Below are 57,671 nucleotides of genomic sequence, written 5' to 3' on the forward strand. Positions count from 1 at the left end.
TAAATGGTGCTTTTCTTCTCATTCCATTTCTCCCCTTTATAAAACTTAAAATTCAGATAAATCGGTGCATTTTTGTCCAAATCTCTGTTTACTACCCTCCCTATATAAAAAGACATAATTCTATAAACATTAAGCTTTTTGTTATAGAATCATGCCCTCCAGTTTTCTGGTCAGACCCTCTATCTTTTTATCCCTTGGTTCAATTAATAATCAGTGGGGGGATGAACAAAGCCCCCACTGATTAAAGTTTCACTTTATGTCGAAATATTAAAAATAAAGAGTTATGTGATATATATTAAATATCTTATATAACAAATTTAAAAGACAATATGCAAAATTGCATGAAAATTCTTTTAAATAAAAAAGAATCCTAGTCAATTAAACTAGGATTCTTGCTTTTCTATTATTTCTCTTGTGTTTTTTCCCAATCAGCTAAGAATTTCTCAATTCCTTGATCTGTTAATGGGTGCTTCACTAATGAAGCAATTACGTTTGCTGGGATTGTTGCAATATGTGCACCGTTTAATGCTGCGTCAGTTACGTGAACGCTGTGACGTACAGATGCTGCGATGATTTCTGTTTCGATACCATGAATTGCAAAGATTTCTGCGATTTGACGAATTAAATCCATACCGTTATGACCGATATCATCTAAACGACCTAAGAATGGTGAAACGTACGTTGCACCAGCACGAGCAGCAAGTAATGCTTGAACTGCTGAGAATACTAATGTAACGTTTGTACGAATTCCTAAATCAGAGAACGCTTTTACTGCTTTTAAACCTTCTGTTGTCATTGGAACTTTTACAACAACGTTTGGAGCAATCTTCGCTAATTCTTTTCCTTCTTCAATCATTTTATCAGCTTCTAAGCTAATTACTTCTGCACTTACAGGTCCTTCTACAACGTTGCAAATTTCACGAATGCGCTCGTGGAAATCTACGCCTTCTTTTGCTACAAGTGATGGATTTGTCGTTACTCCAGCTAATACGCCTAATTCATTTGCCTCTTTAATTTCGTTAATGTTTGCTGTATCAATAAAGAATTTCATTTGTTGTTCTTCCTTCCTAATTTTCATTTTATATTTATTTATTTTTCTTAATAAGCTCTAATTCAATCGGAATAGATTTGTCCACTTTTTTACCTTGTGTTATCTCTTTTGCTGTTTGCATCGCCTTCTCTCCGATTAATTCTGGTTTTTGAGCGACTGTTGCAGCCATACGCCCATCGTTAACCGCTTTCACAGCATCTTCTGTTGCATCAAATCCAACAACTACTACATCTGTTTTTCCAGCAGACTTCAATGCTTCAAGTGCACCTAATGCCATCTCGTCGTTATGAGCAAACACGGCTTTAATATCGCTATTTGCTTGCAAAATGTTTTCCATAACAGATAATCCTTTCGCTCTATCAAAATCAGCCGCTTGTTTGGCAACTACTTTTAAAGACTTATCGGCTACGTTATGGAATCCTTTCCCACGTTCACGAGCAGCAGACGATCCAGGGATTCCTTCTAACTCAGCAACGTTTGCTCCTTCGCCGACTAATTCACGAATGTAATCACTAGCCATTTGACCACCTTCGATATTATTAGATGCAATGTGAGAAACAACCTTACCTGAATTCGCAACGCGGTCTACTGTAATAACAGGAACATTTGCTGCGTTTGCTGCACTTACTGCTGAAGCAACAGCATCTGAATCGGTCGGATTAATAACAACTACATCGACACCCTTTTGAATTAAATCTTCAACATCGTTCGTTTGCTTTGCTGCATCATTTTGCGCATCAACAGCAATCAATTCGATGCCACTATCTTTCGCTTTCTTTTCTGCCCCCTTTTTCAAAGTTACAAAGAAGGGATTATTTAAAGTTGAAACAGAGAATCCAACTTTAATAGTTTTATTTCGACCTTTATCGCTAGAATCCTTTGCCCATTCTGGCGGTTCCATTGAACAACCAGCAGTAATGACCATAATACATGCAACGAGTATAAGTAACCATTTCTTCATGAACTGTCCCTCCATTACGCTTCTTTTCTACGATCAATTAATACAGCTAATAAGATTACAAGTCCTTTTACAACTTGTTGGAAGAAAGAAGATACACCTAATAAATTTAAACCGTTATTTAGTACACCGATAATAAGTACACCGATGAATGTACCAACAATCCATCCTCTTCCCCCAGAAAGACTTGTTCCACCTAATACAACTGCTGCAATTGCATCTAATTCATAAGAAGTACCTGCAGTCGGCTGTGCAGAATCTAATCGTGATGTTAAGACAATACCTGCAAGCGCTGCCAAAATTCCGGAAAGACCGTAAATCATTACTTTAATTCTCGTAACATTAATACCTGATAGTGCTGCTGCTTCTTCATTTCCACCAATTGCAAATGTACGGCGACCAAATGTCGTTTTCTTCAAAATGAAGTACAGTACTGCGAAAGCGATCATCATTGTAACAGCGGGTACCGGAATACCAAGAAAATAACCGCGGCCAAACATTTGGAACATTAAATGATCACCAAGACCAGTGATCGGACGTCCGTCCATATAAACAAGCGTCAACCCACGAAAAATAGTCATTGTTGCTAAAGTTGCAATAAATGGAGCTACTTTTCCTTTCGCAATGATGATACCGTTTACAATTCCCATTACAAGACCTGCTAATAGTCCAACTGCCATTGCAAGGAACGGATCCATGCCACTTGCCATCATTCCAGCAACAAGTGCACTTGATAATGCTAAAATAGAACCTACCGATAAGTCAATACCCCCTGTTAAAATTACGAAGGTCATTCCAAATGCAATAAGCGCATTAATCGATACTTGACGCAGTATATTAAATAAATTTGGAATTTCAATGAACGCTGGATTTAAAGCTGTAATTACGACGATAATTAATACTAAACCGATTAAAGAACCGAGTTGTTGTAATACATTTCCCTTCTTAGCCATCCTTACTCTCCCCCTGTAGCTAGTGCCATAATAGACTCTTGTGATGCCTCATCTTTCCCTAAAATTCCGCCGACTTTTCCTTCATGAATAACAAGAACTCGATCACTCATCCCTAAAACTTCCGGAAGCTCAGATGATACCATAATAACGGCATCGCCTTGCTCTGTAAGCTTATTCATAATAGAGTAAATTTCTTTTTTCGCTCCAACATCAACACCTCTTGTTGGCTCATCTAAAATGAGTAATTGCGGATGAATGCCTAGCCATTTTGCGATTACAATCTTTTGCTGATTTCCACCAGAAAGAGATTTCACTGCCTGCTCCCCGCTAGATGCTTTCACATTAAGAAGCTTCATCATATCCTCTGTAAACTGTTGTTCTAGCTCATTGCTTAGAACACTTCCCTTTGAAAGATTTTCTAAATTCGGTAAAGCTAAATTTTCTCGAATTGAAAAATCTAACACTAATCCTTCAGACTTTCTATCTTCTGTAATGAAAGCAATTCTTTGTCTAATTGCATCTATTGGACTATCAATCTTTACTTCTTGTCCATTTATAAAAATTTGTCCAGAGTCTAAAGGTTCATAACCAAATATCGCTTTCATAATATCAGTGCGACCAGCCCCCATCAAACCAGCTACACCAAGGATTTCACCTTTCCTCACTTGAAACGAAACATTTTCAAATTTCCCTTTCTTCGTTCCATTACGCATTTCAAAAATGACATCACCAATTTGACTATTTCGCTCTGGGTAACGTTCACCAATGCTGCGCCCCACCATCATACTCACTACTTCATCAAATGATGTTTCTGGAATTAATCTCTTTCCCACGTATTCTCCATCACGCAAAATCGTAATAGCATCACATATTGAGAAAATCTCTTCCATACGATGCGAAATGTACACGAATGAAACACCTTCTTTACGTAACTTATTGATTACTGTAAAGAGCGTTTCGATTTCACGATCCGTCAGTGCCGCAGTAGGTTCATCCATAATAATAACGCTCGCGTTTGTCATTAATGCTTTCGCAATTTCGATAATTTGCTGTTGTCCAACCGATAATTCCTCTGCTAACATAGCGCCTCTTACATGCAGCCCTAGCTCTGCTAGTTGCTGCTGCGCAATCGCGTTCATTTGTCGAGTGCGTAAAATACCTGTTTTCCCATACATTAACTCTTTACCGAGAAACATATTTTCAGCTACTGTTAAATTCGGCAATATGTTTAGTTCTTGATGTATAAATGCGATGCCGTACTCTTCAGCTTCTTTCGCATTTTTAAAGGTGCGCTCTTGCCCATCAATCTTGATTGTCCCACCATCTTTTTTGTATACACCTGTTAAAATCTTCATGAGCGTTGATTTACCCGCTCCATTTTCCCCCATCAATGCATGGACTTCTCCTGTTTCAATCATAAACTGTGCATTCTTCAAAACAGGATTGCCATTGAACGCCTTTGAAATGTTTTTCATTTCAATATGCATTCCCATCACTTCCCTTTATTAAAAAATCACGCCTGCATGTAAAATTACATTTGCATAAGGCGTAGCCTCGCCTGTACGAATAATTGCCTTCGCTTTCTTTGTATGCTCTTTAAATTGTTCATGAGATACATACTCAAATGCTGGCTCTATTAATTTCTGTTCGATCTCTTTATTTACTTCCGCATTATTTATAATGACTTCTTCTGCTAACGTCACTTTTTCGATTGCCATATCATCAGCTACAACTTGTAACACCTCTAAAAAACTCGGTTTTCCAATCTCAACAGCTAAATCAATTCGTTTTACTCCGTCAGGAATTGGTAAACCACAATCAGCAATTACAACCGTATCTGTATGCCCAAGTGAAGCAAGGACTGCCGCAATTTCACTGTTTAATACACCATGCTTTTTCATCCAACAATCACCTGCACTTCACGTACTCGATCTCTCGTTGGCATACCGCCCTGTGCCCCAAGTTTCGTTACAGAAAGACCACCGGCAATATTCGCGAAACGAATTGCTTTTTGAAGTGTCTCTCCTTCAGAAAGTGCAACTGCTAACGCACCATTAAATGTATCACCAGCTCCAGTTGTATCCACTACATCAACAGCAATGCTAGGAACATGTACAATCTCTGTTCCATTATGGAAACGAACACCGTTAGAACCTTCTGTCATCAATAATTTATTTGGATACTTCGCCAATAAATCTTCAATTGGTGATGTAAAATCATCTAATACGATGCGGCACTCATGTTCATTTGGCGTAATATAAGTTGCTTTTTCTAAAATTTCTTCTGATAAAACTTGTGCTGGCGCTGGATTCAACATAACAGGAATATTATGTTCCTCACAAATAGCCAATACATATTTTACTGTTTCAAGTGGAATTTCTAGTTGAAGAACAACCATATCCGCTTTTACAAGAAGGTCTTTGGAGCGATCTACAACTGACTTATTTACAAGAGCATTTGCCCCTTGTACGACAACAATACTGTTATCTTCTTCTGCTAAAACGATATGAGCAATTCCTGTCGTTCTATCTGTAACCGGTACCACATAATCGATAAAAATGCGTTCGTTCTCTAAATTTTTTCTAACTACTGTTCCATAATCATCATTTCCTACCGCTCCAACCATTGCTACATTTGCTCCTAACCTAGCTGCAGCAACTGCTTGGTTTGCCCCTTTCCCTCCTGGGATTGTATGAAACGCTTCACCAATTACTGTTTCTCCTGCTTTCGGCCGTTTTTTTGAAACAGCCACTAAGTCCATTGAAATGCTTCCTACTACTGCAATATTTGGCATCTGTTTCATCTCCTTACTTCGTTGTATTTCGTTCTATAATTTCAATTGGCAAACGATAGTGTTTCTCTTCTAATGTATTTCCTTCCATTTGCTCTAACAACAACTCTGTTGCAATTTTCCCCATTTCATATATCGGTTGTGCAACTGTTGTAATAGATGGATACATCATTTCCGTTAAAGAAATGCCATCAAATCCGATAATTTGTAAATCATCTGGAATGGCAATCCCCTTTTGAAGTGCAGCCTTTACAATACCAATCGCAATTAAATCATTCCCAGCAACAATACCATCAATATGCGGGTATTCTTCTAATAATTCCATCGCTACACGCTCACTATTTGCTGGCTCAAACGTACTCTCCGCAATCATATACGAAAGATTATTTTGCGTAATAACGTCTACAAAACCTTCAAAACGTTCATTTGCAGTACTCACATCACGTGGTCCGCGAATATGTGCAATATGTTTACATCCTTTATCTAGTAACAACTTTGTCGCAGCCTGACTTCCTGCATAGTTATCTGCATATACAGTAGGAATACGCTCATTAAACATACGGTCAATCGCAACAACCGGAACAGATAAATTCATGTAATTAACACTATTTTGTGGATTCGTTGCTACAATAAATCCATCTACATTATTTTGTCTAAGTACATCAATGTATTGTTTCTCTTTTTCTAAACTTTCATCAGAGTTACAAAGAACAACTGTGTAACCTTGTTTATGTGCTACATCTTCTACGGCACGTGCAACTTCTGGAAAGAACGGATTCACGATATTCGGAACAACTAAGCCAATTAAACGAGACTTTTTATTATACAGTGAACGCGCTACTGTACTAGGCTTATAATCTAACATCTCTATTGCACGCTCTACCTTTTTTAATGTATCTTCATGAACATATCCATTTTTATTTAGAACTCTGGAAACGGTCGCAACAGATACTCCCGCTAATTTCGCAACGTCTTTAATCGTACTCATTCTCTTTTCTCCTCATTTCATGTAACCGTTTACAGAAAATAATATAACGTATTTCTAAAAATACGTCAATCATTTCTCACTAAAAAGCTTTTAAGGTTATACTCAAAAAAGCACCGCCATAAGGCGATGCTTCTTCATTACGAGTATGATACAGTTTTTTCTTTTTCTTCAACAGCAGGCTCTTCAGCATCTTTTTTACGATCTGATAGTTTAATTTTTTGTAAGAAAATCGTAAAGATGGCACCTACTACGATAAATACTAATCCTGTTAAGAATACAGTATGAAGCGAGTCTACTAAAGAGTTTTTCAAAATAGGTACAATGCTGTTAGCAAACGCTTCTGGCATTTGTTTTAATGCCTCTGGGCTAAATAGCATCGAATATAAACCTTGTGGATCTGTGTGAATCATATCTTTAAATTTCGTTACCATTTGTCCCGCTTCTTTCGGGAATGTATCTAATACAGGTACTAATTTATTTGTTAACGTTGTACCTGAAGTGTTATTCATAATTGATCCTAAAATTGTAATACCAAATGTTCCACCAATTTGACGGAAGAACTGACTTGATGACGTTACGACACCAAGGTCTTTTTTCGGGAAGCTTTCTTGTAACGCTAATGTTAATGTCGGCATTACAAGACCCATTCCTAAACCGATAACCATCATATAAGAAGTAGCTGTAAGCTTCGTTGTGTGCATATCCATCGTTGTTAATAACCAAAAACCACCGGCCATAATAAGCATACCTGCGATAATTTGTGGTTTTACACCAACTTTTAATACAAGTTGCCCACCGATAATACTCATTACAATCATTGTAATCATCATTGGAGTCATAATTGTTCCTGATTCAGCAGCACTTACTCCTACAATACCTTGCATGAAGAATGGTACGAACATAATCGCGCCGAACATTCCAATACTCATAAAGAATCCAATCGCATTCAGTATTGTAAATGTGCGATTTTTAAAGAAATGCATTGGTAAAATCGGCTCTTCAGCTTTCGTTTCAACAATAACAAAGCTAACGATACCAATTACAGCTAGTGCGAATAAACCGATAATTTGCCAAGAATCCCATGCATAATCTTTTCCGCCAAACGTTAGCGCAAGTAATAAACTTACAACACCTAGAATCATCGTAAAGATTCCAGCGATATCAATTTTAATTGGTCCTGTTTGTTTATGTGATTTTAATCCCATTGCAATAAAGATTGTTGCTAAAATACCAACCGGTAAGTTAATGTAGAATACCCATCTCCAGTTCACTGCATCTACAATCCAACCACCAACTTGCGGTCCAATTACAGAAGCAAGACCGTATAACGCACCAAAAATACCTTGCCATTTCGCACGTTCTTTTCCCGTGAACATATCTCCAATAATAATCATAGCCATTGGCATCATAATACCGCCACCAAGACCTTGAATACCACGGAAAATAATTAATTCTGTCATACCATTCGCCATACCACATAACGCCGAACCAATCATGAAAATAACTAGCCCTGTTATATATACGTTACGACGACCAAGTAAATCCGCTAATTTACCTGCAATTGGTACAACTGTCGTTGATGTTAACATATAAGCTGTCGTTAACCATGTCATTAAACTTAATCCGCCTAGGTCACCGACGATACGTGGCATTGCTGTACCAACAATTGTTCCATCTAATGCAGCAAATAGCATCGCGATTACTAAACCGATTAACAACAACTTTCTATTTTGATTTTCTTGTTGCTCCATGTAATCTCCTCAATTCCTCTTAGTTATTCTCTTTTTTCTCTTGTGTCCCGCAAATAATGGTTTCTAACTTCTCAAAGAGACGTAATAAATCTTCTCTTTCTTGCAACTCTAAATGTGAAAAGTATTTTGCAATATGCTCGTTGCGAGCTGTCATTGCCTCTTCTACTCTAGCTTTCCCCTTTTTCGTTAACTCGATGATGACAACACGACGGTCATCTTTGTCGTGATAGCGTTCTACAAGTTCTTGATCGATTAGACGATCAATCATCACTGTAATCGCGCTAGGCTTCACATACATCTTTTTTGCTAATGTTGTCGCTCTTGAAGCCCCATAATGATCTAAAATCTTTAAAATATAAAACTGCGGTGGTGTAAGTCCTGTTGCTTGCATTTGTTCTAATAACTCCGTCTGCATTTTCTTTCCAATCGAAAAGGCAAGAGCTTGAATTTTATCGATATGCGTCATATCATTTGGCATGTTATCCACCTCTTATTTAAACAATAAAATATTTAACGTATTTAAATATTAATCCCGCGAACAAAATCCGTCAATACTTTTATTCATAAAAACGTTTACATTTTTGTCACAAAGTTGTATAATTTTCGACGAAGTTAATATTGACAGTCACGGAGAAACGGAGTACACGGCTATGAATCATAAAAAAGAAAACTTTTTTATATTTCATGGCCTTTTTATATTCTCTGTCTTAAAACGCTTCGAATTAATTAGGGGAGGATTTTCATTTTATGTTTTTCACACAATTATTTAAACCTGCGCCCCACGCGGAACGCTTACCAGCTGATCGCGTTGATAGCGAATACCGTAAATTACGTTTACAAGTATTCTTAGGTATCTTCATCGGTTATGCAGGCTACTACTTTGTTCGAAAAAACTTTTCACTAGCAATGCCATACTTAATCGAGCAAGGCTTTAGTAAAGGGGAACTTGGGGTTATCCTTTCAGCAGTTTCTATTGCTTACGGATTAAGTAAATTTCTTATGGGTATCGTATCCGATCGTTGTAATCCTCGCTACTTTTTAGCAGCTGGGCTATTTTTATCAGGTATCATTAATATTATTTTCGGCTCATTTTCTTTCATTACAACGAGCATTATACTTATGTTTGTACTTCAGTTTTTAAATGGATGGGTACAAGGTATGGGATGGCCTCCTTGTGGTCGTACGATGGTGCACTGGTTCTCTATTAGCGAACGTGGTACAAAAATGTCTATTTGGAACGTCGCTCATAATGTTGGCGGAGCGCTTATGCCTTCCCTTGTAACATTAGGCTTATACTTCTTCGCAGATGACTGGAAAAGTATTTTTTACTTCCCAGGTATTCTTTCAATTTTAGTTGGTATTTATGTATTAATTACGATGAAAGATACACCTCAATCTTGTGGACTACCTTCTATTGAAGAACATACTGGGGAATATCCACCAGATGAAAAAGTAAAAGATCGCGAACGCGAACTTTCAGTAAAGGAAATTTTATTTAAATACGTATTAAACAATAAGTTTTTATGGTACATCGCTATTGCGAACGTTTTCGTATATTTCGTACGTTACGGCGTTGTAGACTGGGCTCCTACTTATTTAGTAGAAGAAAAAAGCTTTACTCATAGTAGCTCACGTACTGCTTACGCTCTATATGAATGGGCTGGTATTCCAGGTACACTTCTTTGCGGATGGATGAGTGATAAACTATTTAAAGGACGTCGTGCACCTGCTGGTATTCTATTTATGGTTGGTGTATTTATCGCAGTTCTTGTTTACTGGTTAAACCCTCCTGGTAATCCAATGGTTGATAGTATCGCACTTGTCGCAATTGGATTTTTAATTTACGGACCGGTTATGTTAATTGGTCTACACGCTCTAGATTTAGCACCAAAGAAAGCTGCTGGAACTGCAGCAGGCTTAACTGGATTCTTCGGTTACTTAGGCGGAGCAGCTTTCGCTAGTGCAGCTATGGGCTTTATCGTAGATGCATTCGGATGGGATGGCGGATTCATCTTATTACTTGCATCTTGCGTACTTGCAATGTTCTTCCTTGCTCTTACTTTAAATACAGGGTCAGTAAAATCAAAACAAGCTTAAATAATATATAACAAGCATAAAAATAGCTCTTAGCATTTACATACATGCTAAGAGCTATTTTTTATTTTCATTGCTGTTCCTACTAATGATAACAACCCATTCCTTCCCTACTATAAGATTAAAAGATTTGATGAAACACCTTTATTAAAACGGCTAACGTAACAGATGCAGCAAATCCCCCTAAACAAATAAGACTGACACCTTGGCTATATGACAAATTTTGAAATGATTTCATTACTTCCATCCTCCCTATCTCCCCTTTGATACTTTTATTTTACCAATGGGAAAAATTTCATAACATCGATTTCTCTAACAACTAACTTACAAATTTGTAAGTTAACATCTTTTCAACTTATATATCTAGTATTTCCACAAATAAGAGTCATTTATACATAAAAAAAGACCTCAGTTATACTAAGGTCTTCGTTACATTCTATTTCATTTTACAATCATCACTGGACATTTCACACGCTTTGCTATTTTATGACTTACACTTCCCAGCACCATTTCTTGCAGTGTATTGAGCCCTCTACTTCCAGCAATGACAAGATCTATATCTCCTGTATTCACATATTGAACAATTGTATCTCCAGGATCACCATGTAATATCGTAATTGTATAAGAAATGTTCTCTTTCTTTAATAAACCTTCAATCTCTTTTAATTTATCTTTTCGACTAGCTGATATTGTTTCTAAATCTGTTTGACCTTGTATAATATCTGATTTTGCCGTTCTATTATCTACTACGTACACAACTTCAACATTTGTTTCTTCGCTACATTTTGCAATATATGTTACATGTTCCGCTGCTCGAAGTGCATGTTCAGAACCGTCACATGCTAATATAATTTGTTTGTACATATGCTGAATCCCCTTTTCGTTATCCTACTCGTATTATATAATAAAGCCCCCTAAAAAGGAGGCTTTTAACTAGCAATTCTTTTATTATAAGTAGCTAAATTTGCAACAAGTTTTGAGCTACGTTCATTTAATCCTGTTATACTTACTTTCACGCCACTTTGTTCATATTTCATAATAACTTTATCAATTGATGCCACTGCCGAATCATCCCATACGTGCGCATGAGTAAAGTTCATTTCGATTTCTTTTACATCTTCATTAAATGAAAAATTAGTTATGAAATCGGCTGTAGATGCAAAGAAAAGTTGACCGTGAATTTCGTATATTTTCTTATTTTCAATATATAAATGTTTCACGTGAATCTTTGCCATATTGAATGCAAATAACACCGCACTAATTACTGTTCCGATAATTACACCTAATGCTAAATTATGTGTAATTAGGACAATCACAACTGTTACGATCATAACAAATGAGTTTCCTTTTGGTACTTTATGAATTGTTGTTACAGAGTTCCAATCAAACGTTCCGATTGAAACCATAATCATAACTGCAACTAAAGCTGCCATCGGAATATGAACGACATAATCTCCTAAAACGAATAGTAATACGATTAAAAATCCGCCCGCTACAAATGTTGATAGGCGACCTCGTCCACCTGATTTAATATTAATAACAGATTGACCGATCATTGCACAACCTGCCATTCCTCCGAAGAAACCAGCAACAATGTTTGCGATCCCTTGTCCGCGTGCCTCTTTATGCTTATTACTTTCCGTATGCGTCATATCATCTAAAACTGAAGCTGTTAATAATGATTCTAGTAAACCGATAATTGCAAGCATAACTGCATAAGGTAAAATAATCCCTAATGTCTCAAGTGTAAAAGGCACGTCAGGAATACTAAAGAACGGTAATTCTTTCGGCAGGCTTCCCATATCTCCTACTGTTTTCAACTGTAATCCGCTCATAAGTGCAATACTCGTCACAATAATAATTGAAATAAGCGTAGAAGGTACAGCCGTTGTAATACGTGGAAATAAATATATAATTGCAAGTCCCAATACAACGAGTGCATACATTTGCCAAGTTGCATTTTTAAAATGTGGCAATTGCGCTGTAAAAACTAAAATTCCAAGTGAATTTAAAAAACCACTCATAACAGATTTCGGAACAAACTTCATAAATGAGCTCAGTTTGAACACGCCAAAAATAATCTGGACAATACCTGTTAATATTGTTGTAGCAAATAAATATTGCAAACCATGATCTTTAACAAGCGTTACCATTAATAATGCCATTGCACCTGTTGCAGCTGAAATCATTCCAGTTCTTCCGCCAACAAATGAAATGGTAACTGCAATACAAAAGGCTGCGTATAGTCCAACTGTCGGATCCACGCCTGCAATAACAGAGAAGGCTATCGCTTCAGGGATTAACGCTAAAGCAACGACAATTCCTGATAACACGTCCCCTTTCACATTAGAAAACCAGTCATTTTTTATCGTTTGAAACAAAATACCACTCCTCTACTCCTTTATAATTTGATTTTCTCCATAAGAAAATCTAGCCGACTGCACGAAAGCTATTATATAACGAGTAGAAGATTTGTTGCTATGTAAAAGTTTCCTAAAGAAAAAGACACTACCTTAGTAGCATCTTTTCTCATTTCATTAATGTCCACCGTGTCCTTGACCACTTTCCTGAACAATTTCTAACCTCTCATCTAGTATTCCTTGTGTTTCAAATGAAATATCACTCGTACTTCCTAATAAGAAACCGTGATTATATGGTCCAAGTGTTGGATCATCTTTAAACTTCGGCTGAATGCTCGCAAGGAAGTCATACACTGGTTGTGAAGCTTTACCTTCTTCTAATAATACAACAGGTGCGTGTTTACCCATATGTGAAAAAGGTGCCCCAGCAACTGCTAAATCTGGTGTTTTGCTTGAAACAAATGATAAACCGTGACCAGGTTTTGTGAATCCCCAGCCAAATTTTGTTTTTTCATCTTTAAACTTAGCGAACGCAATCGAGTTTTCTGTAGGGGTCTCTCCACTAATACGCGTTACTTTCCCGTATTTGCTTAGCTCTTTTTCTACTTCTTTTGAAACAATTTTTTCTGGCCCTAATACATATATATTTGCTTTATCTTTTCTCATTTTTAATGCCTCTATTGTCGCTTCTGGCACCTTATCTTTTTCTGTATATAAAAGCGGTTCTGGCATATGAGAAATCCAGTTTACAGCTGGTGTTGTATATAAACGTCCTTCTTCTTCAGACGAACCGATAATAACACTATTTGGGTAGCTTCCTGTTATATCGGCATACTCCTTATCAACATCCTTCGCAAATATAGCTGGATCTGTTTCTTTTATTTGTTTTACTTTATAACCTTTTAATTGCTCAAGCGCGCTAGTACCTACATCCCCCATCACCATAATTTGTGTTCCATCTTTCGTTCCGATTGGATTTAATCGTTTTATTTCTTTTAACGTCATTTCCGGTATCTTTTCTTTTTCTATAAATAAAATCGGCCCGTTATTCGGATGATGAATAAGGTCTGCACTCGCAATACCTAATTGCCACTCGCTTGCTGGTACTAAAATAACAGCACCTGGCTGGTTCTCCTTATGAGTTGCTGGCCATATCGTTTGTGAAGTTAATACTGCCATTTGCAAAGGGTCGTTTGTGTTTAATCTCGTTACATTTTTTAAACTTGTCGTTAATAAATCATTAGATGCACCTTGGTTCATTTCTTTTGGCGCCGTTACCTCCTGATTCATTTTCATTTCCTTTTGCTCTGTTTTCTTCTCTTTTGTAGATTCATGGTTTTTATGGTCTGTATTCGTTTGTCCGCATGCAGCAAGACCAACTGCTGTAATTATTGTTATCCCAAAAATTCGGGTCATTTTTTTCACTATACCGCCTCCGTATTAATCATTTTTGAGCCAATATGATTACCTAAAATGTAATTTCAACTCCACAATAACAAGCAATTCTGAAGAAATTATGCAGACACATCATAATCTGCACCATTTCTTCATGATTTTGCATTACACTTTAAGTAACGATTATAAATATGGAGGGCTCTCTATGATTGATATACTGCTCGTAGACGATGAACCGAGAATGCTTGAATTATTAACGCTTTATCTTACACCAATTGGATATAACTGCGTATGTGCGACTTCAGGAGAAGAAGCTATTTTACATATAGAAAATCGAAACTTTAAATTTGTTTTACTCGATATTATGATGCCAAAGATGGACGGATGGGAAACGTGCAAAAAAATCCGATCTTTTAGTAACATTCCTATTATTATGGTTACAGCTCGTGATCAAACAGTAGATGTCGTTCAAGGATTAAAAATTGGAGCCGATGATTACGTAACGAAACCTTTCCATGAAGAAGAACTTTTCGCAAGAATTGAAGCCGTTTTAAGACGTACAAATGAACATAAACAAATCCAATATCACGGTATTGTATGGGATGAAACAAAACACTTCGTTTCTGTCCATAATGAAGAACTCCTTCTCACACCAATTGAATTTTCTTTACTCGGATTATTTTTACGCCATGTAAACTACGTATTAAACCGTGATCAGCTCATCGAACGAATTTGGGGGTTAAACACAAATACAGAAGATCGCACAGTCGATTCACATATTCGTAATTTACGTGATAAATTGCGAAAAGCAAATTTCCCTATTGATCATCATTTAAAAACCGTGTATGGAGTAGGTTATCGATGGATTGATACTGAACAGTAAGGGGCAAAACGATGAAACGAATTTCAATTCAATTCGGATTTTATTTTTTAATTGTTACACTTTTAATTGAAAGTGTTCTCTTTATTTTGCTCTATTATAGTCTTGTAAACACTAGAGTAAATGAAGAAATGACAGCTTTATTAAAGCGAGGAAATAGTCATCGAGATGTACTTGAAAAATATTACGATGAGCAAACCATCTCTCACGTAGCATTAATGGAATCTGAAGCTGAAACAACTGTCGTTATTACAAATGCAAATAAAGAAATACTAGCTAAATCTAACGAAATAAACACGACTATAAACGATCATATTAGTAAAATGCAAACTCGAACAGACCATAATGGAGCGATTATAGAAAATCATTGGAAAACATCTAATTATATATGTACAGTTAGCCCCATTGTAGTAGATGGAAAACATGAAGGCTATGTGTACATGTTTCTTGGAACAGAATCAATTGAAAAGTTAGTTAATGGATTAACGAAACAATTCATTATTGCTGGTGCCATCACGTTTCTACTCACAGTCATCACAATTTTCCTATTATCTCGATTATTAACAAAACCATTGTTACACATGAAACATGCCACTGAAAAAATGAGTAAAGGTGATTTATCTGTTTCATTAACAACTACTCGAAATGATGAAATTGGTGAACTAGCATCATCTATTCAGACGCTCGCAAATGATCTACATTATATGAAAACAGAGCGAAGTGAATTTCTAGCAAGTGTCGCTCACGAATTACGAACACCGTTAACATACGTAAGAGGTTACGCTGACATTGCTTTAAAAGAAAGCACCCCTTCTGAACAACGTTTGCGATATTTATCAATTATAAAAGATGAGTCTGATTACATTACAAACTTAGTTCAAGATTTATTTTCACTTGCACAAATGGAACAACATAACTTTTCTATTCAAGTAAAGGAAGTGCATTTACACACCTTCCTTACGCGTATATGTGAAAAAGTAAACGCCATGTATAAAGAAAGGTACATTAAAGTTTTTTTCTCTTGTCCTCCTACACTGCTAGTAAACTTAGATGAACAACGATTCGAACAAGTTGTTGTGAATATTTTAAATAACGCTTATAGACATTCAAAAGAGCATTCTCATATAAACATTTCTGTTACAGAAGAACATAAACATATTTCCATTGCAATTGAAGATGAAGGCGAAGGTATTCCGCTTGAAGACCTCCCTCACATTTTCGAACGCTTTTATCGAGTTGATAAAGCAAGATCACGAGCTACAGGTGGAACTGGTTTAGGACTATCTATCGTGAAAGAAATTGTAGAGCTACACGGCGGGACGATTACTGTCACGAGTGAAGTTGATCATGGATCTTGTTTTATCATTTCATTACCATCTGTAAAGAAACACGACTACCATCAGTAGTCGTGTTTCTTTATCCCGCATTAACGGGCAGTAAGACCCCTACATCAAAATTCAGCGGAAGCAAAGAAGTTAGGTGGGGGATCAACTGCCCGTAAAAGCCCGATTGGTTCAACTAATAATCAGTGGGAGATGAACAAAACCCCCACTGATTAAAGTTTCACTTTATCATTTTACTTTATAATATAAATTTACAAATTGCCCAAAACGTTTCGTATCCGTTAAAGTTAAATTAATTTCTGGATTCTTTTCTTTAAATAATGGGACACCTGAGCCTAATATATGCGGTGTAATCGTAACAATATATTCATCAATTAGATTATTTTTAAAGAATTCTCTCAGTAGCTCTCCTCCACCAACCATCCATATTTTAGACCCTTCTTGTGCTTTTAACCTTTTTGTAAACTCCACTACATCTTCATTTACAAATTCCACGTTTCCGTCTGAACCTTTTTCTGAACGAGAAAAAACATAACATGCTTTATCTAAGTACGGGAATGTTTCCGTATGCTCTACTACATAATCGTACGTTTTCTTTCCCATAATTATTGTATCAATCGTTTCGTACATTTCTGTATAACCATTATCTCCCTCTCCTTCCGTTTCCATTAACCACTCTAAATCATCATTTTCTTTCGCAATATATCCATCTAAACTCGCCGCTATAAATAAAACTATTTCACGTGACATATCTTTTCCTCCTTGTATCTCATCTTGATAACATATGATGTAAACAATATACTAACAATAAAACATGACAATTTATGTCACGTTAAAAAGAAAAGGTGATACATTTGTCAAAAGCTAAACGCTTATTAGATATTCTTATATTTGCTTCTGCGAAAAAAACATTTACAGCTCAAGAAATAGCTGATGAATTTAATATTTCCGTTCGTACGGTTCATAGATACATTTTAGATTTAAGTGATATGGGGTTGCCCATTTACGCAGAACAAGGTCGTAACGGCGGCTATAAAGTATTAACGAATAGAGTAATTCCGCCTATTTTATTTACGGAAGAAGAAGCAGTCTCTATCTTTTTTGCTTTTCAATCTTTAAGTTACTATCGCGACTTACCTTTTAACACAGAAATCAATTCCGTTACACATAAACTGTATAGCTCCCTACAACATGATGCAAAAACGAAAGTTGATAAAATACGTTCTTACATCGCTTTTTGGAATCCGAAGCGCACAATTGATACACCTCTTTTAAACGAAGTGTTAACAGCGGCTATTGAAAATAAAAATTTACACTTTCAATACGAATCTAAAACCGGGATAAAAACAAAACATGTTCATCCTATCGGTGTATATGCTCATGACGGGCTATGGTACTTACCGTCCTATGACTATGGCAGGAAAAAAGTATTACTGTATCGCATCGATCGTATTCTTTCCATATTATCAACGGAAGAAAATGAGGATACATTCATGAATTTAGAAGAGTGGTTTGCCTCTAACTCTAACGTAGTACACATCCCTACTCAGTTACATGTTTTACTGACAACAGAAGGCGTACGCCAATGTAAAAGCGTTCCTTATCTTGAGGAATTCGTTATAGTAAACGAGGATGGGACAGGATATATAAATTCAACAATTGATAAAGGTGAAATTAATTTTATTACGCCTTTATTTTATAGACTCGGAAAAGATGCAAAAGTTTTAGAACCGAAAGAATTGATAGATGGTTTACGTATGCGTGCGAAAGAAGTTTTAAGTATGTATGAAGACTAAAAAGGCGTAAGAGAAATTCTCTTACGCCTTTTTAGTGTGCAGTATTTTCTCTATCTCTTCTTTTAACAACGTCTTTATTTCTTCCAAATTATGATTCTTCTTTTCTCCCGATTGTACCGTATAAAACTCGGCAAATGAACGCTCTTTATATCTCGGTACAACATGCATATGATAGTGCGTAAGTTCATTAAAGATTCCACCATTTTGACAAATCGTAATTCCGTCAGGTTTATATAATGCCTTAATCGCTTTTGCAATCAGCTTAGAAGCATCCATAATGGATTTTGCTACAACATCATCTAATTCGTCTACTTCTACAACATGTTGCTTTGGCACAATTAAAGTATGTCCTGGGTAGAAAGGCGCATGATCTAAAAAGCAAGTTACATAATCATCTTCATATACTTTATATATTTTTTTCTCTTCGTTTGCTAATTTACAACCTAAACAGCCCACTACACTTTCCCCTCTTTCTAAAAACATAAAAACGTGAGAATACGGCTCTCACGTTTTTATGTTTCATTTTATTAGTTCAATTGTTTCCGTAACCTTTATACTATCTTTTACAGATTGAACAATCGTACAATTTTTCACTACAAGTTGCAGCGCCTTGTCCAGCTGCTCTTCTGTAATGTTTTCTGCTTTAATTTTATAGTGCAAATGAACACTTTCAACTGGCTTCGATAAAGCTTCACTTCTACCAATTTCAGTTTCGATTGTAAACGTATCATATGTAATACGTTTCTTTTCTAAAATTGTTCGAAAGACAATTGCACTACATCCTGCGATAGAAGAAATGAGTAATTGTAACGGTGAATACCCGTTTTCTTTTCCAATCACTAATTGACCATACGATAAATCTGCTTCTATATCATCGTGTTTGATTGTTAGTTTCATTTGTTTTTTCCATCTCCACTTTCATCGGTTTCTGCCGTTTCTTACTAATATAATAATATATATAGCAGAAAATGATAAATGGAATACCACAGTATAACGCCATTCTTTGTTCAGGAATAAACGCTAAACTAATAACAACGATGCTATTTGTAATTAAGGCTAAAATTGGGACAATTGGGTATAGTGGTGTTCTATACTTTAAGTCCTCTAACTTTCCTCCGCCTTTTATATACTGACTTCTAAAGCGAAGTTGCGATAGAGCAATAATGATCCAACTTGAAACAGCCGATAAACCAGCTATCGATAATAAATACATGTATACTGTATCTTCTGCAAGGAAACTTGTGAATAGAGATAATCCAGCTACCGCAATCGTTACGACTAGCGCTGTAATTGGAATACCACGCTTATTTACTTTCTGGAAGGAAGTTGGTGCCATTCCCTCATTTGCAAGTGACCATAGTATACGCGTCGCTGCATATAATCCAGAGTTCGCTACAGATAATAACGCAGTAATAATAACGAAGTTCATAATATCAGCTGCGTATGGAATACCAATTTTATCAAATACGACTACGAATGGACTTTCAATTACGCCTGCTTCTTTCCAAGAAATTAATCCTACTAAAATCGTCATTGTTAAAATGAAGAATAACATAATGCGCCATACTGTATTACGGATTGCACGTGGAATTGTTTTTTCTGGATTTTCACTTTCTCCCGCTGCAATTCCGATTAACTCTGTTCCTTGGAACGAGAAGTTAACTGTAATCATTGTAAGTAATACGGCAGCTAGTCCATTTGGGAAAAGTCCACCATCGCTTACAAAGTTAGAGAAAAGAGGTGCTGCTTCTTTTCCGTCATATGATATAAATCCTAATAATGCACTACCACCAAGCACAACAAATGCAAGAATTGTAATTACTTTAATACTAGAGAACCAAAATTCTAATTCGGCATAACTTTTCGCCGAAATTGCGTTTGAAGCATATAAAATAACACCGAATACAAGGCACCATACCCAAACATCAACATTTGGAAACCATCTTTTCATCATTAAACCGATTGACGTTAATTCTAGACCCACTGTTACTGCCCAGCCGAGCCAGTATAACCAGCCAATCATAAAGCCCGTTCCTGGTCCAATAAACTTCGTCGCATACTTTTGGAAAGATCCTGAAACCGGCATCGCTACTGTTAACTCTCCAAGACAAAGCATTGTTAAATACATAATAAATCCGCCTACTAAATATGAAAGGATGGCTCCCCCTGGTCCAGCCTGATTAATGGTGTAACCTGAACCTAAGAAGAAACCAGTTCCGATTACACCACCAAGTGCGATCATAAATAAATGTCTACTCTTCATCGTACGATGTAATTTCTCATTCGTTGGTTGCTGCATCTAAATCCTCCCCCTACCATACCCCTATGTCTTGTTAAAATTTTCTGATAATAAAAATATACACGAAAGCGATTACATTTTCTATATAAAATTAAAACTTTTCTGATAAAACAATATAAAAATCGAATTATTGCAAGATTTAGATTCTATTTAGAGGAAAATAAGGAGAAACAAGGAAAAAACCCTTACATATATTGTAAGAGTCAACGGAGTTCTAATCTTCTCGATAAAATTGATAAACTATAATTTACGATAAAGTACATACAAGCTACTACTATAAACGTCGGAATCATGTAATTCACATTTTGCCCGCTAATAATTTGAGCATTATGCATAAGCTCAGGGAGTGATATAACAACCGCTAGCGACGTATCCTTCAGCAATGAAATAAATTGACTGACAAGCGGCGGAACCATTCTCCTTAATGCTTGTGGCAAAATAATATGCCAAAGCGCTTGAACATACGTTAATCCCGAAGATCTTGCGGCTTCAACCTGCCCTTTTTCAATAGACAATAGACCACTTCTAACAATTTCAGATATCATTGCTGCCTCAAATATTGTTAAAGCAACAATTGCAGCTGTTATAATTTCTAATTTCAAGCCTGCTTCTGGAAGTGCAAAATACGTGAAAAATATAATTAACAGTAGTGGTAAGTTTCGAATCACTTCAACTATAACTCCTAATACTTGTGAGACGACAGGTATTTTCGTGTAGCGCAATATACCGATTACACTTCCAATAATAAAACTAAGTACAATTGCTATGAGCGCTACCTCTAATGTTATAAGTAATCCTTTTAATAAAAATAGAATATGATCTCCTGTAATTGCTCCCTTGAAATCCATTTACACCGCCTCCTTTGCCAAGCGTTTTTCTAAATAACGCACTAGCATACTGAGCGGAATTGTTAATATTAAATAAAACATCCCGACAAATATATAAACATCAAACGTAACAAACGTCTTCGTTGAAATTAAATCTCCTTGATACATTAAATCAGCACCAGCAATAATTCCAAGTATTGAGGAGTTTTTAACTAAATTGAGAAACTGGTTTCCTAAAGGGGGAACTACAATTTTCACTGCTTGGGGTAAGACAACATAATACATCGCCTGCACATACGTTAGCCCTGAAGAGCGAGCAGCTTCCATCTGCCCTTTCGCAACTGATAAAATACCAGCGCGAATTACTTCTGCAATAAAAGCTGCCGTATATACCGTAAGCGTAACTGTTCCTGCTACAAAACCATTTAAAGTAATTCCTATTACAGGTAAAGCAAAATAGAATATAAATGCAATTAATACAAGTGGAATATTTCTTACAAACTCCACAAAAGCTGATCCTATCCAATTTAAAATGCGAATAGGTGCAATACGCATTACTGCCAAAATTACTCCTAAAATAAAACTACCTATCAATGCAATTACACTAGACATAACTGTATATTTAAACCCTTCTAAATACATATCAATGTTATTCGTTAATATAGAAAAATCAGGCACATATTCTCCCCTCTTTCTTTACAAGAAGAGGATGAGTACTCTCATCCTCTCACTTTTACTATCTACTTTTCTGGTTTTTGTCCAATCCACTTCTCATATAATTTGTCATACTCCCCGCTTGCTTTCATGTCTTTAATTAAAGTATTAATCTCTTTCGTTAAATCATCTGCCCCTTTTTGCACTGCAATTCCATACGGTTCATCTGTGAAAATTTTTCCTACTACTTCATAATTAGAATCTTGTTTTGCCATTCCGTAAAGGATCGCATTATCTGTCGTTAACACATCACCTTTACCTGCCTTTAACGCTGTAAATGCCTCACTATAATTTTCAAACTCTAATACAGTCGCTTCTGGTGACTTTTGACGAATGTTATTTGTAGATGTTGATCCTTTTACAGCTAATACTTTAACGCCTTGTTTTATATCATCGACACTCTTAATATTGCTTCCTTTTTTCACAAGTAACGATTGTCCTGCTTTAAAATATACATCTGAAAAATCCACTTCTTTTTTGCGTTCTTCCGTAATTGTCATTGTTGCAATAATTGCATCAATATCACCATTTTTCAGCATTGGAATACGTGTTTTAGACGTTACTTCTTTCAGCTCTAGCTTCTTTTCATCTCCAAGAATCTTTTTCGCCAGTGCCTTCGCGACATCAACATCGAAACCCTCTACCTGCCCTGTTGAAGGATTTTTTAATCCAAATAAATTCGTATCATTCTTCACCCCAACTACTAATTTCCCTCGTTTCTTAATTTGCTCAACAGCCCCGCCTTGCTTCGTATTTGTTTCCTTTGCCTCATCTTTCTTACTTCCGCATCCAGCAACAACAAGCACGAATAAACATGAAAATACGATTAAAGTAAATAACTTTTTCATTTTAAGCATGAAATTCCTCCTCTAATGATTTAGCACCCGACTTAAAAATAAACGGGCTCTTTCTTGTTCAGGGTTTGCAAAAAAGTTCGCCGGTGTTGTATCTTCAATAATTTGGCCATCATCCATAAATAAGATCCTATCTGCTACCTCTCTAGCAAATCCCATTTCATGCGTGACAACGACCATTGTCATCCCTTCTTTAGCCAGTGCTTTCATAACATCAAGTACCTCTCCAATCATCTCTGGATCAAGAGCAGACGTAGGCTCATCGAATAGCATAATTTCCGGCTGCATTGCAAGTCCTCTAGCAATTGCCACCCGTTGCTGTTGTCCTCCGGATAATTGATGTGGATATACGTTAGCCTTCTCCGGGATTCCTACTTTCTCTAAATAAAACATTGCTGTTTTCTCTGCTTCTTCTTTGGAAACTTTATTTACTTTAATCGGTGCTAATGTAATATTTTGAAGAACCGTTTTATGTGGATATAAATAAAAATGTTGAAAGACCATCCCAATATTTCGCCGCAATTCATTCATGTCCGTTTTTTTATTGTGTACCTCTGTATTTTGTACAATTAATTCTCCATCTGTAATTGCCTCTAATTGATTTATACATCGAAGCAATGTACTTTTTCCTGATCCTGAAGGCCCGACAACTACCACCACTTCGCCTTTTTTCACTTGCATATTAATATTTTTCAAAACTTGAAAGCTACCATAATATTTATTTACATTACGAAATTCTATCAACATACTCCCCCTTCCCCTAACAATGCATGTACATTCTTTTTATATTCAAAAATAGGCAAAAAAATAACTTCCAGCCTCATTTTGTCCATAAAAAAAGCAAAGGCATTTTCCCTTTGCTTTTTCATTTCTATTCTATTAAGTTAAGATACTTCTTCTTTCTTATCTTTCCCGTATTCATGCTCCCAAAAATCAGCATTTTTAATTCCTAATGGCCCTGGATCGAATACTGGATCTTTTCCTTCTTTTTTCTGTTTTTCATAATCCTTTAATGCGACTAATGCAGGTTTTTGTAACAATAAAATCGCAATGATATTTACCCATGCCATAATTCCTACCCCAATGTCGCCTAAAGCCCAAGCCGTTGCTGCTGTTTTTATACAGCCGTAGAATACAGCTCCTAAAAATACAAACTTTAGTACCATGGACATCCAAGGGCGATCTTTATCACGATTTAAGTACGCGATATTCGTTTCTGCAATGTAATAATACGCCATAATTGTTGTAAACGCGAAGAATAATAACGAGATTGCAACGAAACCATTTCCAAATCCAGGGAAAACAGACTCTACCGCCGCCTGTGTATATCCTGGTCCTGGCTGAGCGCCGTTTAGTTTATTAACGATAAAGTTTTTTCCGCTTGCATCAAATACGTTATACATGCCTGTAATAATCATCATAAATGCTGTTGCTGAACAAACAAATAATGTATCAATGTAAACGGAAAATGCTTGTACTAAACCTTGCTTAGCTGGATGTGATACTTCGGCTGCAGCTGCTGCGTGTGGTCCAGTCCCTTGTCCTGCTTCATTGGAATAAATACCACGTTTTACCCCCCAAGAGATTGCTAAACCGATAATACCACCGAAAGCAGCTTCTAATGCAAATGCACTTCTTATAATTAACATAAATGCTTCTGGCAATTTTTCAATATTCATAGCAACAATGACGCAAGCTACTAAAATATAGCCTATTGCCATAAACGGTACGACAACTTGCGCTACGTTAACAATTCGCTTTACTCCACCGAAAATGATAAGAGCTAATACGACAACTAATATAGCCCCTGATACGGTAGTATTAATACCAAAAGCAGTTTCTAAACTTACAGCAATACTATTTGCTTGTACACCTGGTAGTAAAAGCCCCGTTGCAAGAATTGTCGCTGCAACGAATACTAAAGCATACCATTTCACACCTAAACCTTTTTCAATGTAATAAGCAGGTCCACCACGAAACTGCCCTTGATGTTTCGTCTTATATATTTGCGCGAGTGTTGATTCTACATAAGCTGATCCTGCTCCTAAAAAGGCTACTGCCCACATCCAAAATACAGCTCCTGGTCCACCGAATGCAACCGCTGTTGCTACCCCAGCGATATTCCCTGTTCCAACACGTCCTGATAACGAAAGTGCTAACGCTTGGAATGAAGAAACACCAGCTTCTGATTTTTCCCCTTGAAATGTCAGCTTCACCATTTCTCCTACATGTCTTACTTGTAAAAACTTCGTTCGAATAGAAAAATATAAACCTACTCCTAAACATAAATAAACAAGTGCTGGACTCCAAACAATATTATTTAACCAATTTACGAAAGCTTCCAACATTCCCCCTCCTTTTTATAAAGAATATTCAGAATATATATAAAATTATAAGTGTATACCGAATCTAGGACAATATTATTTTAATAAAGTAAACATATTTTTGTATAAAAAAACAAAGTATATATTTGTTTTATATACTTTGTTTTGAACTAAATGTATTATATATTCACAATTGCTTCTCTTTTAATAATTCTTTCGTATAGCTCTTCTGATAATTTCAAGAAGTTATCAGGCATATCTTTCCCTTTAAACTTCTTTTGAAGCGTTCCATATAAACCTATATCACGTAAACGTAAAAATAGTGGTAACGATTCATACCAACTATCCGCCAGCCTGTGCTCATACTCATATCCTTTTCGTAACACTTGTAACTGTTTACGAGCAAAATCTGTCTTCTCTTCTGCTGTCCACGGTGTAAATAGAACAGAGTAGTATAAAACCATCGCTAAATCATGTATAAAGTAATTATAAGCAGCATCATCAAAATCAAAGATTGTTAGCTCTTTACCATCATAATGAAAATTGCCTTGATGAATATCACCGTGCATAAGACCGAACGTTTCTCTTTCAACTGGAAGAGCCTTAATTTCATCCATTAATACCGCTGCAATCTCTTTCACTTGACCATCTTCTAATTCATTAACAATTCCACTTTCGTCTTCTTCCCACGTATCACGGTAGTCTGTTTTAGGATAATCCATTGTAAGGCGATGCAGTTGCCCAATCGCTTTTCCCCACGCTTCAAAATAAGCATCTCCCCAATAAGGCGATTCTGCTCCTTTTACTTGCTCACCTTTTGCATATATAAATAAAGAAGCGAAAAAGAAAGTCCCATCCTCTGCTACGATTTCTTCTACGAGATTTCGAGACGTTGAATAAAGAGGTCCTGCTACCTTTGCCCCATTCTCCGCAACATATCGTAAAAAATCTAGTTCAGCCTCTACCTCTTGTTTAGAACGATGAGAAGAATGTGTTAAACGTAATACATAATCTTCATCATTATCACCCTTCGCCTTAAAAATATAATTCTCAAAATCTCCAAGTGGCTTTTCTTCTACTGTTACATGAAACAAACCCGCTGCTCTTTTTAAAATCTCTTTCGTAAAAACACGTTCTACAGCTATTTCCATATATATCCCTCCTATATATCTTCTTAATTCGACACAAATGTTAGAAGTACTGCTATGAATAATCTAAAAACAAAAAAGGTTGATTCACTAAATCAACCTTTACATTATTAAAAGTTTTATTTATCAATTCTTCATCAATTGATTCTCGTATATAACATTTATTTTTATTTCTCTTCACCTTTTGTCTGCATTGAATTGAAAGTCCAATTTAATTTTAATGAATCTCCTTGAAATACATTTTGCTCTGCATTATTATCTACAAATGTGAACATTACATAGAAAGTATCATCATCACCAGGAGCAAGTCCATTTCCTTCTCGGTCTACAACACCTTTTTGTACAAGATCAGGAATACTTCCATTTTGCGTAGATACCTTTAATTCAGATAATGTAGTAGACCAAATTGGAACCTCATTTTTATCCAAATTCCACAAGAAATCAACACGGATATGATCACCAAAATCAGCATTTCCATTATCTCCTTTAGCATCGATTACACTGTAATCTGTCAGGAGTTTCACATCTCCTATTGCTAAAGTTCCTTTGTTTACTAATTGAAAACCACGCTCCATTTCATCACCTGGTTTAATATTATCGACATTAATAACAACTTCAGGGTTCACACTCAAATCTAAAGTACCCGCTGCAAAAGTGTTTTGTGACACTTCCTTATCACTAAAATACGCATATGTTCCCCCGCCAATTAAAGATAAGCCAAGTGCTGCAGTTACAACACCCATACCAAGTTTTTTCTTAATACTCATTTCACAAGTCCCCCTATTTTTAAAGTTCAAACTACAAACCTTATTTCCATCCCACAAAATAATTTAAGCAACTACCTTGTCCCACAGCGAAAGTGAACCAAATTTAAACTAGTTACTTCATATATCAAAACGACTATTACTTTTAAAATAACCGGTAATGTTACCGTAAATCATTACCGGTTATTTGTTAGCCAATCTCATTTCATTTACTATTCATTGTCTGATTGCATTATTTACTCTAGAAGTTTGCCCACTTATTTTTTTGGTTCTAAGCCAATAGAGCGTAAGATTTTATCTAATGTCACTGGACCTACATTTTCTTTCGGTTTCTGATTTTCTTTAGCATCTGGACTCTTTTTCAAGAAGTTTTTCTCAATAAAACGAATATCTGTTTCATCTACAACACCATCTTGATTTATATCTCCATCTTTTACAGATACTTTTCCTTTTCCATACGATAAAGCTGCTATTCTAGCATCTTGAATGTCTACCATTTTATCTCCATTTACATCACCTGCAAGGTTATCATCCATGTCAACTCTAAAGTTTTGTCCCACTAATTCACCGTCTTGCACCTTCCCTATTTTTGTTGTTAATTTACTATTTAAATGACCTGGCATTTCTACGAAAATATCATATTCTTTATCGCTTACTGGGACACTATGAATTTCAAATTGCCCGTTATCACCAATCGTTCCTGTATATTTCTTTCCATCCTTGCCAACTGCGTACACTTTTGCTCCTAGTTTTGTATAGTCTTTCTTACCTAAATACCCCTCTTCATTCAAGAAAGCTTCCGGGCCAATATACCCTGTAATCGTTGAATGTTTCGAAACAATAGCAAAAGATTTATCTTTAAACGCAGGAATCTCAATGCCTTCTGATGCAACAGCTTTTGTATAAGAGAACTTCTCTACTCCAAATGCAGTTAAATCATTAAAGTATTCATCGTTCGTCATCTCGAATGTAACATCTAAAAATGGTGTATCTCCATCTAATCCTTTAAATTCTTTTCCTTCTAATGATGCCCCAACTTTCACCTTGTTTTCCCAAGCTCCTTCTTCACTTATCTTCGGATCTTCTAATTTAAGGTTCAGTCCATGTTGTTTTACATATTCCGTAAGTGCTGGATTTGGTTTCACATCTGTAAATTTAAAGAGCTGCTTGTAATAAGGAATTTCAAATGTACCTGACATAAGCTGTTTTACATTATTAAGATTCAAAGTTAATGTAATTTTCTCTCCTAATTTGATTTTATCTTTGTCATAACTTGGAACAGCGTATTCTGTCCCTTCCTTTACAAAGACGTAATCTTTATATCCAGTTGCCATATTCCCTGCAGTTGCAAGATCATATCCAAATAATTTTAAATTTAACGGCTCGTTTATTTCCTCTGGAAGTACTCCAAATTTAAAATCACCATTTGCTTGAATTGTATTCAGCCAACCTGATGGAAAGGCTGAGTTTTGATAATATACAATTTGGTTCGCTTTTTGATCATACTGCAAGCCTTTTGCCTTCAATGCATCTACTGTAGAATCATAAATATTACCATGCACCCATAATGCACGTTGGCCGTCTTCTTCTTTAAACATAGAATCATTGACTTCATGTATACCAGGTTGTACATCCTTAAATTTCATTTCCGGTATAACATTATCAATGATAATGCTATCGCCTTTTGTATACGATTTTCCTTCTTTATCATATCCAACGAAGTTCAATTCGTAATCTCCATCAGGCAACATAACAGGTTTATCCCCAATTGGATGAGCTGGATCTCCTGTGAATGGAAGTACATACCCTCCCATACCAGAAAACATCATATATTCAATATTCGGTGTTAGACTACTTGCATTAAGTGTACCAACGACTCCTAATGCCTTTCCTGTCTTTCGGTCCTTCACAACTGCATCAATAGTTTCAAGAGGACTATTTAGTTTAAATGTCAAAGGCGAACTTGGTCTCTCCATAAACGGATGGAATTTAGATGCATCTGTTGCCATTGCATCTCTCAGTAAATCTACAGACGCAATCCCTTTTTCTGTGAATTTAACTGCAAATGGTACTTGATATACTTCTTTTTCATTGTTTTTATTTGAAATATGAATATAGCCCTCATATCTACCAAATTCAGCGTTTTCTGGAATGATAATTTCAGGGCTAATTTCCTCTGATGTACTAGGAGCTACTTTAATAGAATCTGGTACATTTAGCTTCACACCATTCTTCGCTGCATCTTGCACACCTACACTTGTAGATGAAAACTCTACTTCTAATTTAAACTCTTTTCCATCAGTTTTACTGCTGTTCTTAATTAAGACTTTTCGACTATCTTTAATAGGCCCATTTTCAATTTGATTTTTATACCCAAACGCAATAGAACCTGTTTTTTCTTCAATTTCTACTTCTTCATCATCTACAACGTTTGATGTTTTATCGATAACCTCGATAGATGTATCTGCATGAACTGCACGATATGCATCAATTCGTCCAGAGCCCACCTCAAATACAGAACGCTCTTCTTTTAGGTCAACTGCGGTATTCATAAGTGCTTCTTTTACTTCAAATGGACTATAGTTTGGATGTTCTTGTAAAATAAGTGCCGCTACCCCTGCAGTATGAGGAGTTGCCATAGATGTACCTGACATACGTCCATACGCTACCGGATAATTTTCTCCATCTTTTGGATCATTAATATATTCAGGAACAGTTGAGAAAATAGACACACCTGGTGCTACAATATCTGGCTTAATATCATCTGTTTTAGTTGCAGGACCACGGGAGCTGAAATCAGCCAAGTGATCTCCCTCTGTTTTTATATTACTAAGTTCTCCAAATGCTAACGACACATCTCCTTGTACAGCTTTTGCTTGCAATTTCTCACCATCTACTTTTGTTAAGCGGAACGATGGAATAGATGAAGTACTTTCCCCAAGATAACTTGTAATTTCCCCATCTACATTGTTGTATACAATTACCGCCTTTGCGCCTGCTTCCTTAGCATTTTTAATTTTTTCATCAAATGTAATCTCACCACGTTGGATAAGAGCTAACTTCCCTTTTACATCTTTCCCTGTAAAATCACCTGATTTCCCAAGCCCTGCATATACAACCGATAAGGATTGTCCTTTCAAATCTTCAATCTTATCAGTAAAGCTTTTTCCAAGTAGCATCATCTTATCTACATGTACATCACCTGCATCGGCGGAAAACGTTGGAATATTCACTGCAGCGTCACTGGCTCCAACTGTAATTGGAAGTGCTGCTGCACTAGGTGATCCTATAGTACCTTCTTCCGGACCACTATTACCAGCTGCTACTACTGTAACAACACCTGCTAACATCGCATTGTTCACTGCAACAGAAGTAGGATATAAAGGATCATTAATAGACGCTCCTAGTGATAAATTGATAACATCCATATCGTCTTTCACTGCTTTATCAATCGCAGCAAGAATACCGCTTGTTTGTCCACTTCCATATGGACCTAATACGCGATATGAATATAAGTCTACATCTGGAGCAACGCCCTTCACTGCATAATCCACACTATTCTGTTTGTCTGCAGCAATTGTCCCAGCTACATGCGTACCGTGGGATGTATAATATGCACTTCCCTCATAAATCTCAGGATATCCTCCAGAATTTTTCCAATCCTTATACGTTGTCTCCATTGGATCAGCATCATTATTAACAAAGTCCCATCCTTTTATTGAGTTCGGATCTATTTTAGTTGGATCTTCACCTTGTTTTGCACGATACCCTTTATATGCATCTTTCAAATCCGGGTGGTTGTAATCAATACCTGTGTCTAGTACACCTACCTTAATTCCTTTTCCTGTTATTTTTTCATCATGTAGCTTGTCTACACCAATTTGTGGTACACTATCTGCCATTTTTGGTTCAACAGCAGTCTTAGCTGTTTCTTTCGGCAAATCAATTTTAACCTCATGATCTTCCCATACGCGCTTAACGATACCGGTACGAACTAAGTCTTCGATTATATTTGCCGGTAAAGAAATCGCTACACCATTAAAAGCATTCTTATATTCTCTTGTTATCTTTGCAGATTTTACATTTGTCCCTTTCTCTTTATTCTTTTGAAGCTGTTCAAGCTCTGCTTTAAACCCTTTATGTGATGCCTCTACCTTTTGTTCCGCATTTGAAAGAGCTATCTTTTTCCCTTTAGCCGCTTGTTTTAATACCTCAATTTTGCTAGGCGCTTGCTTAAATTCTATAATCACATTTACATTATTAGGACTTGCTGTATTGATACCTGGCGAAATAACAAAACCTGGTTTTGTATCTAACGTTTTTAAGGCATTACGTTGTTCCTTTGTAAGGCCTTTTAAGATAGCATCTGCATCATCAATTCCAGTTAAAGTAGATGTATTTACCTCTTCCGCTAATACGTTATATGGAATCCCTTGAGACAATAACATTCCAACTGTTAACGTTCCAATAAGAACCTTTCCAAATTTCCCTCGTTTCATATTGCATCTCCCCATTATTAATATTATTTTTTGAAACAAATTGATTCTTAAATTCCCATGTAGCATCGGAAACTCTATCAATCTCAATCTTTTGTATCATGAAAGATTTCCAACGCCACTACCATCCCCATACCTCATATAGCTAACCACTCACTTTACTCTTTTTATAAGAGCCCCCCATCATTTATTTCCAACAAAAGATTTTCATAAAATGAATTATTAACAATATTAAAATGTAATTCTATTTTTATTATTTCACATTTTGATTATTCTGAAAATTAAACAAAAGGAGTATCTTTTCTCTAAGGATTCTATGCCTACATAGTACAAAAGAACTATCTTGTCCTTTATTCTTTGTGATACAGAATAAATCGACACGATAGTTCTTTGATAGATTTCTTATTTAATCTAGCGGAACCAATTGATTTCGAACTGCATAAATCACTGCTTGCGATCGACTTTTCACATTTAGTTTTTTAAAAATTTTATTGATGTGTATTTTAACTGTTTTATCACTAATATATAAAACTTCAGCAATTTCTTTATTACTAAGTCCTTTTACTAGTTCAAAGAGAATTTCCTTTTCACGTTCCGTCAGTTCATTTTCATTTGATTCTACTTTCATTTTTTGCTGATGATATGTAATTAATTTTTTAGTCATACGCGGATGAATAACTGAATCACCTCGATATAACATTCGAATTGCTGCTACTACCTGCTCTGATGAGGAATCCTTCAATAAATAACCATCAGCACCGGCCTGAAGTGCATCCATTAAATACTCATCATGTTCATACATTGTAAACACAAGTACTCGGCAACTCGGATAAATTTTTTTCACTAACTCTGTAGCTTCAATCCCATTTTTCCCTGGCAGGTTAATATCCATCAAAATACAATCTGGTCCGCATTCTTCTACTTTTCCCAATACTTCATCCCCAGAGCTAGCTTCTCCAACCACTTTCATATCAGATTCATCTTCTAGTATGCTCCGAATTGCATCCCGTAAAAAAGCATGATCATCTACTACTAATATTTTAATCATTTTACGCACCCCTTGTTTGTGAATCTGGAATTAACAGTGTAATTTCTGTCCCCTTTCCTATAGAACTATCAATCTGTAAAGTAGCCCCTAATTGGTCAGCTTGTTCATTCATATGTAATATACCATAATGTGGCTCATTCTTTGTTTTAACCATAGACTCAAATAGTGAAAATCCAACTCCATTATCCTTAACCCTTAAAAGAACGTGTTCACTTTGATAACTGAGTAAAACATCAGCCTTTTTTGCTTGTGCATGTTTTACAATGTTTTGCAAACTCTCTTGTAATGTATCAAATATAACTCTTTCTTTTGAAAAACTAAGCGCACGTGCATGACCTCTTTCATGATAGGTAATGTCTAGTTCATATTCTCGTTTTAAAGATTTTATTTTACTTGCTATTGCCTGCTTAAGGCCTAATTGTTGTGTCGGATATGGTTTTAAAGCATAAATAGAATAGCGAACTTCTCCTAGACTTCCTCTTAAATCTTTTATGCTTTTCTCAACTACTTGCTGCATATCTTTTGGTTTATCATGGTATTTTTTCCGTGCGGATTCTAGTTGGAATATTACCCCCGCTAATGTTTGCGCAATACCATCGTGAATTTCACGGGCAATTCTATTTCTTTCTTCTAAAATCATTCTTTTTTTCTGTTCAGAAATCAATATCCTTGTTTTAACAACGTTAGCTAATTGGTTAGAAAATGTAGCTAACGACTGTACATCTTCTGGAAAGAAACCCGCATTTCTACTTTTCCCTGCAACAAACATTCCGACTAATTCATCATTTACTATAAGAGGAAAATATACAAGTGAGCGTATAACACTATCAAATATTTCATCTCCAGGAGCCGTACCAATTTTCCAATCATTAAATACAAGATTTTTAGAAAGTTTCTCAAACGCCCTTAATTTTTCTGAATCATCAGAAAAATGAGAGCGCACTTTCCCATCTTTTAATAGAATACTCCAGTTCCCATCATCTTTTGTCCATATTACATATGCTTGTATGCCAAAAAAACCTTTAAGTGCTTGTTTAATATGTTTCAAATTTCCTCCAGTTAATCCTCGACTAATTTCGGTCGTAATAAGAAATAACTCATATAATCGTTCCTTCTCCATCCTTATCCGTACAGAAAAAGAACTAATAACTGAAGCTGCTACAAGTGGAAAAAAGAAAAACAGTACTGTAATCTCGTTTATTTCCACACTATATATACTAATTAATACATGCATCAGGGCCGCATAAGAGAAACCAAAAGTTTCGCAAAGAAATACCGTTACAGTTTTTTTATACCACTGATATATTGAATATGGCTGTGGAAGAAGTATCATCAACAAATCGTAAAAACGATTGTTGAAAAAACAAAAAAACACGCAAAATAATAACAAAGATATTAAATTTTCATATAGAACTGACATAACTATCTTATTAAGTAATAAGGACATACATTTGTTTGAAAACCATTCGGCCAAAATCAAACTAAGTGCATGCTGAGTACTATTAAATAACATTCTTTGTATCGGTGAACGACGATGCAGGTGAATAATTAGCGTTACGAGTACAATAGCAGTAATAGTTATATGGATTCCAAACTGCCAACTCATAGCATAGATTATCGGAAAAGTAAGCGAGCTAGTTCCTCTCCAAAATCTTACAGGAAAATACTCTGCAATCCCCATAAATAGTAACAACATTATTAGTATTGTTGAATGAGAAGGGATTTTAATTTCAAGTAAAGATATAGTTATAGTAACCAAACCAAGAAAAGAAATAAAATAAAGATAAGAACTAGCAATCTTTTCTCTCATAAAGATAGAATTTACATCCTTCAAAACAACCCCTTCTTTCTTTATAAAAACTTCATTTTCCCTATTATCCAATAAAAAACCGGCACTGGCAAAATGGAAGAACATCCACTAGCCAATCACCGGCTGTGTACTGTACCTAAAAAGGCAAGACACAATACTAGTATTATAAATCGCTTTTCTTAAATTTCCTATTCATCAAATGATGTAATTATGCATCCCGCTAGATTTACTCTCCTATAGTACAAAAGATATATATTAATATCGCAAATATATACGTTCTTTCCATTTCCCTACTTTTCTAAAAAATCCAAGCATAATTTTCTCACAAAAAACAAAAATTAACAGAAGTAATTTCAATGTAAAGGAGATGGAAAGTATGACCGAACAGAAGCACTCACAACAAGATAATAACAAAAAGCATATGTTTCCATCACTTCCGGAAAATATTAATTACATTGAAAATAAGCTATGTCACTCAGATGATATAAAAAAATTAGATGTCCCATTTCAAAACGGAAAAGGAACAATCTTATATATCGAATCTTTAGCAGACCCAAATTTGATTCACCAATTAGCTCTTGAGCCTTTATTAACTCGGTCGGATTTGGCTTTAGATAAAGCTTTTGCCACATTAAATATGAAAAAAGAAACGAATTTAAATTATGGTGTGCAGCTTTTATTACAAGGTAAATCCTTATATTTTCATGAACACGTCGACAGTTTTTTTATTTTCGAAACAGCTTTATCTTTAAAGCGAGATATAGCAGAGCCTGATAATGAAGGGATTGTGCGCGGTCCACATACTGGTTTTGTAGAGGATCTAGCAACTAATTTAGCTTCGATTCGTAAGCTCATAAAAAGTCCAAATATCGTCGTTAAATATTTCACACTTGGTGAAGAAATGCATACGAAAGTGGCAATTGCTTATATGCAAAACATAGCGAATGACGATTTAGTTACAGAAGTAAAAAGAAGGTTAGAAACGATTAAGACAGATGCACTTATGCCTCCAGGATATATACAAGAATTTATAGAGGATACGTCTTTCTCACCATTTCCGCAGCAATTAAATACAGAGCGTCCAGATAGGACCGCTGCAAATTTAATGGAAGGACGAGTTGCTATTTTATCTGATGGAGATCCCACAGCGCTTATCGTTCCTGTTACGTTATTTGCTTTCTATCAATCACCAGACGATTATAATAACCGCTGGATTGTCGGTTCTTTCGTCCGAATGATTCGCTTAGTGAGTTTCTTGATTGCTTTTCTCTTACCAGCTATATATATCGCAACCGTAGCCTTTCATCCTGATGTATTGCCGCTCGAACTTGTGTATACAATTAAAGCTTCATTAGAGAAAGTACCACTTCCTCCTATTTTTGAAGCTCTCTTAATGGAATTAATCTTTGAATTATTACGGGAAGCTGGTATTCGCTTACCAAGCCGAGTTGGACAAACAATCGGTATTGTAGGTGGTTTAGTAATTGGTGATGCAATTGTAAAAGCTGGACTTGTTTCTTATACGATGATTATTGTTGTAGCTTTAACTGCCATCTCATCTTTTCTCGTTCCATCAAACGATATGAGTTCAGCAGTTCGAATTCTTCGTTTTCCATTAATGATTCTTGCTGCTATATTCGGATACGTCGGAATATCATTCGGTCTAATTATAACTTTCGTTCATTTATGTCAATTACATTCATTTCATACGCCATATCTTTCTCCTGTTGCCCCGATGCGGATAAAAGATATGAAAGATTCTTTCGTAAGACTTCCAATTTGGTCGTTTTGGGAACGACCACATGATCCAAAACCGAAAAAAATGCAACGACAACATGTAACGAGAGAGGATGAGGACGGTGACAAACACGCAAAGTAAAATTTCGCTCGTTCAATTTACCTTTTTCGTTATTCAATGCCAAATCGGAGTTGGTATCCTTTCTCTACCTAACCGTCTTCACCCAATAGCAAAAGGAGGTGGATGGATTTCCGCTCTCGTCGCTGGGCTTGCAATTCAACTTATTATTTTACTTATGTGGCTTTTCTTAAAGCGATTTCCTGATGCAGATATGTATGAAAGCGTTTGTATGCTATTTGGTAATAAGTTTGGAAAACTATTAGGTTTTGCTTATGTTTTTTATTTTACGCTTATTGGTATGACGGTTATGTTGAATGCTTGTAATGTCATTAAAGTATGGATATTACAAGCTACTCCTTGGTCTGCCATTCTCATGCTATTTACGATAGCTTGCTGCTATATAGCCTATAATACATTTAAAGTCATCGTACGATTTTATGTCATGGCCTCTATCCTCATTATTCCAATGGCCCTTTTAATTGCCCTAGGGCTTTCCCGAGCTGATTTCTCTTATATTTTTCCCATTACAGAAGCCGGCTGGTGGAATATAATTCAAGCATCCAAGGAAACAATTACAGCCATGTATGGTTTTGAAATCATTCTTATCGCTTTTCCAAAAGTAAATGGCAGTTCTGTCGCAAAACTGAAGGCCATTTCTATCGCTAATGGATTTGTAACACTTTTTTATACTTTTACTGTTTGGATTTGCTTTATCGTATTTAGTCCAAAACAAATTGAGCTTATTCCAGAACCAGTTGCTTACTTATTACGCTCCTTACATATCGGAATTATAGACCGAACTGATTTACTATTTATACCAATTTGGATGATAACTGTTGCAGCTTCTATCGCTAGTTATTATTGCGCTGCTTCAATCGGAATAGGACATATATTCAATCTTGCTAATCATAAAAAAGCTGTTCCAATCATTGGTATTATTGCTTTTAGTGTAGCCTTATTTATAGATACACCTGAAGAATTAAAAGTAATCTCAACTTTCACTGATAAGTTCACCTATATTTTCATAGTTGTCCTTCCTCTTTTATTTCTACTTTATTCTGTGATACGAAATAAGAAAGGAGAACAGTATGTTCAAAAAAAGAGTTAAATTACTTTTTGTATTATGTACTAGTTCCCTCCTTTCTGGATGCTGGGATCAAGAACCATTAAGGGAGGCAAGGTTAGCTTATAGTATTGGATCTGATATTACGGAAGAGAATCAACTCCAGCAAACAATCGAGCTCGTAAAAAGTTCAAGCGGAGAGCAATCTTCATTCGAAAATGAAATACATTCAGCAACGGGGCATAACATAAGGGATACAAGCGATGCCCTAAAAAAAAATGTTACTGGGAATATTCGTTATTTTAAATATGGTGTTCAATTACTAGGAACCAAAATCCTAAAAAAAGGTATATTACCTTATTTAGATGTCAGCTTTCGGGACCCAACAAACCCAACTGCTTTAGTAAAACTTATTGCAGTAGATGGTGAAACATCCGAGATACTAGAAAAAAAGAAAGTAGGAAATTTACTAATTGGAGATTTTCTAAAGAAAAAAGTGAAAAGCTTAGAAGATATGAGTGTATTTCCAAAAGAAACTTTAGAGACAGCTGCTACAAAAATGTTAGATCCCGGTAAAGACTTTACCCTCCCTTCTATAAAAATAAAAGGAAAAGAAGTAATTACAAACGGTCTAGCTTTATTTAACAATGATAAATTAACTGGGCATTTACCTTTGAAACAATCTGTTTTATTCGTATTATTAACCGGAAAAATGGGAACAAGTGCCCGTATAACCCAGAAGCTTACTAGCGATGAATCAGAGAAAACATCTGATTATTTAACAATGGAAATTAGCAACCGAAAGTTAAAACGAGACTTAAAAATAACAACAGATAAAAAAGGAAATGTTTATGCTCACATTAAGCTCCAACTAAAAGTTATAGCGCTTGAAGCTCCGAGAGATAATCTTTACAAAATGGATGAAAGAAAAAAACTAAATAAAGAATTGTCTAAACAACTTACGAAAGAAGCTAAAAAGATAACGAAAAAGTTACAAAAAGCAAACTGTGATGCTTTCGGTATCGGCAGACACCTTATCGCCTACCACCCTGACTTATGGAAGAAGAAAAATTGGAATAAAGATTATGCAAAAGTAAAATTCAAACCTGAGGTAGAGGTAAACATTTTGTACAGTGGTGTCCTAAAATAAAAGGTTGTATGCCGCATGGGCATACAACCTTTTTATTTCGTATATCGATACACAATTGATTCATATGGTCTTAAGCTAAGTTTTGTAATATCCTTGCTAGCATCTTTATAATTCGACAGTAGTATTTCTTGTTTCATTCCATCTAATTGAACGTGCGCTGGTACAGAGTACGTTATTTCTTCTCCATAGAAGTTATTTATAACAAGCAGCACTTCACTTTCTGTAGTACGAGTATATGCCCAAATCTTAGGATCATTTTTATCCAAAATAGCATATTCTCCTTCTGTAATTACATCATACGTTTTCCTAAGTTCTATTAACTTTTTATAATGATAAAATACGGACTCTTTATCTTCTAATGCCTTCTCTACGTTTATTTCTTTAAAGTTTTCAGCCGCTGAAATCCAAGGTGTACTTGTTGTAAAACCACTGTTCATCTCTTCATTCCACTGCATCGGAGTGCGAGAGTTGTCACGAGATTTTTGCTTTAAAATCCCGATAATCTCTTCTTTTGATAGCCCTTCTTTTAGCTTTATATCGTATATATTTAACGATTCCACATCACGATATTGCTCGATGGACTCAAATTTAGGATCCGTCATACCGATTTCTTCCCCTTGATAAATATAAGGCGTTCCTTGCAGCATGTGCATGGCTGTCGCTAACATTTTTGCAGATTCGTTTCGGTACTTTCCATCATCACCAAAGCGTGACACGATGCGAGGCTGGTCATGATTACACCAAAATAACGCATTCCATCCTCCGCCCTTTTGCATTTCAATTTGCCAGCTAGACATAATCTCTTTTAATTTAATAAAATCAAAATCAGCCTTCGTCCACTTATCACCATTCGGATAATCTACTTTTAAATGATGGAAACTAAACGTCATACTTAATTCATTACGCTCAGGGTTTGAATATTTAATACAATTATCAATTGTCGTAGATGACATTTCTCCAACTGTAATTACATCTTTTCCTGCAAAAACATTTCGGTTCATCTCTTGTAAATATTCATGAACACGCGGACCATCTGTATAATACTTGCGTCCATCACTTGTCGCAGTACTACCTTCATCGTTTAAGAAACATTGGTCTTTTGAAATTAAGTTAATGACATCTAATCGGAATCCTGTTACTCCTTTATCCAGCCAAAAACGCATCATATCATATACTTCTTCACGAAGTTTTTCATTTTCCCAATTTAAATCAGCTTGTGTTTCATCAAATAAATGTAAATAATATTGCTCCGTCTTCTCATCATATTTCCAAGCAGATCCACCAAACTTAGACTGCCAATTATTTTTTTCATCACGCCAAATATAGTAATTACGATATGGACTATTTTTATCTTCCTTCGCTTCTTTAAACCACTTATGTTCAGTCGAACTATGATTTACAACAATATCAAGCATAATTTCAATGTTACGTACTTTCGCTTCTGCTAAAAGTTCTTCAAACTCTTCCATCGTTCCGTAAGATGGATCAATGCTGTAGTAATCACTTACATCATATCCATTATCATTTTGTGGTGATTGGTATATCGGTGTTAACCATATATAATCCACTCCGAGTTCTTTTAAATAATCTAGTTTCTCTGTAACACCTTTTATATCCCCGGTTTCTCTATTGTAATAACTATTAAAGCTCTTCGGATAAATTTGATAGACTACACTTTTATGCCAATCCTTCATGTTTAACTTCCTCCTACTTCTGTTTGACTCTTTTTGCAAATAACCATGTTAAAGTAAATGGGATTACAACTGCAATAATCATTCCTACAATAAACATTGGAATCGATTTCGGAATGATAGAAATAAATGCTGGCAATCCGCCAATTCCGATAGCAGGCGCTAATACACCATTTAATGTAATGAATATCGCTGCCACAGCAGATCCTATAATCGCTGCATAGAACGGGAACTTATTTCGTAAATTCACCCCAAACATCGCTGGTTCTGTAATACCGAAGTATGCTGAAATGGCTGATGTTGATGCCATACTTTTATCATTTTGATTTTTAGAAATCCAGAACATCGCAAGTGCCGCACTACCTTGCGCAATGTTAGAAAGAGCGATCATCGGCCAAATAAATGTCCCGCCATGTTGTGCAATCAATTGTAAATCAATTGCAATAAACATATGATGCATACCTGTAATTACAAGCGGTGCATATAACGCTCCAAATAATACTGCTCCAACTACTGGTACTGTTTCATATACACCTACTAATCCTACTGTTAATAAATCTCCAATATGACGTGTAACCGGACCGATAATTCCTAGTGCTAACACACCTGTCACAACGATTGTTGTAATTGGTACAACTAATAATTGAATTGCATTTGGTACATGTTTCTTTAAGAAAATTTCCACTTTACTTAATACAAATGCTGCTACTAAAACAGGTAAAATTTGTCCTTGATATCCTACCTTCTCAATTTGGAATAGTCCTAAAATATTGAAGTACTCAATCTTTTGACCCTCTAAACCAGTCGCTGCTTTTCCATAGTCCCAAGCGTTTAATAAGGCCGGGTGCACAAGCATTAATCCCATAACAATCCCTAGTATTGGACTACCACCAAAACGCTTCGTTGCTGACCAACCGACAAGTGCTGGTAAGAATACGAATGCTGTATTGGCCATCATATTAATTAAATCCCAAAGCCCGCCTAAGTTCGGATAAACATCTAATAAATTTTTCCCATCAAAAAATAAGTCCTTTGCGCCTAATAGATTGTTAATACCCATTAGTAAACCAGCTGTTACGATCGCTGGTAATATCGGCATAAATACATCCGAAAATATTTTCACAAACTTTTGAGCTGGATTTAACTTCTGATTTCCAGAGTCTTTTACGTCCGCTACAGTCGATTCTTTCATACCTGCAAGCGTTATCAATTCAGCGTAAACACGATCTACATCCCCTGGACCAATTACAATTTGAAATATACCAGCGTTATGAAACGCTCCTTTCACTAATGAAACAGACTGTAATTTATCATTATCTATTTTACTTTCATCTTTTAAAGCGATACGGAGCCTCGTCACACAATGTGCAGCTTGTTCAATATTGTCTTTCCCACCAATATACTGCAACACTTCCTCTGCTGTTTTACGATAGTCTTTCCCCATATTACCGTCCCTCTTTTCTTTTTTTGATACCGTTTACAATTACATATTAACTCGTATATATAAGTTAGTCAACACTCGTATATACGAGTTTGTGTTTTTTTTATAAAAAAAAGAGATGAAACAATATTTTGTTCCACCTCTTTACTTCCTGCGTGCCACATCCGAAAAGTGAAAAATATCTAAACGGTGGCGTGATTCTGTATATTCAAACTGACTTCCATCATACAAATGTGTAAAGTTTTTCACAACGACAACATAGTCTGTTCCATTTAAATCTAAATACTTTCTGTCATCCTCTGTACATGGCTGTACTTCTATTACCCTCTGCGAATAACTAATATGTAGCCCAAGCTCTTTCTCGATGTATTTATAAATCGATGCAGTTGCAATTTCTTTCGTTAATCCTGGAATAAACTCAGATACAAAATGATTTATATCTAAAATTACTTTTTCTCCATCAATATTTCGTACACGTTTAATATGGTCAATCTCTGTTTTTTCTTTTACATTTAATAATTTCGCAATTTCTTTTGTGGCTTTTTCTTTGTCCATTTCCACAACTTCCGTAATACAATGACGTCCCAAACGTTCATTTTCTTCTTGGAAACTTACAATACCGCCAAAATTAAATTCAATATTTTTTCGCTTTAAAACAAAAACACCTTTTCCATGAATTTTTTGCACATATCCACGCTCTTGCAGTAAATCTACAGCTTTTCTTACCGTGCCTCGGCTTGCCTCATACTGCTTCATTAATTCTGTTTCTGATGGGATTTTGCATCCCTCTTTTAATTGTTTATTATCAATAGATTTACTGATTTCTGTATAAATTTGTTCATACTTACTCATCATCTACAATAGCCCCTTGTCACCTTCTAATTCTATATGTATTATAACATGCTTCACTCTTCTGCCAATCTCTCACTTATTTTCCAGTACAAGAAAAATATAGGTAAATATTTAATCTTTAAAACGTATTTTTATAAAAATTTTTATATTTTTCTTTTCATTCAAAAAAACATGTAGTATACTAACTTCAAAATCAGAGGAGAAAGGGAGCAAAGAACTATGCTTACTTATACAACAACTGTAGTTACATTTGCACAAAAACATCATCATCATACGTAACCCTTGAAACCTAGCGGAAAAATTACGCGTAGGTACAAGGGTTATTCCCGTTGTACCTACGCTTTGGCGAAAGAGCCATGTAGGTATTTTTTTATCTACATGGCTCTTTTTTTATTGTCAAAAAGCTAGTAAAAAATGATGTTTAAGCAAAACTTACTACAAAGGAGTTAACAAAAATGGAAACGAAAAAATGGGGATTATGGGTTTTAACAGCATTTGTTATCGGGAATATGGTTGGCGGTGGCGTATTTATGCTTCCAGCAAATTTAGCACAAGTATCAGGGCCAATGGGTTCTACACTCGCATGGAGTATTACAGGCCTTGGCGTATTTATGATTGCACTTGTATTTGGAAATTTAGCGATTCGGAAACCAGAATTAAAAGCTGGACCACAAAGCTATGCTCAAGCGATGTTTCCTTCAAAAAAAGCTGGTAAAGTTGCAGGATATAGTATGGCATGGGGATATTGGGCTGCTAACTGGGCTGCAACAGCATCTGTTATTATTTCCTTTGCTGGATATTTATCAACATTCTTTCCAGTTTTACAAAGTAAGCAAATTCTTTTTTCAATAAATGGATTTTCACTGGAACTCGGAAAAGGATTAACTTTCCTCGTATGTAGCCTTATGCTGTGGGGAATTCAATATATTCTTTCTCAAAATATTGATCGAGCTGGAAACATGAATCTACTTGCTACCATTGCAAAAATTATTGGATTTACAATGTTTATTGTAATTACATTATTCATTTTCAACGCCTCTAATTTCGGAGACGGTCAAACCTTTATGAATGAAGCAGGACAATCAATCTCATTAGGTGGACAAATCAATTCAGCTGCTATTGCAACACTCTGGGCATTTATCGGTATTGAATCAGCAGTTATGCTTTCTAATCGTGCAAAATCACAGCGCGATGTAAAAAAAGCTACGATTTTCGGATTAATTATCGCTCTTCTTATTTACATGTCAATTACTTTACTTACAATGGGAGCTCTTCCGCAAGATGCTTTAAAAGAGTCTCAAAAACCATTAGTAGACGCATTAAATTTAGCAATTGGAAATAAAGGTGCATATATAATGGCTTTACTCGCTCTTATATCTTTATTTGGATCTACAGTTGGCTGGATTGTTGTTAGTTCAGAGGTACCTTACCAGGCAGCAAAAAATGGACTTTTCCCTAAGTTTTTCGGGAAAACAAATAAAAAAGGTAGTCCTTCAAAATCATTATTGATTACAAATGTAATGACGCAAATTTTCTTATTTTCAACGATTTCTGGTACTGTTTCAGAAGCGTATAGTTTCGCTATCGTCGTAGCAACATTAGCCTATTTAATTCCATACCTTGTTTCTACCTTGTACCAATTAAAATTAGTTATTACAGGAGAAACGTATGATATACTGCCAGGATCTCGAGTAAAAGATGGAATCATTACGACATTAGCGTTGATATACTCCATTTGGGTTATCAAAACGGGAACTGCTGATTTAAAAACATTCTTCTTAGGAATTGGATTGTTCGTATTAGGTCTTATTCTTTATCCAGTACTAATGAAAGACTCACAAAAAACGGATTAAATAAAGAGAAGCTGCTGGCTTCTCTTTTTTATTAAAAATCTGTAATTAACTTTTCTTTTAGCTCTCCTACAGATAAAGGTTTCGCATAATAAAATCCCTGTACATAATCACAGCTCATTGATTGCAACAAACTCTCTTGCTCTACTGTTTCTACTCCTTCAGCAACTACTGCTAAATTTAAACTATGAGCAATTTCAATAACGGATTTTACAATCGTTCGTTCTGGTTGTGCGTGATCATAATGAAATTCACGAATAAAATTACGATCAATTTTTACAATATCCAGTGGTAGTTGTTTTAAATAATATAAGGAAGAATAGCCAGTTCCGAAATCATCCAAAGCAATTAAAACACCCATATTTCTTAATTCTTGTAATGTAGCAATAATATAATCAAAATGGCGGACTGCAATACTTTCCGTTATTTCTAATATTAAACGGTTCGGAGGAAAACCAGTTCTCTTTAAAATGCTACGTACTGATAAAATAAAACGTTTCTGCATTAATTGTTGTATAGATAAATTCACAGATAACTTTAGTCCTTCTTGATAATTCGGCAATGTTTTAAACAAGCGACATGATTTTTCTAATACCCAGTCTCCTAGTTTTATAATAAGTCCAGACTCTTCAGCTACAGGGATAAATTCGCTTGGTGAAATAGGTCCGTCTTCTGTCATACAACGTACTAGAGCTTCTATACCAGAATATCTCTTCGTTTTCAAATCAATAATAGGCTGCAATGCTACATCTAACTCTTCATCACGAATTGCCTTTTGCAAAGCAAACTCAACTTTCATTCTACGATTTATTTTCGCGCGTAGCTCATCTGTAAAGAAACACGCAGCGTTTCTCCCCTGTTCTTTTGCACTATACATAGCTAAGTCAGAGTTTTTCAATAACGTTTCCACATCTTGTCCGTCTTGTGGATAAGAACAAAGTCCCAGACTAGCTGAAATGTATACTTCATGGCCTTCCAGCATAAATGGTGCCTGAAAACATGACAACACAGATGTCGCTAACTGACTCATATCATCTTGTCTATGATTTTTTGTTAACAGCACAAATTCGTCGCCACCTAGCCTAGCCAGAACATCTTTCTCTCCTAGTACATAATGCAACCTTGAAGCAACTTCACTTAAAAGTAAATCCCCTATCATATGACCTAATGTATCATTTACTAATTTAAAACGGTCCAAATCAAAGTAAATCATACCAAATTCTTTTTTATCTGCAATCAATTCGTTAACGGTCGTTATTAATTGTAAACGGTTAGGCAAACTCGTTAAAGCATCATGATAGGCAAGTTCCCTATAACGACTTTCACTTAGCCGCAATCTATGTTCCGCTTCTTTTCTACTACTAATATCATTTCGAATTGCGATAAACTGGTATGGCTCTCCTTTTTCATTTAAAAATGGAACAATTGTTGTTTTGACCCAATAATATGTACCATCTTTTGCTCGATTCCGAATCTCACCTGTCCATACTTTCCCATTCAAAATACGCTTCCATAAGTCTTGAAAAAAGTTTTTTGGATGATGTCCTGAATTTAAAATACGGTGATCTTTTCCAATTAATTCTTCTCTTTTGTATTTAGAGATTTCACAAAATTTATCATTTACATATGTAATAAGACCTTTTCGATCTGTAATTGCAACAATTGAAGACTCATCTAATGCTAACTTTAAATCTCGCAATGAAGAGTCATATAATGCATGACCTCTCTGTTCTAGCATGCGCATCTCTCCTTGCTTCTATCTGACTAAAACACAACCTGTTTCTCTTCATAGAAATAGAGATATTTCATTTTCTAATACTAGCCCATTACATAAATTATCTTTTTGAATAGACCGATTAAAATAACATAATATTATTTGTAATAAAAAGCAATATTATACCGTTCTAATTATAAATAGTAGCTTCTCATCTCCCTAATTATTTCGTACCTTATTATACTGCAATCCCTTTAAGTGGCTCTATGCAAGCCTTGTTTCCAACTAATACCACTCACATCTGATCTCTTTGTTTTTAATAACGAAATAGAAATTAGAACATACTACATAACTATTCACGAATAATAATATAAAACTCTACATCAATGTATATGTTTTTGAATTACAATAACAAAATATTAACATATTTTCACCTTAATTTTGGAAGTATTTTATAAATAAATACCGTATTAAACTAAAAAAGAGGATAGCCTCTTTTTTAGTTTAATACGAATATGGTATTTGCTGATAACCTGGGTATGGCATTGGATACGTTACAGGGTATGGCGACGGATAAGCTACTGGATATGGAGCCGGATAATACCCTCCACTTGTTGCACCTGTTAATGCACCAGCTGTCAGTCCGCCTAACACTCCTCCTGCAAAGCTTCCAGGGAAAAATCCGCCTCCCCATGAACTACCACCACCCCAGCCCCATCCGCCTCCGTGATGATGATGGTGATCATAGTGATTGTGTCCTCCATGGTGATGATGTCCACCGTTATGATTGTGCCCACCATGATTGTGTCCTCCATGATGATTTCGATAATACAATCCATTATTTTCTATATAATTCATGTTTCTCCGCTCCTTTTCGATTTTTTCATTTTCATATGCGTTAAGAGTGGGATAAAAAATGGGATAGTACACTGTATGTAGGACAAATGCGGAAAGTATAGGTGAAATGTCTATATTTTGTAAAAAAAGCAAAACACCTTATAATAAAGATGTCATATTACATCTTCTATTTAAGAAGTCTATATTGAAAAAAGATTAGGGGAATTATATAGAAATGAAGAAGCCTATCGTTCAATTACTATTAATATTTACAATTGTATCTATCGTTCTGTTCCTATTAAATACATCGTATATCTCGTTATATACATTTGTCGGTGCTCTATGGTCCATCACAATCGTAGGAATTTCATTCGTTATTTTTATAGAAAATAGATCTCCACAAAGTACATTAGCATGGTTTTTAGTATTAGCACTTCTTCCTATTATAGGTGTGCTATTATACGCTATTTTCGGGCGCAGCCGCTGGAGAAGAAAAAAACATCTCCATCGTTCAGAAGAACAAAGAAAATTATTCCGTGAAATATTAGAAGGAAGAAGACTAGAGTTATTACTCACAGTCCCACTAAATGAACGTTCCATACATTTAACAGAAGTCATACAAAAATTTGGAGGCGGTCCTGCTGCAGATAAAACAACTACAAAACTTTTAACAAACGGAGATCAAACATTTTCAGAAATTTTGCGAGCTATAGAGCAAGCAAAACATCATATACATATTCAATACTACATTTATAAATCTGATGAAATTGGTACAAAAGTTCGAGATGCTTTAATACAAAAAGCAAAAGATGGTGTTATTGTACGCTTCCTTTATGATGGCCTTGGAAGTAATACGTTAAGACGACGATTTTTGCACCCTATGAAAGAAGCTGGGATTGAAATTGTAGAATTTGACCCTATTTTTTCAGCTTGGTTACTTGAAACTGTCAATTATCGTAACCATCGAAAAATTGTTATTGTAGATGGCGAAATTGGTTTTACCGGAGGACTCAATGTCGGTGATGAATATCTTGGCCGTTCCAAGAAATTTCCTGTTTGGCGTGATAGTCATTTAAAAATAGAAGGAAAAGCATTATATAAATTACAAGCAATCTTTCTAGAAGACTGGCTCTATGCCTCTAGTGGTTTAAATACTTATTCCTGGGATCAATTCATGAATAGACAATACTTCCCAGGTAAAGAGATTTCAAATGCAGAAGGTGCTGTTCAAATCGTAGCAAGCGGACCAAGCTCCGATGATAAAAGTATTCGTAATACATTATTAGCTGTTATGGGCTCTGCAAAAAAATCCATTTGGATCGCTACACCCTACTTTATTCCAGATCAAGAAACTTTAACATTATTACGCTTAAGTGCAATTGCCGGAATAGATGTACGGATTTTATATCCAGGTAAAAGTGATAGCATCATTAGTGATCAAGCATCTCAATCCTATTTCACTCCGCTTTTAAAAGCTGGTGCTTCTATTTACAGTTATAAAGATGGTTTTATGCATGCAAAAATTGTACTCGTTGATGATACAATTGCAACTATTGGAACAGCGAACATGGATGTACGTAGCTTTGAATTGAATTACGAAATTATTAGTGTACTTTATGAATCAAAAACAGTTCACGATATTAAACGTGATTTTGAAGAAGATTTTAAACATTCAACTGAAATTAAATGGAACTCTTTCCAAAAAAGAAGTATAAAAAAACGCATATTGGAGTCTTTCATGAGGCTTATTTCTCCTTTACTGTAGGCAATCACCTTCATCTTGATTGCTTTTTCTTTTCCCTTTATCCCCCTTCCTTTTCTTTGCATACCATATTAAAACAAGTTATCATAAGATGTATTACTTTATGAAAATAATGTTAGGTGGGAAATACATGTTAGAACAATTTCATATACATGCTGATTTAAAACAACAGCTTTCTACGATTCATGAAAAGAATAAGCAAGAAGCTGGTGAAAATGCACATTTAATCGGAACGAAAATATATAAAGCGTCTGATAATAGCATTATTGAAGATGCGATTACAGCACTTCTTCTTGGCAAGAACATTCTATTAAAAGGACCGACTGGTAGTGGTAAAACAGTACTAGCGGAAACTCTTTCTTCTTTATTCCAAAAACCAATGCATAGCATTAACTGCTCTGTCGACTTAGATGTAGAGGGTATTTTAGGATACAACACACTACAAACGAAAGATGGTGCATCTGAAGTTTCATTCGTTAACGGTCCTCTTATGAAAGCAATGAAGAACGGTCACTTCCTATATATTGACGAAATCAATATGGCAAAACCTGAAACGTTACCACTTCTTCACGGCGCATTAGATTACCGTAAAATGATCACAAACCCATTTACACAAGAGGTTGTATACGGTGATGACGAATACCGTGTAATTGCTGCGATTAACGAAGGTTACGTTGGAACAAGTGAACTAAACGAAGCGTTAAAAAACCGTTTCGTTATTATTGAAGTTCCTTACATTCAAGGTGATACATTAAAAGAATTATTATTAGCAGAATCAAAATTAAAAGATGTTGCAACAATTGAAAAGTTCGTTGCCTTTGCAAGCGACCTTATGCCTTTAGCTCGCGATGGACGTGTAAGTGAAGAAGCGGCAAGTATTCGTGGCATTATCGACGCATGTGATTTAGGTGTATATATTCCTGTTATGCGAGCGATTGAACGAAGCATAATTGCAAAACTTAATGATGAAACAGAACAAATGACTGTCCGTGAATTAGCAGAAAGTTATTTCTTTGAGGGATAATTTATGAGACAAATTTTTAGTGACAAAAAAATTGATGCGTCGCTGTTTCTACAAATGGAAAACTTAATGTATGCCCTTCTAAAAGAAGACGATGCCTATCTTGAATATGGCTATAAAGCATACTACGACGAAATTGAAAAGAAAGTTGTCATTAGTCACTTTTGGGATGATCGAAAAGAAGAAGATACAGTAATCGGATTAAAAAGCGAAGTGTTCTTAAAAGCACTTGGTAATAAACATTACTCGGACATGACTTTAATTCGTTCTTATGCGATTGAATTGCAAGAATCGCCCCTAAAAAAGTTTTTAACACAATTATTTGTTCTATTAGAAGATTTACGCGTTGAGGAAATTGTAAAGAACTTACGTCCTGGCACGAAGCATGTTTTTAAAAGAAGAAAAGAAATGTATCGCAATTACTTTAGCTCACAAAATGAAATCAATCGCGTTCGTAACTATCACGGTGATCGTCTATTTTGCCTATGCTATCTTTCATTAACGAGCGATAAATATGAAATGTTTAATAATGAATATTTCGAACAAATTGAAGCTATTTTGCATGAAACATTCCAAGCTCGTAATACGGAAGATATTATGTATATCGTTGAGAAAATTCGCTACCGCTTAGAGGAGCTTCTTGAAAGTGATATGCTTAACAACTATTTCGGACATGCACCGCTTTATTTATCTGTTCTTGCAGACGAAAAGAACTGTCGCGTCGAAGATTTAGCAAATGATGATACGCAGCTTATAGATGACGATGAAAATAAAAACAAAATGGATGAAAGTTTCTCCACATGGCATCGTGAAAATAAAAATAACGAAAACGAGAACTTTTTACGCTTTGAATTAGAAAGCGGAACAAAAACAAACATGATGGGCGATACTGCTCGTGAATCAGAAGATGGCGACCAAGCACTTGGTTCTGTACAAGGTACTTCTCAAAAAAGTACACAATCCAACTTTGATGGCGCTGATACAGAAGAAGCAAGGGCTTCACACGCTTCTAGTCAAAATGATGGTGCATATGGTAAATATAACACTGGCGCTTCTCATACATTTAAAGAAGCACGTAAACCAAATCCTGATGAGAAAAAGGATTACCAAGCTATCAAATCAGTCGTTAATAAAGATGTAAAAGAATTAAAGAAAATTATCGAAAAAACGATTGAAAATAAAACGAATGCAAATAGTGATAAATATTACGGAAGACTTCGTAAGAAATTCCTTCGTATTTATACTGAAAAGCAGCCTCGCATGTTTTATAAAAAAGGGCAAGAATCACAAGAGCTCGACGTTGCATTCCAACTGTTAGTTGACTGTTCTGGTTCTATGTATAACAAAATGGAAGAAACGAAGAAGAGTGTTGTACTATTCCATGAAGCTTTAAAATCTTTAAAAATCCCGCACGCTATTAGCGGATTTTGGGAAGATGCCTCTAGCGCTAAACCTGAAGATAAGCCGAACGTTATCCATGAAGTTGTAAATTATAAAAACTCAACGTTACCAAACGTTGGTCCAGAAATTATGCAACTTCGTGAAGAAGAAGATAACCGCGACGGATATATTATTCGTATCGTTTCTGAAAAGCTTGCCAAAAGACCTGAGAAACATAAATTCTTACTAGTCTTCACAGACGGTGAGCCTTCTGCGCTAGACTATCAACAAGACGGAATTTTAGATACGCATGAAGCTGTTAAACTCGCGCGTAAAAGTGGTATGGAAGTAATCGGTATCTTCATCGAAGAAGGCGAAGCGAAAGAAGCAACTTATCAATTGATGAAAAACATTTATAACCATCACTTCTTAGTTGCAAATCACGCTGAAGATTTACGACTGAAGATTAAACCATTACTGAAAAAATTATTACTGAAGACGATTGAATAGAAAATAGGAGCCTTGTGGCTCCTGTTTTTTCGTTCAATTACTTTGTTTCTGGTTGAAACTTGTATGGAATGGCTACTTCTAACAAATATTCAAATCCTCCGTCATAGTATGGGAAGCGCTCATTCGCAATTGTTCGATCCACCCACTCTACTGCAGAAATTTCACCTTCATCTTCCGCAATAAGTTCACCTTTTTCTACATTCGCTCGGAATGTAAAAAATAGCGCATGATTCCCTGATTCTTCAAAGAATTTTTCATTGATCGCAACAAGTCCACCTAACGTAGCAGTTAAACCTGTCTCTTCTTTCACTTCTCTTATTAGTGCTTCCTCTAATATTTCACCTTTTTCCACAGCCCCACCTGGCAATGACCAAACGTTTTGTTCTACATTATGTACCATTAATATTTTATCTGTTTCTTCGTCATGTATTAGTGCATATACGACATCAACTCTTTGCATAAGACTTCTCTCCTTCCAAAAATGAGGAAGAGCCGATTCCTAAGAATCGACTCTTCCTATTAATTCATCACTAACTCAGCTGTGAGCTTTTTTTTTAACTTAGCCAGCATGTCAGTTGTCATTTTGTCTAAATCGTATTCTGCTTTGAAGCCCCACTCTTTCATTGCTGCTGTTGCGTCAATAGAGTTTGGCCAGCTATCAGCGATTGTTTGACGAGCTGGATCTACTGCATAATCCATTGTAAACGTCGGAATGTGTTTACGAATTGACGCTGCAATTTGCTCTGGCTCGAAGCTCATTGCTGTAATGTTAAATGCATTTCTATGCACTAGCTTACTTGGATCAGCTTCCATTAATGAAATGATCGCTTGTAAAGCATCAGGCATATACATCATGTCCATGTACGTTCCTTCAGCAATGTATGAGGTGTATGCACCTTTTTTAATCGCCTCATAATAAATTTCAACTGCATAATCAGTTGTTCCGCCTCCTGGAGGAGCTACGTAAGAAATTAAACCTGGGAAACGGACACCGCGCGTATCTACGCCAAATTTTTGATGATAATAATCACACAGTAATTCTCCTGCTACTTTGTTTACCCCATACATCGTAGTAGGACGCTGAATTGTATCTTGCGGTGTATTATCTTTTGGCGTCGATGGACCGAATGCACCGATAGAACTTGGCGTGAAGAACTTACAGTTTAATTCACGAGCTGCTTCTAGAGCATTTACAAGTCCACCCATATTTAAATTCCATGCAAATAACGGATTTTTTTCTGCTGTTGCTGAAAGTAAAGCTGCTAAATGAATAATTGTATCTACTTCATTACGCTTTGCGATATCATGTAGTTTTTGTCCATCTGTTACATCTAACGTTTCAAATGGACCAGACGTTACTACTTCACTATCTGTTTCACGAATATCTGTTGCAATAACATTTGATGCGCCGTATACATCACGAAGTTTCATTACTAGTTCAGAACCAATTTGCCCTAAAGAACCGGTTACTAGAATTTTTTTCATTTTCCCCACTCCTCATTTGCAAGCTATTCAAAAGATGTCGTTACTTAAATGATGCCCATTTCTTTTCCTACTTTTTCATACTTAAGAATTGCTTCATCTAACATTTCTTTCGTATGAGCTGCTGTAGGCATATTACGAACGCGCCCTGTTCCTTTTGCTACAGTTGGGAACACGATAGATTTTGCGTATACACCTTCTTCATTTAGACGTTTACTAAATTCTTGTGTTAATACTTCATCCCCAATAATACAAGGTGTAATTGGCGTTTCACTTTCCCCAATGTTAAAGCCAAGTTCTTTTAATCCTTGTTTCAAGTAGCGGCCATTTTCCCATAAGCGATCGTGTAACTCTGTGCTTTCCATTAAGATTTCAATTGATCTCATGCAAGCTGCTGCATCAGCTGGTGTTAATGCTGTAGAGAATAAGAATGGACGTGAACGAACTTTTAACCAGTCAATTAAGTTTTGTTTCCCTGCTACATATCCACCAATTACCCCAATTGCTTTTGATAATGTACCAATTTGGAAATCAACTTTATCAGAAAGACCGAAGTGCTTTACAGTTCCTGCACCTTTTCCAAGTACACCTGAACCGTGTGCATCATCTACGTATGTCATTAAATCTAACTCTTCTGCAATCTCAACAATTTCTGGTAGTTTTGCAACATCTCCATCCATCGAAAAGACACCGTCTGTAATTACCATTAATTTATTGTAAAGACCTGATTCTTTCGCCGCGATTGCTTTTTGGCGTAAATCTTCCATATCAGAATGTTTATAAACAATAATTTTTGCTTTTGATAGACGACTACCGTCAATAATAGATGCATGATTTAATTCGTCTGAAAGAATCGCATCATTTTTATCCATAACAGCTGAAATCGCTGCCATATTACAGTTAAATCCTGATTGATAAGCAATTGCTGCTTCTGTATGTTTAAACTTTGCAATTGTTTCTTCTAACTTAATATGCAAATCTAAAGTACCGTTAATTGTACGAACAGCCCCTGCTCCAACACCGTACTTATGAATAGCACCAATTGCTGCTTCTTGCAAACGGCTATCTGTTGCTAATCCCAGATAGTTGTTTGAAGATAAGTTAATATATTCTTTTCCGCCAATTGTAATGATCGGTCCATTTGAACTCTCAAGCGGATCAATTACGTTATAAAGCCCCTTTGATTTTAAATCCTCTAAATTTTCTTCTAAAAATTTCGCAAGTGTTTTACTAGACATCGTGAAGCCTCCCATCGTTCATGTAAGCGGATTATTGTCTTAATAGTTCTAATAATCCCTCTACTAGCTTAACACGTTTTCAGAATTTATTATAGAAAAATAGTTTAAAGTAACCGCTTACAATTCTAGATTATATATGATTCATTACAATAAATCTATCATTTACTTTTCATATTTGATAGAATTAAAAAAATATTTCGGGAGGTTTCAAACATGGCATTTACAGAATCTGATGTATACAATAACACAGCATTTTTCGAACAATATATGAAACGAAGATACCGAGAAAATAGCCCAAATGAATCCATTGAAAAACCAGTATTCTTTCAGCTCATTGGTCATGTACAAGGAAAACAAATTCTCGATTTAGGCTGTGGTGATGCTAAGTTTGGCGCGGAATTATTAGAGAAGGGATGCTACTCTTACACCGGCATTGAAGGCTCCGAACTTATGTATGAAAAAGCTAAAAAACAACTAGAAAATAAAAATGGATCTGTTCATTTTTTAAACCTCAAAGATTATACCTACCCCTCTTCCACTTTTGATTTAGTAACATCTAGACTCGCCTTACATTATATTGAACATCTTGATATCATTTTTCAAAATGTGTTTCAAACTTTAAAAACAAATGGTACCTTTACCTTTAGCGTTCAACATCCCGTTATTACTTCTTCATTTGAAAGCTTACAAACAAGTGGTAAAAGAACGAGTTGGCTCGTCGATGATTATTTTAAACTAGGCAAACGGGTTGAACCATGGATTGACCAAGAAGTTATTAAATATCATCGTACAACGGAAGAGTATTTCACATTATTACAGCAAGCCGGATTTACCATTACATCATTAAAAGAAGCTACACCAAATCCAACCTATTTTCAAAATAAAGAAGAGTATAAACGTCGCTTACGAATTCCTCTCTTCCTCTTATTTTCTTGTACCAAATAAAAAAACGATGAATCACTCATCGTTTTTTATCTCATTGCCTGAGCAACTTCTTTAACTACACGTCTTCCTCTTCCGTGCGGGATACAAAGCGGTGTTCCAAACAACGGATCCGTACTAATTTGACACTCCATTCGGAATACATCACGTACTAGTTTCTCATCTACCACTTCTTCAGGTTTACCTTGTGCATATATTTGTTTATCTTGAATTGCTACAATGTTATCTGCATAGCGGCATGCTAAATTCAAATCATGTAATACCATAACAATTGTTCTTTGTTCTGTTTCATTTAATTCGAATAATAAATCTAGCACTTCAATTTGGTGAGTCATATCTAAGTATGTAGTTGGCTCATCCAGTAAAATGATATCTGTATCTTGTGCAAGTGTCATTGCGATCCAAGCACGTTGACGCTGCCCACCTGAAAGAGCATGCACATCACGCTCAGCAAATTCTGTCATACCTGTTGCTGCAAGTGCCTTCTGTACCATTTCCTCGTCTTTTTCTGACCATTGCTTCAGCCATGTTTGATATGGATAGCGTCCTTGCTTTACAAGTTGTAATACTGTAAGTCCTTCTGGTGCTTGTGGTCCTTGCGGTAAAATCGCCATTTGACGAGCAATTTGCTTCGTTTGCATACTTTGAATTGCTTGATTATCTAACAAAATATCACCATTTGTTGGCTTTAATAATCTGGCTAGTGAACGTAATAAAGTTGATTTCCCGCAACCGTTAGAACCAATAAAAATTGTAATTTCTCCTTTTGGAATTTCTAAGTTCAGCTCATCAATAATAATTGTTTCACCATAAGACAACGTCAAGCGTTTCGTCTCCAATGCTTTTTGCATATTCATCTCCCTTTATGAATTCCGACTTTTATAAAGTAAATAAATGAAATAAGGTGCACCAATTGCTGATGTAAATACCCCTGCTGGAATTTCAAGTGGTGTGAAAATTGTACGCCCTATTAAATCTGCAGCAAGTACTAGAATTGCACCGACAATAGCTGCAACTGGGAGTAATGCACCGTATAAAGAACCAACTAATCTTCGTGAAATATGAGGTGCCATTAAACCGACAAATCCAATCCCTCCGGCAAAGGCTACCGCACCACCAATTAAAGCTGTACTAAGTAATAACATAAATACACGCGACTTCGTTAAAGGAACCCCAAGTCCTACCGCTATATCATCCCCTAGCTCTTGTGCATTTAAATGCCTAGCTGCGATAAATGATATTACTGTTAAAATGAGAACCCAAGGCGCAAGTACCATAACATTTTGCCAAGAAGAGCCGTAAACGGTACCCGTAATCCATACAGTCGCTTGGCTCGCTTGATAAATTGGTGCTAGCAACATAAATAATGTTGTCGCCGCCTTCGTTAATGCCCAAAATCCAACACCAATTAAAACGAGACTAATTGGTGATAATCCATCATTTTTCCATGCAAATAAGTATACAAAAACCGCTACAATCGTTGCTCCTGCAAAAGCTGCGAGCGGCATATAATGAATACTTACCGTTAGTGCATTATTTTTATCACTAAATAGCGCTAAAAATAATACAACTGCGACACTTGCCCCGCCCGTAATCCCGATGATATCAGGAGAAGCAAGTGGATTTCGAACGAGCCCTTGTAAAATACAGCCCGCTACCGCAAGCGCAATTCCTACGAGGATAGCAATTAAAATACGTGGCATACGAAACTTATTTACAACCATATTTGACATTGCATCGCCATTTCCGGTAATTGCTTGCCATACGTCATAAGGAGCAATTTTCATGTCTCCCATACCTGCGCTCGCAAAGAATAATCCTATTAAAACAACTAGTAAACTTAACAAGACGAGACAAGCTCGTTTATACATTAAAAACGAGAGCTCGCCTTTTCCTATACGAAACGGAATATATTTCTTCATTTGCTAAGCCCTCTCTTACGTGCAATATAAATAAAGAATGGAGCTCCAATAAATGCTGTCATAACTCCTACTGGTACTTCTTGTGGCATAATGACATATCTTGCTGCTATATCAGCCAATATTAGTAGTATTGCACCTAACAATCCGCTATAAGGCACTCTCCATCTGTGGTCAACTCCAACAAGAAATCTCGCAAAATGCGGAGTAATAATTCCAATAAATCCAATTGGGCCAGCAACCGCAACTGAACCACCAGACAACAGTACAATAATAAGTAACACGAATGATTTCATTAAAATTGTTCGTTGTCCAAG

At 35.8% G+C, this 57,671-nt stretch carries 51 protein-coding genes (2 of these 51 cut by a window edge); 12 read left to right on the forward strand and 39 right to left on the reverse strand.

Annotated features, from left to right (window positions below):
- From inhA2 to ACTFR3_RS22060, 10 genes are all read right to left on the reverse strand, one after another.
- Positions 1–22, reverse strand: partial view of a M6 family metalloprotease immune inhibitor InhA2 gene (inhA2, locus tag ACTFR3_RS22015; RefSeq protein ID WP_257115856.1) — the 5' end (the start) only. It extends 2,378 nt beyond the left edge of the window; only the first 22 of its 2,400 coding nucleotides appear in the window; it begins with the start codon at positions 20–22; its stop codon lies beyond the left edge, outside the window.
- 381 nt (positions 23–403) lie between these two features.
- A complete protein-coding gene (fsa, locus tag ACTFR3_RS22020) occupies positions 404–1,051 on the reverse strand; it encodes a fructose-6-phosphate aldolase (RefSeq protein ID WP_000667670.1) in 648 nt (215 codons plus the stop codon).
- A gap of 34 nt (positions 1,052–1,085) precedes the next feature.
- Positions 1,086–2,012, reverse strand: a complete 927-nt coding sequence (rbsB, locus tag ACTFR3_RS22025) for a ribose ABC transporter substrate-binding protein RbsB (protein WP_000758976.1) — start codon at positions 2,010–2,012, stop codon at positions 1,086–1,088.
- A gap of 14 nt (positions 2,013–2,026) precedes the next feature.
- Positions 2,027–2,962 (reverse strand): ABC transporter permease subunit, encoded by a 936-nt coding sequence (locus ACTFR3_RS22030; protein ID WP_001074641.1) that lies wholly within the window; start codon positions 2,960–2,962, stop codon positions 2,027–2,029.
- 2 nt (positions 2,963–2,964) lie between these two features.
- Positions 2,965–4,449 (reverse strand): ribose ABC transporter ATP-binding protein RbsA, encoded by a 1,485-nt coding sequence (rbsA, locus tag ACTFR3_RS22035; RefSeq protein ID WP_000546778.1) that lies wholly within the window; start codon positions 4,447–4,449, stop codon positions 2,965–2,967.
- 18 nt (positions 4,450–4,467) lie between these two features.
- Positions 4,468–4,863, reverse strand: a complete 396-nt coding sequence (gene rbsD / locus ACTFR3_RS22040) for a D-ribose pyranase (RefSeq protein WP_000716151.1) — start codon at positions 4,861–4,863, stop codon at positions 4,468–4,470.
- Positions 4,860–5,756, reverse strand: a complete 897-nt coding sequence (gene rbsK, locus ACTFR3_RS22045) for a ribokinase (RefSeq protein WP_001132865.1) — start codon at positions 5,754–5,756, stop codon at positions 4,860–4,862. Before rbsK ends, rbsD begins: the two co-directional genes overlap by 4 nt.
- Positions 5,757–5,769: 13 nt before the next feature.
- The gene (rbsR, locus tag ACTFR3_RS22050) at positions 5,770–6,741 is read right to left on the reverse strand and encodes a ribose operon transcriptional repressor RbsR (protein ID WP_000104051.1); all 972 of its coding nucleotides are present in this window, start codon (positions 6,739–6,741) and stop codon (positions 5,770–5,772) included.
- 137 nt (positions 6,742–6,878) lie between these two features.
- Entirely contained in the window at positions 6,879–8,492 is a 1,614-nt protein-coding gene (locus ACTFR3_RS22055; protein WP_000437647.1) for an MDR family MFS transporter, read from the reverse strand.
- 19 nt (positions 8,493–8,511) lie between these two features.
- Positions 8,512–8,970 (reverse strand): MarR family winged helix-turn-helix transcriptional regulator, encoded by a 459-nt coding sequence (locus ACTFR3_RS22060; protein WP_001132365.1) that lies wholly within the window; start codon positions 8,968–8,970, stop codon positions 8,512–8,514.
- A 269-nt stretch (positions 8,971–9,239) separates the two neighbouring features.
- Here ACTFR3_RS22060 and glpT point away from each other — a divergent pair, with 269 nt between their 5' ends.
- Positions 9,240–10,589 (forward strand): glycerol-3-phosphate transporter, encoded by a 1,350-nt coding sequence (glpT, locus tag ACTFR3_RS22065; RefSeq protein WP_000466385.1) that lies wholly within the window; start codon positions 9,240–9,242, stop codon positions 10,587–10,589.
- A 118-nt stretch (positions 10,590–10,707) separates the two neighbouring features.
- Here the strand turns inward: glpT and ACTFR3_RS22070 are convergent, their stop codons facing one another.
- The 4 genes from ACTFR3_RS22070 to ACTFR3_RS22085 all read right to left on the reverse strand — a co-directional run bounded on the left by ACTFR3_RS22070 (position 10,708) and on the right by ACTFR3_RS22085 (position 14,371).
- On the reverse strand, positions 10,708–10,824 hold the full coding sequence (locus ACTFR3_RS22070) for a DUF4027 family protein (RefSeq protein ID WP_000834733.1): 117 nt from the start codon (positions 10,822–10,824) through the stop codon (positions 10,708–10,710).
- Between the two features lie 203 nt (positions 10,825–11,027).
- Complete coding sequence (locus tag ACTFR3_RS22075) at positions 11,028–11,450, reverse strand: universal stress protein (RefSeq protein ID WP_406904153.1); 423 nt, start codon at positions 11,448–11,450, stop codon at positions 11,028–11,030.
- 65 nt (positions 11,451–11,515) lie between these two features.
- A complete protein-coding gene (locus tag ACTFR3_RS22080) occupies positions 11,516–12,967 on the reverse strand; it encodes a SulP family inorganic anion transporter (protein WP_059304143.1) in 1,452 nt (483 codons plus the stop codon).
- A 156-nt stretch (positions 12,968–13,123) separates the two neighbouring features.
- A complete protein-coding gene (locus tag ACTFR3_RS22085; protein WP_000738875.1) occupies positions 13,124–14,371 on the reverse strand; it encodes a cell wall-binding repeat-containing protein in 1,248 nt (415 codons plus the stop codon).
- A gap of 175 nt (positions 14,372–14,546) precedes the next feature.
- Between ACTFR3_RS22085 and ACTFR3_RS22090 the strand changes: the two genes are divergently transcribed.
- Positions 14,547–15,224 (forward strand): response regulator transcription factor, encoded by a 678-nt coding sequence (locus tag ACTFR3_RS22090; protein ID WP_000565475.1) that lies wholly within the window; start codon positions 14,547–14,549, stop codon positions 15,222–15,224.
- Positions 15,225–15,235: 11 nt separating this feature from the next.
- Complete coding sequence (locus ACTFR3_RS22095) at positions 15,236–16,627, forward strand: sensor histidine kinase (RefSeq protein ID WP_078439188.1); 1,392 nt, start codon at positions 15,236–15,238, stop codon at positions 16,625–16,627.
- 165 nt (positions 16,628–16,792) lie between these two features.
- Here the strand turns inward: ACTFR3_RS22095 and ACTFR3_RS22100 are convergent, their stop codons facing one another.
- On the reverse strand, positions 16,793–17,314 hold the full coding sequence (locus ACTFR3_RS22100; RefSeq protein WP_000085779.1) for a dihydrofolate reductase family protein: 522 nt from the start codon (positions 17,312–17,314) through the stop codon (positions 16,793–16,795).
- Positions 17,315–17,418: 104 nt separating this feature from the next.
- On the opposite strand from ACTFR3_RS22100, the gene ACTFR3_RS22105 reads away from it, so the two are divergent.
- Positions 17,419–18,360 (forward strand): helix-turn-helix transcriptional regulator, encoded by a 942-nt coding sequence (locus ACTFR3_RS22105; protein WP_000030255.1) that lies wholly within the window; start codon positions 17,419–17,421, stop codon positions 18,358–18,360.
- A 21-nt stretch (positions 18,361–18,381) separates the two neighbouring features.
- Here the strand turns inward: ACTFR3_RS22105 and ACTFR3_RS22110 are convergent, their stop codons facing one another.
- The 13 genes from ACTFR3_RS22110 to ACTFR3_RS22170 form a co-directional block, all read right to left on the reverse strand.
- Positions 18,382–18,843: an HIT family protein gene (locus ACTFR3_RS22110; RefSeq protein ID WP_130055460.1), complete on the reverse strand. Its 462-nt coding sequence runs from the start codon at positions 18,841–18,843 to the stop codon at positions 18,382–18,384.
- A 36-nt stretch (positions 18,844–18,879) separates the two neighbouring features.
- Positions 18,880–19,257, reverse strand: a complete 378-nt coding sequence (locus tag ACTFR3_RS22115; RefSeq protein WP_000778844.1) for an OsmC family protein — start codon at positions 19,255–19,257, stop codon at positions 18,880–18,882.
- Complete coding sequence (locus ACTFR3_RS22120) at positions 19,232–20,659, reverse strand: amino acid permease (RefSeq protein WP_001187097.1); 1,428 nt, start codon at positions 20,657–20,659, stop codon at positions 19,232–19,234. Before ACTFR3_RS22120 ends, ACTFR3_RS22115 begins: the two co-directional genes overlap by 26 nt.
- 203 nt (positions 20,660–20,862) lie before the next feature.
- The gene (locus ACTFR3_RS22125) at positions 20,863–21,507 is read right to left on the reverse strand and encodes an amino acid ABC transporter permease (protein ID WP_000345960.1); all 645 of its coding nucleotides are present in this window, start codon (positions 21,505–21,507) and stop codon (positions 20,863–20,865) included.
- Positions 21,508–22,164 carry an amino acid ABC transporter permease gene (locus ACTFR3_RS22130; protein ID WP_001112670.1) on the reverse strand — a complete coding sequence of 219 codons (657 nt, stop codon included), beginning with the start codon at positions 22,162–22,164 and terminating at the stop codon, positions 21,508–21,510. It lies immediately after the preceding gene.
- A 62-nt stretch (positions 22,165–22,226) separates the two neighbouring features.
- Positions 22,227–23,057 carry a glutamine ABC transporter substrate-binding protein GlnH gene (gene glnH / locus ACTFR3_RS22135; protein ID WP_000916491.1) on the reverse strand — a complete coding sequence of 277 codons (831 nt, stop codon included), beginning with the start codon at positions 23,055–23,057 and terminating at the stop codon, positions 22,227–22,229.
- Between the two features lie 12 nt (positions 23,058–23,069).
- The gene (locus tag ACTFR3_RS22140; protein ID WP_050551988.1) at positions 23,070–23,801 is read right to left on the reverse strand and encodes an amino acid ABC transporter ATP-binding protein; all 732 of its coding nucleotides are present in this window, start codon (positions 23,799–23,801) and stop codon (positions 23,070–23,072) included.
- 137 nt (positions 23,802–23,938) lie between these two features.
- Complete coding sequence (locus tag ACTFR3_RS22145; protein WP_000387160.1) at positions 23,939–25,399, reverse strand: alanine/glycine:cation symporter family protein; 1,461 nt, start codon at positions 25,397–25,399, stop codon at positions 23,939–23,941.
- A gap of 158 nt (positions 25,400–25,557) precedes the next feature.
- Positions 25,558–26,529: a phosphotransferase enzyme family protein gene (locus tag ACTFR3_RS22150; protein ID WP_000401640.1), complete on the reverse strand. Its 972-nt coding sequence runs from the start codon at positions 26,527–26,529 to the stop codon at positions 25,558–25,560.
- A 164-nt stretch (positions 26,530–26,693) separates the two neighbouring features.
- Positions 26,694–27,293, reverse strand: coding sequence for a TasA family protein (locus tag ACTFR3_RS22155; RefSeq protein ID WP_000023366.1), 600 nt, complete (start codon positions 27,291–27,293; stop codon positions 26,694–26,696).
- Between the two features lie 254 nt (positions 27,294–27,547).
- Positions 27,548–31,789: a S8 family serine peptidase gene (locus ACTFR3_RS22160; protein ID WP_440044812.1), complete on the reverse strand. Its 4,242-nt coding sequence runs from the start codon at positions 31,787–31,789 to the stop codon at positions 27,548–27,550.
- A 403-nt stretch (positions 31,790–32,192) separates the two neighbouring features.
- Positions 32,193–32,834: a response regulator gene (locus tag ACTFR3_RS22165; protein WP_000590668.1), complete on the reverse strand. Its 642-nt coding sequence runs from the start codon at positions 32,832–32,834 to the stop codon at positions 32,193–32,195.
- Position 32,835: 1 nt separating this feature from the next.
- Complete coding sequence (locus tag ACTFR3_RS22170; protein ID WP_440044824.1) at positions 32,836–34,668, reverse strand: GAF domain-containing sensor histidine kinase; 1,833 nt, start codon at positions 34,666–34,668, stop codon at positions 32,836–32,838.
- A 352-nt stretch (positions 34,669–35,020) separates the two neighbouring features.
- Here ACTFR3_RS22170 and gerKA point away from each other — a divergent pair, with 352 nt between their 5' ends.
- Genes gerKA through gerKC form a run of 3 tightly spaced genes read left to right on the forward strand, consistent with a single transcriptional unit; the run spans position 35,021 to position 38,715 of the window.
- Entirely contained in the window at positions 35,021–36,523 is a 1,503-nt protein-coding gene (gene gerKA / locus ACTFR3_RS22175) for a spore germination protein GerKA (protein WP_000139277.1), read from the forward strand.
- Positions 36,504–37,610: a GerAB/ArcD/ProY family transporter gene (locus ACTFR3_RS22180; RefSeq protein ID WP_000185798.1), complete on the forward strand. Its 1,107-nt coding sequence runs from the start codon at positions 36,504–36,506 to the stop codon at positions 37,608–37,610. The genes gerKA and ACTFR3_RS22180 overlap by 20 nt, the downstream gene beginning before the upstream one ends.
- Positions 37,591–38,715: a spore germination protein GerKC gene (gerKC, locus tag ACTFR3_RS22185; RefSeq protein WP_000474043.1), complete on the forward strand. Its 1,125-nt coding sequence runs from the start codon at positions 37,591–37,593 to the stop codon at positions 38,713–38,715. Before ACTFR3_RS22180 ends, gerKC begins: the two co-directional genes overlap by 20 nt.
- Positions 38,716–38,747: 32 nt before the next feature.
- On the opposite strand, the gene treC is transcribed toward gerKC, so the two are convergent.
- The 3 genes from treC to treR all read right to left on the reverse strand — a co-directional run bounded on the left by treC (position 38,748) and on the right by treR (position 42,702).
- Positions 38,748–40,409, reverse strand: coding sequence for an alpha,alpha-phosphotrehalase (gene treC, locus ACTFR3_RS22190; protein WP_000656140.1), 1,662 nt, complete (start codon positions 40,407–40,409; stop codon positions 38,748–38,750).
- A gap of 13 nt (positions 40,410–40,422) precedes the next feature.
- On the reverse strand, positions 40,423–41,850 hold the full coding sequence (treP, locus tag ACTFR3_RS22195; protein ID WP_000513935.1) for a PTS system trehalose-specific EIIBC component: 1,428 nt from the start codon (positions 41,848–41,850) through the stop codon (positions 40,423–40,425).
- Positions 41,851–41,991: 141 nt separating this feature from the next.
- Positions 41,992–42,702 carry a trehalose operon repressor gene (gene treR, locus ACTFR3_RS22200; RefSeq protein WP_000987242.1) on the reverse strand — a complete coding sequence of 237 codons (711 nt, stop codon included), beginning with the start codon at positions 42,700–42,702 and terminating at the stop codon, positions 41,992–41,994.
- A 452-nt stretch (positions 42,703–43,154) separates the two neighbouring features.
- On the opposite strand from treR, the gene ACTFR3_RS22205 reads away from it, so the two are divergent.
- Positions 43,155–44,552 carry an amino acid permease gene (locus ACTFR3_RS22205; protein ID WP_000448447.1) on the forward strand — a complete coding sequence of 466 codons (1,398 nt, stop codon included), beginning with the start codon at positions 43,155–43,157 and terminating at the stop codon, positions 44,550–44,552.
- Between the two features lie 31 nt (positions 44,553–44,583).
- Here the strand turns inward: ACTFR3_RS22205 and ACTFR3_RS22210 are convergent, their stop codons facing one another.
- Together ACTFR3_RS22210 and ACTFR3_RS22215 are read right to left on the reverse strand one after the other, a co-directional pair.
- Complete coding sequence (locus tag ACTFR3_RS22210; protein ID WP_063225515.1) at positions 44,584–46,287, reverse strand: putative bifunctional diguanylate cyclase/phosphodiesterase; 1,704 nt, start codon at positions 46,285–46,287, stop codon at positions 44,584–44,586.
- 480 nt (positions 46,288–46,767) lie between these two features.
- Complete coding sequence (locus ACTFR3_RS22215; RefSeq protein WP_001106379.1) at positions 46,768–47,121, reverse strand: hypothetical protein; 354 nt, start codon at positions 47,119–47,121, stop codon at positions 46,768–46,770.
- A 214-nt stretch (positions 47,122–47,335) separates the two neighbouring features.
- Here ACTFR3_RS22215 and ACTFR3_RS22220 point away from each other — a divergent pair, with 214 nt between their 5' ends.
- The 3 genes from ACTFR3_RS22220 to ACTFR3_RS22230 all read left to right on the forward strand — a co-directional run bounded on the left by ACTFR3_RS22220 (position 47,336) and on the right by ACTFR3_RS22230 (position 51,773).
- Positions 47,336–48,865: a cardiolipin synthase gene (locus tag ACTFR3_RS22220; RefSeq protein WP_000743025.1), complete on the forward strand. Its 1,530-nt coding sequence runs from the start codon at positions 47,336–47,338 to the stop codon at positions 48,863–48,865.
- A gap of 127 nt (positions 48,866–48,992) precedes the next feature.
- A complete protein-coding gene (locus tag ACTFR3_RS22225; protein ID WP_000892971.1) occupies positions 48,993–49,886 on the forward strand; it encodes an ATP-binding protein in 894 nt (297 codons plus the stop codon).
- Between the two features lie 3 nt (positions 49,887–49,889).
- The gene (locus tag ACTFR3_RS22230) at positions 49,890–51,773 is read left to right on the forward strand and encodes a vWA domain-containing protein (RefSeq protein WP_001248875.1); all 1,884 of its coding nucleotides are present in this window, start codon (positions 49,890–49,892) and stop codon (positions 51,771–51,773) included.
- Between the two features lie 37 nt (positions 51,774–51,810).
- Here the strand turns inward: ACTFR3_RS22230 and ACTFR3_RS22235 are convergent, their stop codons facing one another.
- From ACTFR3_RS22235 to ACTFR3_RS22245, 3 genes are read right to left on the reverse strand one after another with little or no spacing between them, the layout of a single operon-like run.
- Positions 51,811–52,233 carry an NUDIX hydrolase gene (locus tag ACTFR3_RS22235; protein ID WP_001189941.1) on the reverse strand — a complete coding sequence of 141 codons (423 nt, stop codon included), beginning with the start codon at positions 52,231–52,233 and terminating at the stop codon, positions 51,811–51,813.
- 59 nt (positions 52,234–52,292) lie between these two features.
- Positions 52,293–53,258: an L-threonine 3-dehydrogenase gene (locus ACTFR3_RS22240; RefSeq protein WP_000723125.1), complete on the reverse strand. Its 966-nt coding sequence runs from the start codon at positions 53,256–53,258 to the stop codon at positions 52,293–52,295.
- A gap of 44 nt (positions 53,259–53,302) precedes the next feature.
- Positions 53,303–54,493, reverse strand: a complete 1,191-nt coding sequence (locus ACTFR3_RS22245) for a glycine C-acetyltransferase (protein WP_000095905.1) — start codon at positions 54,491–54,493, stop codon at positions 53,303–53,305.
- 213 nt (positions 54,494–54,706) lie between these two features.
- Between ACTFR3_RS22245 and ACTFR3_RS22250 the strand changes: the two genes are divergently transcribed.
- Positions 54,707–55,438 carry a class I SAM-dependent DNA methyltransferase gene (locus tag ACTFR3_RS22250; RefSeq protein ID WP_406904159.1) on the forward strand — a complete coding sequence of 244 codons (732 nt, stop codon included), beginning with the start codon at positions 54,707–54,709 and terminating at the stop codon, positions 55,436–55,438.
- Positions 55,439–55,464: 26 nt separating this feature from the next.
- On the opposite strand, the gene ACTFR3_RS22255 is transcribed toward ACTFR3_RS22250, so the two are convergent.
- The 3 genes in view from ACTFR3_RS22255 to ACTFR3_RS22265 are tightly spaced (at most 12 nt apart) and all read right to left on the reverse strand, a layout consistent with a single transcriptional unit that may run on beyond the window.
- Entirely contained in the window at positions 55,465–56,286 is an 822-nt protein-coding gene (locus ACTFR3_RS22255) for an ABC transporter ATP-binding protein (RefSeq protein ID WP_001167953.1), read from the reverse strand.
- A gap of 12 nt (positions 56,287–56,298) precedes the next feature.
- Positions 56,299–57,357, reverse strand: coding sequence for a FecCD family ABC transporter permease (locus tag ACTFR3_RS22260; RefSeq protein ID WP_063245913.1), 1,059 nt, complete (start codon positions 57,355–57,357; stop codon positions 56,299–56,301).
- On the reverse strand, positions 57,354–57,671 hold the final stretch of the coding sequence (locus tag ACTFR3_RS22265; RefSeq protein ID WP_000925232.1) for a FecCD family ABC transporter permease. It continues 687 nt past the right edge of the window; only the last 318 of its 1,005 coding nucleotides appear in the window; its start codon lies beyond the right edge, outside the window — the gene reads right to left on this strand; it ends in the stop codon at positions 57,354–57,356. The genes ACTFR3_RS22260 and ACTFR3_RS22265 overlap by 4 nt, the downstream gene beginning before the upstream one ends.

Origin of the sequence: Bacillus cereus group sp. MYBK14-1 (assembly GCF_051916885.1) — a bacterium.
GTDB lineage: Bacteria > Bacillota > Bacilli > Bacillales > Bacillaceae_G > Bacillus_A > Bacillus_A cereus.

What these genes read in the sequence shown, in the direction of transcription:
- rbsB (WP_000758976.1), bottom strand. Translation starts at nt 2,012, where the DNA reads ATGAAGAAATGGTTACTTATACTCGTTGCATGTATTATGGTCATTACT.
- ACTFR3_RS22240 (WP_000723125.1), bottom strand. Translation starts at nt 53,258, where the DNA reads ATGAAAAAAATTCTAGTAACCGGTTCTTTAGGGCAAATTGGTTCTGAA.
- rbsR (WP_000104051.1), bottom strand. Translation starts at nt 6,741, where the DNA reads ATGAGTACGATTAAAGACGTTGCGAAATTAGCGGGAGTATCTGTTGCG.
- ACTFR3_RS22140 (WP_050551988.1), bottom strand. Translation starts at nt 23,801, where the DNA reads ATGTTGATAGAATTTCGTAATGTAAATAAATATTATGGTAGCTTTCAA.
- glnH (WP_000916491.1), bottom strand. Translation starts at nt 23,057, where the DNA reads ATGCTTAAAATGAAAAAGTTATTTACTTTAATCGTATTTTCATGTTTA.
- ACTFR3_RS22060 (WP_001132365.1), bottom strand. Translation starts at nt 8,970, where the DNA reads ATGCCAAATGATATGACGCATATCGATAAAATTCAAGCTCTTGCCTTT.
- ACTFR3_RS22095 (WP_078439188.1), top strand. Translation starts at nt 15,236, where the DNA reads ATGAAACGAATTTCAATTCAATTCGGATTTTATTTTTTAATTGTTACA.
- treC (WP_000656140.1), bottom strand. Translation starts at nt 40,409, where the DNA reads ATGAAGGATTGGCATAAAAGTGTAGTCTATCAAATTTATCCGAAGAGC.
- ACTFR3_RS22110 (WP_130055460.1), bottom strand. Translation starts at nt 18,843, where the DNA reads ATGTTTTTAGAAAGAGGGGAAAGTGTAGTGGGCTGTTTAGGTTGTAAA.
- ACTFR3_RS22215 (WP_001106379.1), bottom strand. Translation starts at nt 47,121, where the DNA reads ATGAATTATATAGAAAATAATGGATTGTATTATCGAAATCATCATGGA.
- ACTFR3_RS22055 (WP_000437647.1), bottom strand. Translation starts at nt 8,492, where the DNA reads ATGGAGCAACAAGAAAATCAAAATAGAAAGTTGTTGTTAATCGGTTTA.
- ACTFR3_RS22070 (WP_000834733.1), bottom strand. Translation starts at nt 10,824, where the DNA reads ATGAAATCATTTCAAAATTTGTCATATAGCCAAGGTGTCAGTCTTATT.
- ACTFR3_RS22125 (WP_000345960.1), bottom strand. Translation starts at nt 21,507, where the DNA reads ATGGATTTCAAGGGAGCAATTACAGGAGATCATATTCTATTTTTATTA.
- ACTFR3_RS22230 (WP_001248875.1), top strand. Translation starts at nt 49,890, where the DNA reads ATGAGACAAATTTTTAGTGACAAAAAAATTGATGCGTCGCTGTTTCTA.
- ACTFR3_RS22205 (WP_000448447.1), top strand. Translation starts at nt 43,155, where the DNA reads ATGGAAACGAAAAAATGGGGATTATGGGTTTTAACAGCATTTGTTATC.
- ACTFR3_RS22245 (WP_000095905.1), bottom strand. Translation starts at nt 54,493, where the DNA reads ATGTCTAGTAAAACACTTGCGAAATTTTTAGAAGAAAATTTAGAGGAT.
- fsa (WP_000667670.1), bottom strand. Translation starts at nt 1,051, where the DNA reads ATGAAATTCTTTATTGATACAGCAAACATTAACGAAATTAAAGAGGCA.
- ACTFR3_RS22160 (WP_440044812.1), bottom strand. Translation starts at nt 31,789, where the DNA reads ATGAAACGAGGGAAATTTGGAAAGGTTCTTATTGGAACGTTAACAGTT.
- ACTFR3_RS22155 (WP_000023366.1), bottom strand. Translation starts at nt 27,293, where the DNA reads ATGAGTATTAAGAAAAAACTTGGTATGGGTGTTGTAACTGCAGCACTT.
- ACTFR3_RS22120 (WP_001187097.1), bottom strand. Translation starts at nt 20,659, where the DNA reads ATGCAGCAACCAACGAATGAGAAATTACATCGTACGATGAAGAGTAGA.
- gerKA (WP_000139277.1), top strand. Translation starts at nt 35,021, where the DNA reads ATGACCGAACAGAAGCACTCACAACAAGATAATAACAAAAAGCATATG.
- glpT (WP_000466385.1), top strand. Translation starts at nt 9,240, where the DNA reads ATGTTTTTCACACAATTATTTAAACCTGCGCCCCACGCGGAACGCTTA.
- ACTFR3_RS22100 (WP_000085779.1), bottom strand. Translation starts at nt 17,314, where the DNA reads ATGTCACGTGAAATAGTTTTATTTATAGCGGCGAGTTTAGATGGATAT.
- ACTFR3_RS22115 (WP_000778844.1), bottom strand. Translation starts at nt 19,257, where the DNA reads ATGAAACTAACAATCAAACACGATGATATAGAAGCAGATTTATCGTAT.
- treP (WP_000513935.1), bottom strand. Translation starts at nt 41,850, where the DNA reads ATGGGGAAAGACTATCGTAAAACAGCAGAGGAAGTGTTGCAGTATATT.
- ACTFR3_RS22225 (WP_000892971.1), top strand. Translation starts at nt 48,993, where the DNA reads ATGTTAGAACAATTTCATATACATGCTGATTTAAAACAACAGCTTTCT.
- ACTFR3_RS22075 (WP_406904153.1), bottom strand. Translation starts at nt 11,450, where the DNA reads ATGTACAAACAAATTATATTAGCATGTGACGGTTCTGAACATGCACTT.
- treR (WP_000987242.1), bottom strand. Translation starts at nt 42,702, where the DNA reads ATGATGAGTAAGTATGAACAAATTTATACAGAAATCAGTAAATCTATT.
- ACTFR3_RS22220 (WP_000743025.1), top strand. Translation starts at nt 47,336, where the DNA reads ATGAAGAAGCCTATCGTTCAATTACTATTAATATTTACAATTGTATCT.
- ACTFR3_RS22250 (WP_406904159.1), top strand. Translation starts at nt 54,707, where the DNA reads ATGGCATTTACAGAATCTGATGTATACAATAACACAGCATTTTTCGAA.
- ACTFR3_RS22235 (WP_001189941.1), bottom strand. Translation starts at nt 52,233, where the DNA reads ATGCAAAGAGTTGATGTCGTATATGCACTAATACATGACGAAGAAACA.
- ACTFR3_RS22210 (WP_063225515.1), bottom strand. Translation starts at nt 46,287, where the DNA reads ATGCTAGAACAGAGAGGTCATGCATTATATGACTCTTCATTGCGAGAT.
- rbsA (WP_000546778.1), bottom strand. Translation starts at nt 4,449, where the DNA reads ATGCATATTGAAATGAAAAACATTTCAAAGGCGTTCAATGGCAATCCT.
- rbsD (WP_000716151.1), bottom strand. Translation starts at nt 4,863, where the DNA reads ATGAAAAAGCATGGTGTATTAAACAGTGAAATTGCGGCAGTCCTTGCT.
- ACTFR3_RS22260 (WP_063245913.1), bottom strand. Translation starts at nt 57,357, where the DNA reads ATGAAGAAATATATTCCGTTTCGTATAGGAAAAGGCGAGCTCTCGTTT.
- ACTFR3_RS22030 (WP_001074641.1), bottom strand. Translation starts at nt 2,962, where the DNA reads ATGGCTAAGAAGGGAAATGTATTACAACAACTCGGTTCTTTAATCGGT.
- ACTFR3_RS22150 (WP_000401640.1), bottom strand. Translation starts at nt 26,529, where the DNA reads ATGGAAATAGCTGTAGAACGTGTTTTTACGAAAGAGATTTTAAAAAGA.
- rbsK (WP_001132865.1), bottom strand. Translation starts at nt 5,756, where the DNA reads ATGCCAAATATTGCAGTAGTAGGAAGCATTTCAATGGACTTAGTGGCT.
- ACTFR3_RS22090 (WP_000565475.1), top strand. Translation starts at nt 14,547, where the DNA reads ATGATTGATATACTGCTCGTAGACGATGAACCGAGAATGCTTGAATTA.
- gerKC (WP_000474043.1), top strand. Translation starts at nt 37,591, where the DNA reads ATGTTCAAAAAAAGAGTTAAATTACTTTTTGTATTATGTACTAGTTCC.
- ACTFR3_RS22165 (WP_000590668.1), bottom strand. Translation starts at nt 32,834, where the DNA reads ATGATTAAAATATTAGTAGTAGATGATCATGCTTTTTTACGGGATGCA.
- ACTFR3_RS22255 (WP_001167953.1), bottom strand. Translation starts at nt 56,286, where the DNA reads ATGCAAAAAGCATTGGAGACGAAACGCTTGACGTTGTCTTATGGTGAA.